Source organism: Chromatiaceae bacterium (assembly GCA_024235395.1).
Lineage (GTDB): Bacteria > Pseudomonadota > Gammaproteobacteria > Chromatiales > Chromatiaceae > Thiosocius.
Window position 1 is genome coordinate 230,687 of the sequence record JACKMK010000002.1, and the last position, 57,671, is coordinate 288,357.

Genomic DNA, 57,671 nt, shown 5'->3' on the forward strand with positions numbered 1-57,671 from the left:
CAAAGCGATCGTGCTGGGGGTGAACATGGAGTCGATCGACGACGGCGAACTCAAACAGTTCGTCGACCAGCAGTTCGTCTCGTATCCGATCCTGCTGGCCACCGAGCGTCCGAGCCGTGAGCAGCTGATCGGTCCTGTGGAAGGCCTGCCGACATCGTATCTGGTATCACCCAGTGGCGAGATCGTGGCCCGGCAGGTCGGTCAGGTGACCGCACAAGGTATACAGTCCTTCATCGAAAGTTACGAAAGCGCACACCCGGGAGAGGTTCAATGATCGCGCGCCTGCTGATTGCCCTGGGTCTGGTCGTTGTCAGCGCTGTCGCCGGTGCGCAGACGCCGCGCGACCCCGGCCAGTACTTCTTCAACGAGACATTTGGCGATTTTCGCGAAGAGTTGGCCAATGCACGCGCAGCGGGCAAGAAAGGCATCCTGATCATGTTCGAGATGGACGAATGCCCGTTCTGTCACCGGATGAAGACCACGGTACTCAATCAACCGGATGTCCAGGACTACTTCCGCGAGCATTTCCTGATCTTCCCGGTGGACATCGAGGGTGACGTGGAGGTTACCGATTTCAAGGGTCGCTCCACGACGATGAAGGACTTCGCATTCCAGCAGTACCGGGTGCGTGCGACCCCGGTGTTCGCATTTTTCGATCTCGACGGCAACTACATCAAACCGGCGCGTTTCACCGGGGCGACGCGTGACAAGCAGGAGTTCATGCAGCTCGGCCGGTATGTCGTCGAGGACGCCTACAAGGACCAGCCGTTCACTCGCTACAAACGCGCAGCACGCTGATACCGCGCATGCGGGTCTTCGGCTTCACTCTACTGGTGTGGGTGTGCGCTGTGGCGCAGGCTGCGGAGCAGGCGCCGCTGCCTGATCCCTTGTCGCTGGAAGTGGCGCTGGCATCGGCGCCCGCCGATCTCCCGGCGTTGGAGTTGGCGGACGCGCAGCGCGACGCGAGCGACGCGGCGCTGGCCGAGGCACAATCGATCAGCGGCGTGAGGCTCGATGCGATCGGCCGCCTGCGCTACATCGAACCCTCGTCGATTGCGCCCAACCGCGACCGAAACGACAGCAGTGCACGCATCGCGCTGAGCAAGCGGTTGTACGATTTTGGGTACAGTGCAGCGCGTGAGACCGCCGCCCGACATGCCGGCGATGGCAGCGAATGGCGCTATCTCGACGCCCGGCAGAAGGCCCACCTGGAGATCATGCAGCGCTACCTCGACGTGATCCTCGCCGACCTGCAGTACGCACGCGACAACGAGGCAATGGCGGGCGCCTATATCGATGCCGACCGGGCGCGCGACCGGCACGAACTGAAGCGTCTGTCGGATGTCGATCTGCTGCGCTTCGAGGCCGATTACCAGGCGGCGCTGAATCAACGCATGCTCAGCCAGTCGCTGCAGCGCGCGACCAGGGCAAGACTGGCGATCGCGATGGGCCGGCCCGGAGAGCTGGCGTCGAACCTGGTGCGCCCGGCGCCGCCGGATACCTCGCTCGCCCAACCCGAGTACGAGGCGCTGCTCAAGGAAGTGCTGCAAAACAATCCGCGGCTGAAGGCGTTGCGCGCCGAGGTCGACGGGGCCGTCGCGGCGCTTGAGGCGGCGCGCAAGGGTTTCGGCCCGGTGATCAGTGCCGAAGTGGATGCGCAGACCTACAACCGCAAGACCAACACCACGCACCCGTTCGGTGCCGGGCTGTTGCTCGAGGTGCCGCTGCTCACCGGCGGTGCGAAGGATGCGGCGATCGCCAAGGCACAGGCCGAATTGCGCGCCAGCAGTGCCGAGCTGTCGGTGGCCGAGCACACCCTGCGCCAGGAGGTGCTCGACCTGTGGTTGCGCCTCAGCAACATGCGCATCGAACTCGAGGGGCTGAAGGTGCGCGGCGACTATCGCGAGTTGTACCTCGACCGCAGCCGGGCGCTGTACGATCTCGAGGTGAAGACCGACCTCGGGGATGCGATGACCGAGATCTCGGCGGTCCGTCTGGATTTGGCACGGGTCGAGTTCGACTGGATGATGACCCAGGCGCGTCTCGCGGCGCTGGCTGGTCGTCTGTTGCCTGGGGAAGCGACACAATGAATCGATCGATGTATGGACTCGTTGCCGGGCTGCTGGCGTTGGGTACGACACTGCCGGTGATGGCCGCGGACGTACCGGCGCTGATCGGCTGGGCGCAGCGCGTCGAGCTTGGCACCCTGGTATCGGGGGTCGTCAGCGAGGTCCATGTGCGCCCGGGTCAGGCCGTCGCAAAAGGCGACCCCTTGCTCAGCCTCGACCAACGCGGTTTCGCCAGCCAGGTGGGCCGTCGCCAGGCCGAGTACCGGCATGCGCGGGCGATGCTCGAGGAGGCCGAGCGTGAGGATGCACGCGCGGTCGAACTCTACGATCGCACCGTCTTGTCGGATTTCGAACGCAATCAGGCACTGATCGCACTGGAGGCGGCCCGTGCCACCGCGGAAGGTGCGCGCGCCCAACTGGTCGCCGCGCGCCTGGATCTCGAGCACAGCGTGTTGTCGGCACCGTTCGACGGCGTGGTGCTCTCGGTCAATGCCGCGCCGGGGCAGAGCGTGGTCAGCGAACTGCAGAGCCAGCCGCTGGTGACCGTCGCGAACGGTCGCACCTTGCAGGCGCGCGCCGAAGTCGATGCGGAGCAGGCCAGCCGGCTGCAGCCCGGGCAGGCGCTGAACGCGACACTGCGCGGCAGTTCCGCTCGGGCAACCGTCGATCACGTCGGGCTCGAACCGGTCGAGAACGGCGGCTCGACACTGCGTTATCCCTTGCTGGTGGACGTCCCGGTCGGCGAAGGGCCGGCGCCGCGCGTCGGCGAGACACTCACGCTGCACCTGGAGTAGGCCTTGCCCTGTCGTCGATACATCGTGCGCGGTCATGTTCAGGGCGTCTGGTTCCGTGCATCGGCCCGCGAGCAGGCGATGCGCCTCGGTCTCGACGGTCATGCGGTGAATCTTCCCGATGGCGGGGTGGAGGTGGTCGCCTCGGGAGACCTCGGCGCGCTCGACACGCTTGCGGCATGGCTGCGCCGTGGACCTGAGTTGGCGCGGGTGGAGCATGTGAGCAGCGAACCCTGGCCGGAGCCGACCGAACCGGGCTTCCGTACCGGATGAGCATCACCCGCCACGAAGTACTTGGCAGCCTACAGGCCGAACGTCGTCTGACCCTCGGCGAAGTGATCCCGCAACTGATCGAGGACGGCCTGCTGGATGCCGGGCACGCACCGCAGCTTGCCGATCGCGGCGCCGCGCGTGCGACCGCGGCAGCGATGCACCCATTGATCTGGCTGGCCGAAAACAACCTCACGCAGCCGGACGGCAATCCACTCGATCTGACAATCTTGACGCGCTGGCTGGCCCAACGCGCCCAACTGCCGCATTTCACGATCGACCCGTTGAAGATCGATGTCGACCTGGTGACTCGCGAGGTATCGCGCAGTTACACCGCGCGCTATCGCATCCTGCCTGTCGAGGTCGATGAGCACAGTGTGACCTTCGCGACGGCCGAGCCGTACGAACGCCACTGGGAGGAAGAGATGGCGCACGTGCTGCGCCGCGATGTCAAACGGGTGGTGGCCAATCCGGCGGACATCCTGCGCTATCAGGACGAACTGTTTGGGGTCAGCCATTCGATTCGCAAGGCACAGCGTCTCGCCGAAGGCGATCCGCTGGGGATCAACAACCTCGAGTCGCTGGTGCAGCTTGGGCGCGCGGGCAAGCTCGACGCCAACGATCGGCACGTCGTGACCATCGTCGACTGGCTGCTGCAATACGCGTTCGAACAGCGCGCGAGCGACATCCACCTCGAACCGCGCCGCGAGGCCGGCAGCGTTCGTTTTCGGATCGATGGCGTGTTGCAGACGGTGTACCAGATCCCGACCACCATCATGGGTGCGATCACCAGCCGCATCAAGGCGCTGGGACGCATGGATGTGGTTGAAAAGCGCAGGCCGCAGGACGGGCGGGTCAAGACCAAGACACCGACCGGCATCGAGATCGAGTTGCGCCTGTCGACCATGCCCACCGCGTTCGGTGAAAAGCTGGTGATGCGCATCTTCGATCCGCAGGTGTTGGTGCGTGATCTCAAGCAGCTGGGTTTCGGCGAACGAGACGCGCGACTCTGGGACACGATGACCCAGTCCTCGCACGGCATCATCCTGGTGACCGGACCGACCGGTTCGGGTAAGACCACGACCCTGTACTCTACGCTGCGGCTGCTGGCGCAGCCGGACGTCAACGTGTGCACGATCGAGGACCCGATCGAGATGGTCGATCCGGCGATCAACCAGATGCAGGTGAATGCCCAGATCGGGCTGGATTTCGCGACCGGTGTGCGCACCCTGATGCGCCAGGACCCCGACATCGTGATGATCGGCGAGATCCGTGACCTGGAGACGGCGGAGATGGCGATCCAGGCAGCCCTGACAGGTCACCTGGTATTGTCTACGCTTCATACGAACGATGCGCCGTCCGCAATCGTGCGCCTGATGGATATAGGAGTACCACCCTATCTGATCAATGCCACCCTGCTCGGCGTTGTCGGCCAACGTCTGATCAGGACCCTGTGCCCAACCTGCAGCGCACGTGGCACCATCGATGCGCAGGCCTGGGCCGAGCTGACACAACCCTGGAAACTTCCGGTTCCGGCGAGCGGCCGGGTGTCGGTCGGCTGCGAGAAGTGCCGCGGCTCGGGATATCTCGGGCGGATCGGGATCTACGAGAGCCTGCGCATCACGCCGACGCTGCGCACGGCGATAAAACCGGACTGCGACATTGCCGATCTGCGCCGCCGGGCGATGCGCGAGGGATTGGAGCCATTGCGAATCAGCGGTGCGCGCAAGGTGATCGGCGGTATCACCTCGCTCGATGAGGTATTGCGCGTCGCGCCGCGCGTGGAACTGGGTTGAGGCAGCGCGTGTGTAGTGTGAACAGGCCCTAGTTGCAAGCGACGCGGAAGACATGACCCGTACCCGCTGCGGCAGGGTACCCGCTGCCATTCAATCCGGCGGCATACCGACCAACAGGACACCAAGCGGAGGGGATATGTTTCAGGTACGGATACATGGACGCGGCGGTCAGGGGGTGGTCACGGCCGCCGAGATGCTGTCGATCGCCGCGTTTCTCGAAGGGCACTACTCGCAGGCCTTTCCGAGTTTCGGTTCGGAACGCATGGGCGCGCCCGTGATGGCGTTCTGCCGCATCGACGACAAGGAGATCCGCCTGCGCGAACCGGTGATGGCGCCGGATGCCCTGATCATCCAGGACACCACGCTGCTGCACCAGGTCAACCTGTTCGAGGGTTTGGTACCGCACGGCTACGTACTGATCAACTCGACCCGGAGTCTGGCGGATCTCGGACTGAGCGATTTTCTGCGCCAGTACCCGATCGAACATGCGATCACCGTTCCGGCGAGTGAGTTGGCGCGGCAATACGTGGGACGCCCACTGCCGAATGCGGCGTTGCTGGGCGGCTTTGCGGCGATGACCGGCCTGATCGATGTGGCCTCGGTGAAGACGGCGATCAGCGAGAAGTTCCCGGCCAAGATCGCCGCCGCCAATGCCGCTGCGGCCGAAGCGGCGGCGAAGTACATTGTCCAACAGATGTCGGAGGCGACTGCCTGATGTTGAAGCAAACCGAAGGGTCACGGGCGATTGCCGAAGCCGTTGCTCTGGCGCGTCCCGAGGTGATCTGCGCCTATCCGATCACCCCGCAGACTCATATCGTCGAGAATCTCGGCCTGATGGTGAAGGCCGGCGAGATCGACGACTGCGAGTTCATCAATGTCGAATCCGAGTTCGCGGCCCTGTCGGTTGCGATCGGCGCCAGTGCGGCGGGCGCGCGCAGTTACACCGCGACCGCCAGCCAGGGGCTGCTGTTCATGGCCGAGGCGGTATACAACGCATCCGGCCTCGGTCTGCCGATCGTGATGACCATTGGCAACCGTGCGATCGGTGCCCCGATCAACATCTGGAACGACCAGCAGGACAGCATGTCGATGCGCGATGCCGGCTGGATCCAGTTGTACGCCGAGACCAACCAGGAGGCGGTCGATCTGCATCTCCAGGCATTCCGCCTCGCCGAGGAACTGTCGGTACCGGTGATGGTCTGCGTCGATGGATTCATCCTCACGCATGCCTACGAGCGCGTGGATATTCCTGAGCAGGCGCAGGTGGACGCGTTCATTCCACCGTTCAAACCACGCCAGGTGCTGGACCCGCAGCACCCGGTCACGATCGGCGCGATGGTCGGGCCCGAGGCGTTTACCGAGGTGCGCTATCTGGCGCACTACCGGCAGATGCAGGCGTTGTGGATGATTCCCGAGCTGGCCGAAGAGTTCGAGCAGCATTTCGGCCGGGCATCCGGCGGGTTGCTGCATACCTACCGCAGTGAGGATGCCGAAACACTGGTGGTCGCGCTCGGTTCAGTGAATGGCACGATCAAGGATGCGATCGACGAGTTGCGCGATGGTGGCATGGCGATCGGCTCGGTCAGCATCTGTTCGTACCGGCCTTTCCCCGCGAAACGCGTTCAGGAAGTGCTGCGCCACGCCAAGCGTGTCGTGGTGATCGAAAAATCGCTCGCGGTCGGTATCGGCGGCATCCTGTCGACCGACGTGCGTATGGCGCTCGCCGGACTGCCGGCGCCGGTCTACACGGTGATCGCCGGCCTCGGCGGTCGTGCGATCACGCGGCGCTCGTTGTTGGAGGTCTTCCGCATGGCACACAAGGACGGTGTGCAGCGTTTGACGTTCCTGGATCTCAAGCACGAGGTCGTGCATCGCGAGATCGAGCGCCTTGAAACGCAGCAGCGTTCCGGCCCGACCGCGGAGAACATTCTGCGCGACCTCGGCAGCGTTGCCGACCACATCGGTTGATGGAAGGATAAATGAAAACCTCGCACGTCAAGTTCTATCAAACCGGCACCTTTACCGTCGGCAATCGCCTGCTCGAAGATGCGCAGCGGTCGGTGCAGTCGACCATGGAACGCACCAATTCGCTGAACTCGGGGCACCGCGCCTGTCAGGGTTGCGGTGAGGCCCTCGGTGCGCGCTATGCGATCGACGCGGCGATGCGCGCGACCAACAACCAGCTGATCGCAGCGAACGCCACCGGCTGCCTGGAGGTCTTCTCCACGCCTTATCCCGAGACCTCGTGGCAGATCCCCTGGATCCATTCCCTGTTCGGCAACACCGCTGCGGTCGCGACCGGCGTCGCCGCGGCGCTCAAGGTCAAGGGCCAGCACGCGACCCGGGTGGTCGCGCAGGGCGGCGACGGCGGCACCACCGACATCGGTTTCGGCTGTCTGTCCGGCATGTTCGAACGCAACGACGACGTGTTGTACATCTGTTACGACAACGAGGCGTATATGAACACCGGTGTACAGCGCTCGTCGGCCACGCCGCCCACCGCACGCACGGCGACCACGCAGGCGGCCGGTGATCATCCGGGCAATACGTTCGGCCAGGGCAAGAACGTGCCATTGATCGCGATGGCACACGACATTCCGTACGTGGCGACCGCGACCGTGGCCAATGTGCGTGATCTCGAGGCCAAGGTCACGAAGGCGATGTCCATCCGCGGGGCGCGTTATATCCATGTGCTGGTGCCCTGCCCGCTGGGCTGGGGTGCCGCACCGCACGACACCATCCGGCTGGCGCGCCTGGCCGCCGAGTCGGGGCTGTTTCCGGTGTTCGAGGCCGAACACGGCGAGATCACCGACCGTTATCGCATCCGCCGCCGGGTGCCGGTCGAGGAGTACCTGAAACTGCAGCGACGCTTCGCTCACCTGTTCAAGCCCACGTTGCGTACCGATGTAATCGCGCGGCTGCAGGAGATGGCGGATCGCAATGTGCGGCGTTTCGGCCTGGAAAATGTGGAGGCTGCACAATGAAGAAACCGTTCGCGATCACCCTTGATGTCGGTTCCAGCCTGGCCAACCTGACCGGCTCCTGGCGCAGCGAGCGTCCGGTCTACGTCGACCGACTGCCGCCGTGCAATGCAACCTGTCCGGCCGGTGAAAACATTCAGCGCTGGCTGTTTCACGCCGAGGAGGGCGCCTATGAAACAGCCTGGCGTTCGCTGGTGGAGAACAATCCCCTGCCGGCGATCATGGGTCGGGTGTGTTACCACCCGTGCGAGAGCGCGTGCAACCGCGGGCGTGTCGACGAATCCGTCGGGATCAATGCGGTAGAGCGCTTCCTCGGTGACGAGGCGCTCAAACGCGACTGGGCCTTCGAGGTACCGTTGGCCTCCACCGGCAAACGCGTGATGGTGGTGGGCTCAGGACCGGCCGGTCTTTCGGCGGCCTACCATCTGCGGCGCCTCGGTCACACGGTCGTGATCTTCGAGGCCGAGGATTCGAGTGGCGGGATGATGCGTTACGGCATCCCGCAGTACCGTCTGCCGCGCGCCACCCTGGACGCCGAAGTGCAACGCATCCTCGACATGGGGATCGAGCTGCGTCTGGGCTCGCGCGTCGATGACGTCGCCAAGACGCTGAACGACGAAGGCTTCGATGCCTGCTTCCTCGGTGTCGGTGCGCACATCGGCAAACGCGCCTACATCCCGGCAGGGGATGCGCGTCGCATCACCGATGCCGTGACCTTGCTGCACGACATGGAAGGTCCGGAGCGTCCGCTGCTGGGTCGCCAGGTGATCGTCTACGGGGGCGGCAATACCGCGATCGACGTCGCCCGTACTGCGCGGCGCCTCGGTGCCGAAGAGCCCGTCGTGGTCTACCGGAGGACCCGTGAGCGCATGCCGGCGCACGAGCAGGAGGTGCGGGATGCGCTTGAAGAGGGTGTGAAGCTGATGTGGTTGAGCACCATCGCGAATGCCGAAGGCGAGGAGGTGACCATCGAAAAGATGCGCCTCGACGACGACGGGTTCCCGCAGCCTACCGGCGAGTTCGAAACGATGCCGGCCGATAGCGTGGTACTGGCACTCGGCCAGAGCGCCGACCTCGCGTTGCTGGACAACCTGCCGGGACTGCAGAGGGAAAAGGATGTGGTCCAGGTTGCACCGGACATGATGACCGGCTATCCCGGGGTGTTCGCCGGTGGCGACATGGTCGACGGCGAGCGCACCGTGACGGTCGCGATTGGCCATGGCAAGAAGGCCGCCAGGGCGATCGATGCCTGGCTCAACGGACGCACGCTGGCGAGCGTGACCCGACACGAGCTGGCGACATTCGAACGGCTCAACACCTGGTATTACTCGGATGCTCCGAAGACCGTGCGGCCGACGCTGGACCTGATCCGTCGTCAGTCGACCTTCGAAGAGGTCCTCGGGGGGCTCGACGAGGGTAACGCGCTGTACGAGGCGCGCCGATGCATGTCGTGCGGCAACTGCTTCGAATGCGACACCTGTTACGGCGTGTGTCCGGACAACGCGGTCATCAAACTCGGTCCGGGCAAGGGGTTTCGGATCAACTACGACTACTGCAAGGGTTGCGGCCTGTGCGCGGCGGAATGCCCCTGTGGGGCGATACGCATGGAATCGGAGCCGGAGGTCTCGCTCGAATCGCGCTGATCGCGCGATGATCGACGGGGCTCAATCGGACGGCTGCAACTCCGCCGGTCGGAACACCGTTCCCCCGGCACCGGGGGCGGCCACGGGGCCCGGATTCCGCGGAGCCGCCGCACGTCGTTCGGCGTTCGCCGGCCATGGTGCCCGGTAGGGGTTGGACGGGCCCATCATCGACCCCACAGGGCCTGTCGGTGACTGGTTGCGGTAGTCAGCGGTCGGACCGGGGTAGGTCTGCCATGCCGGATACCCCGGAGGTGTTCCACGGAAGTTCGGTGGTGTCGGCCCGGAAAAGCTGCCGGGTTGTTGTGGCGTCCACCCACCCGAGCGTTGCGACGACATCGAGAAATCACTCCGTGGCGGCGATGCGACGCGGTCGTCGTCAACGGGATCGGCGGCGGGTGCCGGTGCCTGCCCGACCGGCGGTGCCCCGAAAAGCAGGGTGCCGGTGTCGGTCGAGGGGCTGTCGAGCGGGTCGAGCGGCAACATGCCGCTGGTCGGCGGCGTCTGTTCGGTTCGCGGCTCGCTCGGGCCGGTGGGCGTGACTGCAGTCGATCTTTCCACCGGGTAGGGTCCCGGCGGTGGCGGGTAGCCGTCGGCGAACGCGTGGGTCGCAAACAACCAGCTGGCGGCCGCGAGGCATCGCCACGTCCGTCGGCAGACCGAGGAATCGTTCGCGGGATTTCTGATCTGAAAAACCATTGTCGTTGGGGCGCGTCCGTTCAATACCCGGACGAGGCGACCTCGAGACCCTGCGGCATCTCGTCGACACGCACCACCTCGCTGCGGATCGTGCCATCCGGCAACAGTGCGAGCAGCCGGAAGCCGGGCGGTTCCTCGTCCACCTGAAACGTATCCGAATGTGGGGTGAACTGCACGCAGGTCGACGGTGACGCCATCAGCCGCACCGGTCCGCGATAACTGTCGTAGGTCTGGTGTATGTGGCCCCACAGGATGCCGCGCACATTGTCGTGCCGGTCGATCACCTCGAACAGCGGTTCGGGGTTGTCGATCGCCATGGTGTCGATCCAGTCGCTGCCGACGGTCACCGGCTGGTGATGCATGCACACCAGTACGTGCCGGTTGCCGGCGGACAGCGCCGATTCGAGCAGCGTTATCTGGTTCGCCGCGAGGTGTCCGCCTTCGTCACCGGGTTTCACCGAATCGAGCATCACGAATCGCCATGCGCCCCGGTCGACGACGCTGTCGGTCGATACGTTGTCGGCCCGCAGGTGCTCGCGCATGACGCTGGGAATGTCGTGATTGCCGGGCAGGCACAACACGGGTACGCCGAATGTCGACAGTGTCGCGGCGATGGTCGCGTAACCGTTCGCGCTCGCATCGTGCACCAGGTCGCCGGTTGCCAGCAGCAGGTCGATCGGCCAGAAGTGCCGCTGGAAATGCCGGATCACCTGCCGAAAGGAGTCGAGCGTATTGACGCCGAGCAGCGTGCCGCGGGGATCGGCGTAGAGATGCGTGTCGGTCAACTGCAGGATGCGCAGGGTTCCGGCAGGGAAGTCGGAGGCGCGCAGTTTTCTGTCCGGCTCGGCGCCGGTGGTGCCTGGGGTCGTTGCCACGTCGAGCCGGATCTGGGTCCCTAACGCATATATTCAGGGTATAGTAGCCCATTCGCCTTGTCGCACAAACGCAACTGGCGGCGCTGAAACCCGTTTTTGTGAGCAGATCCCCGCGTGTATGACCCTGAATGAGCTGAGGTATATCGTCGCCGTTGCGCGCGAAAAGCATTTCGGGCACGCGGCCGAATCCTGCTTCATCAGCCAGCCGACGCTGAGTGTCGCGGTCAAGAAGCTGGAAGAGGAACTCGGCGTCAGTATCTTCGAGCGGCGCAAGGGCGAGGTCAGCGTCACGCCGATCGGTGAGCAGATCGTCGCGCAGGCACAACGCGTGCTGGAGGAGGCGAGTGTCATCCGGCAGGTGGCCCGCCACGGACAGGATCAGCTCGATGGCCCGTTGCGACTCGGGGCGATCTACACGATCGGTCCCTACCTGCTGCCCCACCTGATCCCGGAGTTGTCGCAACGGGCGCCGAAGATGCCCTTGGTGATCGAGGAGAACTACACTGCGGCCCTGGCGGAGAAGCTCAAGCGCGGGGAACTCGACGCGATCCTGATCTCATTGCCGTTCGAGGAACCGGGGGTGTTGACGATGCCGCTGTACCGGGAGCCCTTCGTGCTGCTGCTGCCGAGCAGTCATCCCCTGAATCAGAAACCGCAGTTCGAGGTGTCCGACCTGAAGAAAGAGGACGTGTTGTTGCTCGGTGCGGGGCACTGTTTTCGTGACCAGGTGCTGCAGGTATGCCCTGACTGCTTGCGGCGCAGCAGCGTCGAGGGCAGCCCGGCGCAGACGCTCGAGGGCGGGTCGCTCGAGACCATCCGGTACATGGTGGCCAGCGGCCTGGGGGTGACGATTCTGCCGTGTACCGCGGCCGGCGCGGAGCGCTTTTCGGAGCGCCTGCTGAGTATCCGCCGGTTCGATCACGATACCCCGTCACGCACGGTCGCGTTGGCCTGGCGCAAGAGCTTTCCGCGCCCCGATGCGATCCACGCGGTGCGCGACGCGGTGCTGGCCTGCGACATGTCCTGCATACAGCCGATCCACTGACAACAAGGGCTGGAGGCGTTCGCGACCGAGATCCCTTGTGGATAGATTTTGGCTATCGAGTGAATTGCCAGAAACAATTTCATCACGCGTAGGGCGCCCTCTATAGTGCCCACGCTACCCGCCGGTTGGAACCGGCATATCCCTGAAAAAGACTGGAGGATACCTGAATGTCTCTGAAAGGCTCGAAGACGGAAGAAAACCTGAAGGCCGCGTTCGCTGGTGAGTCGCAGGCCAACCGTCGCTACCTGTATTTCGCGTCGAAGGCGGACGTCGAGGGTTACAACGACGTCGCTGCCGTATTCCGCTCGACCGCAGAGGGTGAGACCGGACACGCACATGGGCACCTGGAATACCTGGAGCAGTGTGGCGATCCGGCGACCGGTATGCCGTTCGGTGGTACCTCGGACAACCTGAAGACCGCGATCGCCGGCGAGACCCACGAGTACACCGATATGTACCCGGGCATGGCCAAGACCGCGCGCGACGAAGGTCACGACGAGATCGCCGACTGGTTCGAGACGCTGGCCAAGGCGGAGCGTTCGCACGCCAACCGTTTCCAGAAGGCGTTGGATCAGCTCAACGACTGATCGACCCCCGCAGGGGAGGCGAGACGCTGCCTCCCCGCGGTTTTACATTTTCCCCATTCGAATCCGTTGTAACGAGGTCTCTAGCCATGGCTGGTGCACGTGAAGGAAGTCTCGAAGCGCCGATCCGGCACGCGCTGGACTGGAAAAATCCCGATTTCTACGACGAAGGCAAGCTGTTTGCCGAGCTGGAGCGGGTGTTCGACATCTGCCATGGCTGTCGCCGCTGCATCAGCCTGTGTCAAAGCTTCCCGGTACTGTTCGACCTGGTCGACGAGTCGGAGAGCATGGAGGTCGATGGCGTCGCGAAGCAGGACTACTGGAAGGTCGTCGATCAGTGTTACCTGTGCGACCTGTGCTTCCTGACCAAGTGCCCTTACGTGCCGCCACATGAATGGGACCTGGATTTCCCGCACCTGATGCTGCAGGCGAAAGCCGTGAAGTTTAAGCAGCAGGGTGCCTCGCTGCGCGACAAGACCCTGACCAACACCGACACAGTGGGTTCGCTGGCCGGGATTCCGGTGGTCAGCGGGATCGTCAATGCGCTGAACCGCAATGCGACCTTCCGTGGCATCCTCGAGGACGGTTTCGGTGTGCATCGCGATGCCAAGCTCCCCGAATACCACAGCAAGAGCCTGCGTGCCCGCGTGACACGGGACAGAGGCGAGCATGCCGAGGCCGCTGGGCCGACGACCGGGAAGGTGGCGCTGTTCGCGACCTGTTACGGCAACCGCAACGACCCGCAGAGCGGCGAGGATCTGGTCGCGGTGTTCCGCCACAACGGCATCGCCGTGACCACTGCCGAGAAGGAACGTTGCTGCGGCATGCCGAAGCTCGAACTCGGCGACCTGGAAGCGGTTGCGCGCGCCAAAGAGGTCAACATTCCGGCCCTGGCCAAGCTGGTCGACGAGGGTTGGGATATCGTCGCGCCGGTACCTTCCTGCGTACTGATGTTCAAACAGGAACTCCCGCTGATGTACCCCGACGACCCCGAAGTGGCGAAGGTACGTGACGCGATGTACGACCCCTTCGAATACCTGATGTTGCGCCACAAGTACGGCAAGCTGAAGACCGATTTTCAGCAACCGCTGGGCAAGGTGTCGTATCACGCCGCCTGTCACCAGCGCGTGCAGCGTATCGGACCGAAGACGCGCGAGGCCCTGTCGCTGGTACCCGATACCGTGATCGAGGTGATCGAACGCTGCTCGGGCCACGACGGGACCTATGCGGTCAAAAAGGAGTCGCACGCGTTGTCGATGAAGATCGGCAAGCCGGTGGTCAACAAGGTGAAACAGAATGCACCGGACCACTACAGCAGCGACTGCGCAATGGCCGGCCACCAGATTGCCAATGGCCTGGCCGACGGCAGTGAGCCGGAACATCCAATCTCGCTGCTGCGCTTGGCGTACGGGATCTGAATTCGGTTGCCAGTCGGCGCCCCGTCGTTTTCACGCGGGGACAGGCGACCTTGTCGCCCGCAGAGGACCCAGTGGAGGTGAACACCATGAACAAGTTGACGCGAGACGATCTGTATTCGCTCGAAAGGTACGCCGAAGTCCGGCCCGAATTCCGTGCGCGCGTGATGGCGCACAAGAAGAATCGCCAGCTTCCGGTCGGACCGAATGCGACGCTGTATTTCGAGGATGTGCTGACGATGCAGTACCAGATCCAGGAGATGCTGCGTGCCGAGCGGATCTTCGAGGCAGCGGGTATCCAGGAGGAACTCGATGCCTACAATCCGCTGATCCCGGATGGCAGCAACTGGAAGGCGACGTTCATGCTGGAGTATCCGGATGAAGGCGAGCGCCGTGCGCAGCTGGCGAAGCTGATCGGCATCGAGCGACATGTCTGGGCGCAGGTCGCGGACTTCGCACGCGTCACCCCGGTTGCCGACGAAGACCTCGAACGTGAGACCGACGAAAAGACTTCATCGGTGCATTTCCTGCGTTTCGAGTTGACGCCGGAGATGGCAGAGGCGGTGAAGCAGGGTGCGCCGATCAGCATCGGCATCGACCATCCGGCCTACACCCACGCGATCGAACCGTTGCCGCGCAACATCCGCGACTCGCTGGCCGAGGATCTCGGCTGAAACCGCGACTGACCGGGCGGGGCCGGCGTCGTCAGAACCCCTCGGTCGAGGTGAACAGGCCGACGCGCAGGTCCTTCGCCGTATAGATCTCCCGGCCATCGACCTCCATGCGTCCGTCGGCGATGCCGAGCACGAGCTTGCGGGTGATCACGCGTTTGATGTCGATGTAATAGACGACACGGGTCGCGGTCGGCAGAACCTGTCCGGTAAACTTCACTTCTCCGACGCCAAGCGCGCGGCCGTGGCCGGGGTTTCCCAGCCACGCGAGATAGAAACCGACCGACTGCCACATGGCATCGAGTCCAAGGCAACCGGGCATGACAGGATCGCCAGGGAAATGGCAATCGAAGAACCACAGATCGGGGCGGATATCGAGTTCGGCGATGATCTCGCCCTTGCCGAATTGGCCGCCGTGATCGGCAATACGCGTGATGCGGTCCATCATCAGCATGTTGGGCACCGGCAATTGCGCGTTGCCCGGACCGAACATCTCTCCGTAACCGCATTTGAGCAGGTCGTCCCGCCCGAATGTATCCGATCTGGCCATGAATCCCCGTTCCTTTTGACGAAGCGGGCGAGTTTCCCGGCTGCCGCGGGGCTTGTCAACCTGAAGTCGGGGCGGCCGGCATGTGCGCCATTCGACCGGTGCAGCCGCGACGCGTCCTCTGTTGTTAGCACCCGCTCACCGCTTAAGGCCGGGTTGTTCGTGCCGATAGCGGTGGGCATGCCAGCGAGAAAAGTGCAATGACTGCGACCGCGCCGACCGTGTTGGTCGTGGATGACGAACCGATCAACGTCGATATCCTGGTCGATTACCTGGAGGACTCGGGTTACCACATCGAGACGGCGCCCGACGGACAGTTTGCCTGGGATCTGCTGGAGTCGAACCCCGAGATCTACGATGTCGTGATTCTCGACCGCATGATGCCGGGCCTGAACGGCATGGAGGTCCTCGAACGCATCAAGCAGCATCCCGTACTGCAAAGCGTTCCCGTGATACTACAGACCGCACTGGCGGCGCGCGAGGAGATCCTCGAAGGCCTGCAGGCCGGTGCCTACTACTACCTGACCAAGCCGTTCGATCAGGCGATGTTGCTCAGCGTGCTGACGACGGCGATCGACGACCGTCGACGGTACCAGCGCGCGCTCGAAGACAGCGATGTCGCCAGTCGTACATTCGGGCTGTTGCGCGAGGCCACCTTCAGTTTCCGCACCCTGGGTTCGGCACGCGATATCGCCGTCGTGCTGGCCAATGCGTTCCCCGATCCGCGGCGCGTCGCGATCGGGCTGACCGAACTGCTGGTGAATGCCGTTGAACACGGCAATCTCGGCATCACCTATGCCGAGAAAGGTCAGTTGCGCGAAATGGACAGCTGGGAGCAGGAGGTGGAAGCGCGACTGTTGCGACCGGAAAACGTCAGCAAAGAGGTCTCGGTCCGCTACCTACGCGAACTCGATCGGATACGTGTGACCATCACCGACGAAGGCGAGGGGTTCAACTGGCACGACTACCTCGAGATGGACCCGTCACGCGCCTTCGATACCCACGGTCGCGGCATCGCCATGTCGCGCATGATCAGTTTTGACGAACTCGCGTATCACGGCAAAGGCAACGAGGTCGAAGTCACGGTCATGTTGCAGAACTGACCGCGGCGCCGCCCGTCGCGACGCCGGCTGACGGATGCCGGGCAGCGCCCTCAGCCGATCTCCCCGTCGATCTTTGCCCGGATGTATTCGACGAAGCCGTCCAGCGGCAGCATCTGGTTCTCGCTGTCGGTACGCGCCCGGTATTCGACCTCGCCGTTGTCCAGTCCGCGCTCGCCGATCACCACGCGATGCGGGATGCCGACCAGTTCGATGTCGGCGAACATCACCCCGGGGCGTGCATCGCGGTCATCGAACAATACGTCGATGCCGGCGCTGCACAAGGCCTGGTACAGGCCCTCCGCGGCCTCGCGCACGCGGGCCGATTTGTGCATCTGCATCGGTATCAATGCCAGCGTGAACGGCGCTATTGCGGTTGGCCAGAGGATGCCGCGCTCGTCGTTGTGCTGTTCGATCGCGGCCCCGACCACGCGCGACACGCCGATGCCGTAGCACCCCATGGTCATCACGACCTGTTTACCGTTCTCGTCGAGCACGGTGGCGTTCATTGCATCGCTGTACTTGCGCCCGAGCTGGAAGATGTGACCGACCTCGATGCCGCGCGCGATGGTCAGGTTGCCCCGACCATCCGGACTCGGGTCGCCCTCTACAACGTTGCGGATATCCGCAACCTCCGGCAGTGCGACATCGCGCCCCCAGTTGATGCCGAAATAGTGCTTGCCGTCCAGGTTCGCACCGGCGCTGAAATCGACCAGCGCCGCGGCCGCCCGATCGGCGATCATCGGCAACGGCAGACCCACCGGACCGAGGGAGCCGGGACCCGCGCCGACCGCTGCCCGTATCTGCTCCTCGCCCGCCATCTGCAGCGGTGCGGCCACCTGCGGCAGCTTCTCGGCCTTGATCGCGTTCAATTCGTGATCCCCGCGCAGCAGCAATGCCACCAGCTCCGCGTCGGCATCGTCCGCGGCCACGACGATCAGTGTCTTGAGTGTCTGTTCGATCGGCTGCTCGAACTGTTCGACGAGCTCGGCGATGGTCCTGGCGTCGGGCGTGTCGACCAGTGCCATCGCGCGTCCGGACGCCGGTGCCGCGGCAGCGGGTGCGACCGCCTCTGCCAGTTCGACGTTTGCGGCATAGTCGCTGTCTGTGGAGAACGCGATCGCATCCTCGCCGGAATCGGCCAGCACGTGAAACTCGTGTGAACCGCTGCCGCCGATGCTGCCGGTGTCCGCGGCGACCGGGCGGAAATCCAGGCCGCAGCGTTGGAAAATCCGGCAATACGCCGCGTGCATCTGCTCGTAGGTCTGCTGCAACGATGCCTGGTCCAGGTGGAAAGAATAGGCATCCTTCATCAGGAACTCGCGGGCCCGCATCACGCCGAATCGCGGCCGGATCTCGTCGCGGAACTTGGTCTGTATCTGATAGAAGTTGACCGGCAGCTGGCGGTAGCTACGCAGCTCGTTGCGTGCCAGGTCGGTGATGATCTCTTCGTGGGTAGGGCCGAAACAGAATTCGCGACTGTGACGATCGTGCAGGCGCAGCAGTTCCGGGCCGTACTGGTCCCAGCGGCCGGATTCCTGCCACAATTCGGCCGGTTGCACCGCAGGCATCAGCACTTCGAGCGCGCCGGCGCGGTCCATCTCCTCGCGCACGATGTTCTCCACCTTGCGCAGCACGCGCAGACCCAATGGCAGCCAGGTGTATAGCCCGGCAGCGAGCTTGCGTATCAGGCCGGCACGCAGCATCAGGCGATGGCTGGCGATCTCGGCATCGGCGGGGACTTCTTTCAGGGTCTGTAGCGGGAAATTTGAGGTGCGCATGTTCGTGGGTCTAAGGAGTCGAACCGGGGATTCTAGCGGTGGGCCTTGCCTGTGGCCAAGCGATCAAGTCCGGAGGCGGCGGGCCGAAACCCTTAAGACGTCGCCGCGCAGCGGGTGTCGCGGCGCAACCCGGAGTCCGATCGACGATGTCTTCCCTTTCGCTCGTGCCATCGCAGCTCTGCGAAGCCTCGCGGTTGCTGGCGTCGTTGGTGCTGTCCGGCCTGTTGGCAGGCTGGGTGTTCGCCCAGGGGTTGGTGTTCAGCGATGCGCTGCTGGACTGGATGGAACGCGAGTACGGGACCGCTGCGCGTGCCCGGGTGGTCGAGCTGCAACGCCTGATCGAGTCCGGTACCGATCTCGAGGAACGCACCAAGCTGGAGCGCGTGAACGCCTTCTTCAATCGTGTCAGCTACGATTCCGACTATGCACTTTGGGATCAGAAGGACTACTGGGCGACGCCCTTCGAGGTACTCGGCGTCTATTCGGCGGATTGTGAAGACTACGCGATCTCGAAGTATTTCACGTTGCTCAGCATGGGCGTCGCCGAAGACCGCTTGCGCATCACCTACGTCAAGGCGCTGGAACTCGACCAGGCACACATGGTGCTCGCCTACTATGCCGCACCGGACGTGGAACCGCTGATTCTCGACAATCTGCGCGGGGCCATAGTCCCGGCGGGCGAACGCGCCGATCTGGTACCGGTGTACAGCTTCAACGGGGCCGATCTGTGGCTCGCGGTCAACAGCATGCAAGGTAAGCGGGTGGGCGATGCGGACCGGCTTTCGCTCTGGCAGTCGTACCAGGCGCGGCTGATGCAACAGATGGCAGTCGAACGGTGAGGGGGCCGCAATGAGTCTGTCGAGACAGCTGATCCTGTTGGTTGCACTGCTGGTCCTTGCCCTGTTCCTGGGCACTTTCGCGATCAGCGTCGGCACCACGCGGGACTATCTGCAGACCCAGCTTGCCTCGCACGCCCAGGATGCCGCCACGTCGCTCGGCCTGTCGGCGACCGCGCACGTCGAACAAAAGGACCGGGCGATGGTGACCGCGATGGTGAATGCGATGTTCCATCGCGGCGACTATCTGCGCATCGTGTTCGAGGACCTGTCCGGGAATCCCTGGATCGAACGCGAGTCCGAGCTGCGCGTGGGCGAGGTGCCTGCTTGGTTCGTACGCGCCTTCGCGCTCGAACCGCCGCAGCGCGAGGCGATGATGATGTCGGGCTGGCGTCAGGTCGGCCGCGTACTGGTCACCAGTCACCCCGGGCACGCCTATCGCCAGCTGTGGCAGAACGCATCGCAGACGTTGCGACTGTTCCTGATCAGCGCCCTGTTGGCGCTGTTGTCGGGCGTGCTTGCGCTGCGCTGGCTGCTGCGCCCGTTGAAGGCGGTAGAGGCACAGGCGGCGGCGATCTGCAACCGCGAGTTCCCGGTCGTCGAGCAACGTCCCTTCACACTGGAGTTTCGGCGCGTGGTCGAGGCGATGAACCGCCTGTCGGGCAAAGTCGGTCGGATGCTCGCCGAGTCCGAACAGCGTGCCGCGAGCCTGCGGCAGCAGGTCTTTCAGGATGGGCTGACCGGTTTGGCGAACCGGCGTCAGTTCATGGATGTGCTCGAGCACCGGCTTGCCGATGCCGAATTGTTCGCAAGCGGTGGACTGCTGTTGCTGGGGCTGCGCGATTTCAAGGAATTCAACCAGCGATACGGGCGGGTCGCCGGCGATCAGCTGCTGTCGGCGACCGGTCAGGCGCTGACCGAGGCGTTTCGCGAAGAGCCACGCGCGACCCTCGCACGGCTTTCCGGAGCGGATTTCGCAGTGTTGCTGGAGGGCGTCGGTGAGGACCGACTGCGCGACCTGGCGGAGCGCGCGGTTGGGACGGTCGCGGCACTCGCCGGACCCCTGGAGCTGGCGTCGACGGATGTCGCGCAGCTCGGCGGCGTGGTCTATTCCGGGCAGACGTCGTCGCAGCTGTTGGCCGAGGCGGATATGGCGTTGCGCGAGGCACAGCGGGAAGGAGCCAATGCAGCGGTGGTGCACCGTCATCCCGGCGGTGAGGCGCCCTCGCGCGCGGCCGGTGAATGGCAGCAGCTGGTGGAGGCCGCGATCCGCGAACAACGCTTCCGACTGGTGCGGCAACCGGTGGTCGCATGCGCCACCGGCGACTTGCTGCACCACGAGGTGTTCCTGCGCATTCAGGACGACACAGGTGCGCGCGAGATTCCGGCGGCGCTGTTCATGCCGGTTGTCGAAAGTCGCGGCCTGGCGCCCAGCGTCGACCGGGCAGTGCTTCAGAGCGTATTGGTCGCGATCGACGCGGGGGCCTTCCCGGTCAGGGTGGCGGTGAACCTGAGCACAGCCAGCCTGGACGGTGACGAACAACTCGACTGGTTTGCGGAGACCTTGCAGCGCCATCCCTTGGCCGCCGGACGCCTGATCCTCGAGGTACCGGAATATGGCGCCACCGCGCACGCCACGCGCCTCGGCGACTGGATTGCGCGGCTCGGCCCACTGGGTGTCGAGTTTGCGCTCGATCATTTCGGCAAGGGATTCGCGTCATTCGCCTATCTGCGCGCACTGCGCGTCCATTATCTGAAGGTCGACGGCAGTTTCGTACGCAATCTTGCGCAACAGGAGGCGAACCGGTTCTTCCTGCGGGCGTTGGCGGAGATCGCCCACGGTCTGGACATGGCGGTGGTCGCCGATTCAGTCGAGAGCGAGGCCGACTGGCAGGCGATCAAGGGACTGGGCGTCGACGCGGGCCGCGGCTTTTGGCTTGGCAATCCGGAATAGTCCGCGCCGGCGGGTCTGGACGGTCGGCGCAAGGGTGTCCGACGCCGCCAACGGCTGTCAGGCTTTTTTGCAGTTTCGCGTTGCCGTTTTCCCAAGCTACTGACATTTAGAGCAAAACTTTTCTGGATTGAGTCTTGCTTGAGAACAAGATCGGCCACATGCGGAGGCCGACATGCGCATCCAGGGGAAAAATTGATGTCGAGCGACGGTGCAGTTCATGCCACCGGCCGCCATTGGCGCCGGCTTCCGGCCGCGTCCGTGCTCGCGTTTGCGTCGTGGGTTCTCCCGGTGCCTGTCTCGGCGTCGATGCACAACGACTTCTTGAGCGCAGCGGACCAGGGGCAATGCATCGAGAACGTCGTTTTTCACGTCATTCAACAGCGTGGCGTACGGCAGGCAGGTTCGGTGGTGCACGCGGCGCTGATGGCCCAGGCGCAACGTACCGCACAGCAGCGCTCACTCGGCTGCAGCGGCGACATCGCGGCCCAGGCGATCGCCGCCGGTGCGGATCCGGAACAGGTGCTCAAGGCCACCGCCGCCGGCCTCTGAGCCCGCCGCGTTCACCCTCATCCGAAAAGTTCCACCGGATCAGTTGCTTGGTCACGGTTCCGCGCGCGGGCCCTCAGGTTCGGTCATGCAACGCTATCGCTGACGACACGAAACTGTCACATAACGCTTCCACAATGCCGCCCGTATTTCAGTGAACCCTGAAATTCCCAAGAAGCCGCGCCGGACAGGATGCGGCACCCCAATGCACCGACCAGCCTAGTGGAGGCTCTCGTGTTGAAGAAGACCCTGGTATTCGCGGCCCTGTCGGGCGCCATCGTGTCGGGCGCCGCTCAGGCGGCTGCCGCACGTGACTACATCAGTATCGTCGGTTCGTCGACGGTGTATCCGTTTGCCACCGTGGTTGCCGAGCAGTTCGGCAAGACCACCAAGTTCAAGACGCCGAAGATCGAGTCGACCGGGTCCGGCGGCGGCCTGAAGCTGTTCTGCGCCGGCGTCGGCGTTGAGCACCCGGACATCACCAATGCCTCGCGCCGGATCAAGAAGTCGGAGCAGGAGTTGTGTGCGAAGAACGGCGTAAAAGAGATCGTCGAGGTCAAGATCGGCTACGACGGCATCGTGCTCGGCCAGTCGAAAGATGCCCAGCCGCTCGAACTGACCCGCAAGGACATCTTCCTGGCCCTGGCCAAGCAGGTGCCGGGCAAGGACGGCAAGCTGATCGACAACCCCAACATGACCTGGAAGGACGTGAACGCGGCGCTGCCGAACGTGAAGATCGAGGTGCTCGGTCCTCCGCCGACCTCCGGTACCCGTGATGCGTTCGTCGAACTGGCGATGGAAAGCGGTGCAAAGAAGTTCGACGACCTGGCCAAACTGCGTGATTCCAAGGATGAGGCCGAGATCAAATCGCTGATGGCCAAGCTCGGCATCCCCGAGAGCGCCTTCAACGCGAAAGGCAAGAAGGTATTCCAGGCAGTCGCGCACGGCATCCGCGAAGACGGTGCCTATATCGAGGCCGGCGAGAACGACAACCTGATCGTGCAGAAGCTCGAGGCCAACCCGAAAGCGGTCGGCATCTTCGGCTTCTCGTTCCTCGACCAGAATGCCGACAAGATCCACGGTGCGCTGGTCGACGGCAAGGAGCCGTCGTTCGAGAATATCGCCGACGGCAGCTACCCGGTCTCGCGTCCTCTGTACTTCTACGTCAAGAAGGCGCATATCGGTGCCGTGCCGGGCATCGCCGAGTACCTGGCCGAGTTCACCTCGGAGAAGGCCATGGGTGCGGAGGGCTATCTCTCGGACAAGGGCCTGATCCCGGCGCCCGACGCGGAGCGTGGCCAGTTCCGCCACGATGCCGAGGCAATGACCCCGATGAGCAGCCTGTAACCTCGCTGGTCAGGCCGTTGCCATGGATGGCGGTACCCTAGGGTGCCGCCATCTCGTTTCCGAGAGCTTGTACTGATACTTATGCAAACGTCTGTCTTGATTCTGGTCCTGCTTGGCGTGATGGCGATGGCCTACCATTTTGGCCGACGCCGTTCGCTGGCAACCGTCGGCGGCAAGACGGGTGCCCGAAAACTGCACTCGCTGCCGGCCTACTACGGCTTTTACACGGCGCTGTGGACCGGTCTGCCGGCATTGCTGATCGCCGGGCTGTGGATCTTCTTCGAGGGTGGCGTCATCACCAGCATGGTGGTCGAGGCGCTGCCGCAGGCGATGCGCGAACTGCCGCCGGACCGCCTGGGTCTGCTGGTCAACGACATCACCAACCTGGCCAACGGCAACATCGTCTCCAGCGATATCGATGCGGCGATGCAGCGTGCCGCCGATCACATGAACGAATTGCGTGCGATCGGCAAGACCGCGCTCGCCGTCGTCGCCCTGAGCATCGCACTGGGCGCCGGGTCGCTGGCGTGGCGCGCGATCGGGCCCGGGATGCGCGCCCGCAACCGCGTCGAGACCATCGTCAGCGGCCTGCTGATCGCCAGTTCACTGATCGCGATCCTGACCACGGTCGGCATCGTGATGTCGGTATTGTTCGAATCGTTCCGGTTCTTCCAGAAGATACCCCTCACCGATTTCCTGTTCGGCCTGGAATGGAGCCCGCAGGTGGCCCTGCGTGCCGACCAGGTCGGTGCCAGCGGTGCCTTCGGGGCGGTGCCGCTGTTCGCCGGCACCCTGTTGATCTCGTTGATCGCGCTGCTGGTCGCGGTGCCGATCGGATTGATGTCGGCGATCTACCTGGCGGACTATGCCGGGCCACGCGTGCGTGCCTACGCCAAACCGGTACTCGAGGTGCTGGCGGGGGTGCCGACGGTCGTGTACGGCTTTTTCGCCGCGTTGACGCTGGCGCCCGCGATCCGCGGCGCCGGCGAGGCGGTCGGTCTGACGGTCTCGTCGGAGAGCGCCCTGGCCGCCGGGCTGGTGATGGGGATCATGATCATCCCGTTCGTCTCGTCGCTGTCCGACGACGTGATCAACGCCGTGCCCCAGTCGTTGCGCGATGCCTCGTATGCGCTCGGCGCGACGCGTTCGGAGACCATCCGTCAGGTGATCCTGCCGGCCGCGTTGCCGGGCATCATGGGCGGCGTCCTACTGGCCGCATCGCGCGCGATCGGCGAGACGATGATCGTCGTCATGGCGGCCGGGCTGAGCGCCAACCTGACCATGAATCCGTTGGACAGCGTCACAACGGTCACGGTACAGATCGTGACCCTGCTGGTCGGTGACCAGGAATTCGACAGTGCCAAGACGCTGGCAGCGTTCGCACTGGGCCTGCTGCTGTTCGTCGTGACCCTGGCGCTGAACATCGTGGCCCTGCATATCGTGCGTAAGTACCGCGAGCAGTACGAGTGACGAAACATGGCTGAATCCACCAATACCACCACCCGCACGATCGATGTCGTGAACGCCTCTCTGAAGCGCCGCTACGCGCGCGAGCGGCGCTTCAGACTGATGGGCATGGGTGCCGTCATGCTTGGCCTGCTGTTTGTCGGCATCCTGTTTGCCGACATCATCGGCAAAGGGTACGGCGCCTTCATGCAGACACATGTGCGGTTGGAGGTGTTCTTCGACCCGGCGGTGATCGACCCCGACGGCAGGCGTGATATGGACGAGATCGCGCGTGCCGATTTCCGCCAGCTGGTGCGTGCCCCGTTGGCCGAGAAATTCCCGGAGGTCACTGGTCGCCGCGACAAGCGCGCACTGTATGCGCTGCTCAGTTCCGGCGCGCCGCATCAATTGCTCGCGATGGTCAAGGCCGACCCCGGTCTGATCGGCACGCGCCGCGCGGTGGATCTGATCGCCGACGACGAGATCGACATGCTGGTCAAGGGCCAGATCAATCGCAATGCGCCGCCCGAGGACCGTCGGCTGAGCGATCAGGTCATCGGCTGGGTCGATCGTCTGGATGCCGAAGGGCTGGTCATGAAGAAATTCAATACCGGCTTCTTCCTGAACGGCGATTCGCGGGAGCCCGAGCTGGCCGGGATCGGCGGCGCGGTCGCCGGTTCCTTCTATACGTTGCTGGTCACGCTGTTGTTGTCGTTCCCAATCGGTGTCGCGGCGGCGGTGTATCTTGAAGAATTTGCACCCAAGAACCGCTGGACCGATCTGATCGAGGTGAACATCAACAACCTCGCAGCGGTGCCGTCGATCGTGTTCGGGCTGCTTGGCCTGGCCATGTTCATCAACCTGTTCGGCCTGCCGCGCTCCGCGCCGCTGGTCGGCGGCCTGGTGCTGACGCTGATGACCCTGCCGACCATCATCATCGCCGCGCGCGCCGCCTTGAAGTCGGTGCCGCCTTCGATCCGCGAGGCCGCGCTCGGGGTCGGCGCCTCGAAGATGCAGACCGTATTCCATCACGTCGTGCCGCTGGCGATGCCGGGCATGCTGACCGGTACCATCATCGGCATGGCCCAGGCGCTGGGCGAGACCGCGCCACTGCTGATGATCGGCATGGTCGCGTTCATCGTCGACGTTCCGGGTGGGCCGCTTGATCCGTCGACGGTACTGCCGGTGCAGGTCTATCTGTGGGCCGACAGTCCGGAGCGTGCGTTCGTCGAGCGCACCTCGGCCGCCATCATCGTGCTGCTGGCCTTTCTCATCGTTATGAATACCCTTGCGGTGATCCTGCGCAAACGCTTCGAGCGTCGCTGGTGATCAGTGTGACGGACGAGGAACAACAAATGTCTACCATCGAATCCACTGCGACCGATCTCGATCTGAGTGGTACCAAGGCCCGTTCGGATGCCGGCTCGCGGCCGCTCGACAGCGATTTCAAGACGGTCGGTGAGGTACGTGTCGCCAATCCGCGCATGACCTCGACCGGCGTCAACGTCTTCTACGGAGACAAACACGCGATCAAGGATGTCAGCCTGGACATCGCCCAGAACCAGGTGATCGCGATGATCGGGCCCTCAGGGTGCGGCAAGTCGACCTTTCTGCGCTGCCTCAACCGCATGAATGACACGATCGACATCTGTCGGGTGACCGGCGAGATCAAGCTCGACGACCAGGACATCTACGACAAGAAGCTGGATGTCGTGCCGTTGCGCGCACAGGTCGGCATGGTGTTCCAGAAGCCGAACCCTTTCCCCAAGTCGATCTACGACAACATCGCCTATGGGCCACGCATTCACGGCCTGGCCGCGACGCGCGCGGAACTGGACGAGGTCGTCGAGCGCAGCCTGACCAAGGCAGGCCTGTGGGACGAGGTCAAGGATCGGCTGGACCAGCCGGGCACCGGCCTGTCGGGCGGCCAGCAGCAGCGCCTGTGCATAGCGCGCACGATCGCCGTCGAACCCGAGGTGATCCTGATGGATGAACCCTGCTCGGCGCTCGACCCGATTGCCACGGCCAAGGTCGAGGAACTGATCGATGAGCTGCGCGAGAACTACACCATCGCGATCGTCACCCACTCGATGCAACAGGCGGCGCGCGTGTCGCAGCGCACTGCCTATTTCCACCTGGGCAACCTGGTCGAGGTCGGGGAGACCACCCAGATCTTTACCAATCCAAGGCACAAACTGACCGAGGACTACATCACCGGCCGTTTCGGTTGACAGGACCATGACCGGGATCGCGGAAGACGCCGGCAGACATACCGATCGGCACATTCTTTCACGATTCGACGGAGACCTCGGGCACTTCCGCGGTCTCGTGCTGGAGATGGGTGAGCGCGTGCGCAACCAGGTGTTGCTGGCCTGCGATGCACTCGCCGCATGCGATATCGGCAAGGCACGCAAGGTGATCCACGATCATCGGGTCATCCGCGATCTCGACATCGATGCGCTGGAGGCGAACGCACGCCTGTTCGCGATCCACCAGCCCGTGGCACGCGATCTGCGATTCGTGTTGACCCTGTCGCGGGCGGTTTACGATCTCGAACGGATCGGTGGCGAGGCAGTCCGGATCGCCGATATCGTCGAGGCCCTGTACGAACACCAGCCGTCGTTGCGGGATTGTGTGATCTTCGAGGATGTGCGTCGGATCGGCGCGCCCGCGGTCAGCCTGCTGGAACGCAGTATCCGCGCGATCGCCGGTGAGGATGTCCAGTTGGCGGTCGAGGTTGCCCTGCAGGGCAAGGACATGAACGACCTTTTCGAGGGTTCGATCCGGCGCCTGGCAACCTATCTGATGGAAGATCCGCGCAATATCCGCTGGGTGATCGACGCGACACTCGGTATCCGATCGATGGAGCGCGTCGGCGATCACGCCTGCAGCATCGCACGCAACCTGATCTACTCGGTCACCGGCAGGGATGTACGCCACGTCAACGCGGCGAGCCTGAGTCCGGACTGAACCTCTGCATGCACTAGGGGTTCAGGTCTCCAACAGCGTCCGGAAATAGGCCCCCCAAACGATCAGCAGCCCGATCGCGGTCGCCAGGTCCAGCCACATGCGGACGCGCCTGACGCGTTGCTCCGTGACCGGCTGCTCGATCATGAATACCCGGTTCATCAGCGCGTCGAGCAGCAGCACGAAGAAGAACAACACCACCAGAGCCGGCACGATGTAAGCGGTCATCACGCCGATGCCGCGCGGCTCCATGTCGGCAAATACCACCAGTGGCAGGCTGAGCAGGCTCAGGCCGATCAGGGTGAGACGGAGTCCGCCGATTTCGCTCAGGTTGAATGCCATTTGATGTCCATCGGAATGTTTGGATCAGTGGCGATCCAGCTGGTAGGCTGCTGTGCCACCGGAGATTCGAGGCATTCTACTATGCGCGGCGCGCAGAAGGTTCGGCTGGCAGTGACGGCCAATCGGCAGGTGAAACCCCGTGACACCGGGTTGCCCGATCGTCGCTCGGCATGCACCTGCAGCGGGGACCGGCGGCCATGACGCGGGTGGTGTCGTTCAATATCAACGGCGTGCGCGCCCGTCTGCACCAATTGGAGATGCTCAAACAGCATCTCGATCCCGACGTGATCGGTCTGCAGGAGACGAAGGTACAGGACGCCGAGTTTCCGCGCGAAGCCATCGAGCAGCTGGGCTATCACCCGGTGTACTACGGACAGAAGGGCCATTACGGCGTCGCCCTGTTGTCTAAGCGACCGCCGCTGGCCGTCGAATACGGGTTTCCGGGTGAAGACGACGCCGCGCAGCGCCGCCTCATCGCCGCGACCTATCAACTGGACGGGCGCGAGTTGACCGTGCTGAACGGCTATTTCCCGCAGGGAGAAAGCCGTGCGCACCCGGTCAAGTTTCCGCACAAACAGCGTTTCTATACCGAGTTGGCGGCGTTGCTTTCGGACCGCTATGTGCCTACCCAGGACCTGCTGGTGATCGGCGACATGAACGTCGCGCCGGCGGATCTGGACATCGGCATCGGCGCCGACAATGCCCGGCGCTGGCTGCGCGAGGGCAAATGCAGTTTTCTGCCGGAGGAACGCGAGTGGCTGGCGAGGCTGATGGACTGGGGGCTGTGCGACACCTACCGTACCCTGTTTCCAGAGACCGACGATCGCTTCAGCTGGTTCGACTACCGCAGCAAGGGTTTCGACCGCGAACCGAAGCGTGGTTTGAGGATCGATCTGCTATTGGCGACCACCGGCCTTCAGACCCGACTGCAGGGTGGCGGCATCGACTATGACATCCGGGCGATGGAGCGGCCCTCCGATCATTGTCCGGCCTGGGTCGATTTCGACTGAGTGCGCGGCCGGGTCAGACTGCCTCGACCTGCAGCCGCGCGCCGTCCGCGGTGATGTCTACGCCGCGTACCGTGACGATGCGATTTTCGAGTGCGTCGCCGTGTCCCGCGGCGAGCGCGACGCGCAGGTAGTTTGGGGTGTACCCCGACCACCCGGCGGCACCGTCCTCGGCTCCCTCGATCAGCACATCGAAGCGTTGGCCGATCGCCTGTTGCAGGGCCTGCCGGCGGCTGCGTCGCGCCAGTGCGTGCAATTGCTCGCTGCGTTGGCGTTTTGCCGCCCGCGTGATCTGCTGGGGCATGCCGGCCGCCTTGGTCCCGGCGCGCGGCGAATAGGCGAAGATGTGGACGTGCCCGAACGCCATCTCCTCGGTGAACGCCAGCGTCTGGCGCCACTCGGCGTCGCTCTCGCCGGGAAAGCCGACGATGATGTCGGTGGTGATGTTGAATCCCGGCGCCGCGCTACGCGCGCGCGTCGCCAGCGCGCGGAACTCGGCGGTGCGGCAGCGCCGCGACATGCGCCGCAACACGCTGTCGGCGCCGCTCTGCAGCGGCAGGTGCAGGTGCGGCAGCAGGCGCGGATCCTCGAACATCGGCCAGAGGTCGTCGCTGATCTCCCAGGGCTCGAGCGAACCCAGGCGGATGCGCGGGATGTCCGTGTCGGCGAGCAGCGTGCGCACCAGGGTCGGCAGGTCGGCGGCGTGATCGCCGCCATAGCCACCGAGGTGCACCCCGGTCAGTACGACCTCCTGCGTCCCTTCGGCATGGATGCGGTTGACCTCATCCACTACTTCACCGACAGGCCGGCTGCGCTCGTCGCCGCGGGCCTTGGTCACGATGCAGAAGGCGCAGCGATACCGGCAGCCATCCTGGACCTTGACGAAGGCACGTTGACGGCCGCGGGCGAGCAGCGCGTTCTCCCCCGGTTCGGTCGCGGACTCCGGCATCACCGGCAGGTCTAGGCGTCGCGCGGCGATGTCGATCAGGCGGTCCTTGTCGGCGTTGGCGACCAGCAGGTCGATGCCCAGTTCGGCGGCGCCGGCCTCGGGTTCGAGCGACGCGTAGCAACCGCTGACCACGAGCTTGGCGAGTGGGTTGTCGCGTCGCGCACGGCGGATCAGCTGGCGTGATTTGCGCACCGACTCGCCGGTCACGGCGCAGGTGTTGATGACCACCAGGTCGGCCTGCTCGGCGCTGTCGGCAAGCGAGTAGCCGTGCGCCCGACAGTCGCGTGACCAGGTCTCGAGTTCGGCTTCATTGAGTCGGCAACCGAGTGCCTGCAGATAGACGCGCATCGGGGTCCCGGGTTGATTGTCGTTCGCGGAACGAGACGGGTATTCTACCGGTAATCATAAATATCGCCTAACCTATTGGATGTGATTGAAAAAATCTTGCTGTTCCTGGAGGCCTACCCGGGCCGCTTGACGGGCGTGGCGTTGCTCGTGCTGGTCGTGTTGTCGGTGTGGCTGCTGTGGATTTCGTACGACCTGCGGCGCCGGTGGCGCCACGAGCGGGGCGATCAGCGGGCGATCCTGCGCGAACTCGGCGACGATATCGGCGACGACGTCGCGAACAATCGGCAGCAGCTCCAGGAATCGCTGAGCGCGGGGCTGATGCGTCTGCAGGATCTTATCGATCAGCGCCTCGGCGGACTGCAGCGCCAGTTGCTGCAGGACTCGGCCGGGCTCAAGACCGACCTGATCGAGCGTTTCGAGGCGCAACGTCAGGCCACCGGCGAAAGCCTGGCCGGTGCCCGCCTGGCGCAGCAGCGCGAGGCCGCGGATCTGCGCGAGGCGCTCGAGGCGGCACTCAATCGACATCGCGAGGTGGCCGAACGTCATCAGCGCGAGGCACTGGCCGGTCAGCAGGAGGCGCTGACCGGGGGCATGGCGGCGATGGCCAGCCAGGTCAGCGAGGCGTTCCGCACCGCTTCCGACGAACTCGGCAAGCGCGTCGAGGGGCTGACCCGGACCACCGATACCCGGCTGCAGGAGATCAGCGGCCAGGTCGAGCGCCGGCTTGCCGAGGGGTTCGAGAAGACCACCGAGACCTTCGCCCGGGTACTCGAGCACCTCAGTCGCATCGACGAGGCACAAAAACGCATCACCGAGCTCTCGAGCAATGTGGTCAGCCTGCAGGAGGTCCTGACCGACAAGCGCTCACGCGGGGCATTCGGCGAGGTGCAGCTCGCCGGCCTGGTGCGCAATCTGTTGCCGGAGGACAGCTACGCCTTCCAGCACACGCTGAGCAACGGCACCCGGGTGGACTGCCTGCTGAGCCTGCCGGAGCCGACCGGGCGCGTGCCGATCGACGCCAAGTTTCCGCTCGAGCGTTTCCAGGCGATGATGGACGTCGATCTGCCGGAAACCGAGCGCGCGCGGGCCGCACGCCAGTTCCGCCAGGACATCCGCCGGCACATCCGTGATATCGCCGACAAGTACCTGGTCCCGGGCGAGACCGCCGATGGGGCGGTGATGTTCCTGCCGGCCGAGGCGGTGTTCGCCGAGATCCATGCGCATTTTCCCGACCTGGTCGAGGAGGCGCAGCGGGCGCGTGTCTGGCTGGTGTCGCCGACCACGCTGATGGCGGTGCTGACCACCGCGCGCGCGGTGCTCAAGGACGAGGCGACGCGCCGCCAGGTGCACATCATCCAGGACCACCTGCGCAAGCTGGCCGATGACTTTGGCCGCTTCCGTCAGCGCATGGACCGGCTTGCGGTGCACATCCGCCAGGCACACGATGACGTGGAACAGGTGAACACCTCGGCGCAGAAGATCAGCGCGCGTTTCGTCGACATCGACCTGGTGGAGCTACCGCCTGAGGAAGAGGCCGAGGCGGCGGTTGCGATGCCGCGTGACTAGGACGCCGGCCTGCGCAAGGTCCTGCCGGGATGCGATCATTTGCAGTCTTCGGCGATGATTTTTTCCATCTCGGCGCGCTGCTTGGCGCGCTGCTCTTCATCCATGCGCTGCACGCTGCCGTCGGGCGACTGGTAGAGCCGCCGCGGCGGTCCGCTGAGGACCTCGAGGTTTTTCCGCGCCTGGTCGCAACGCTGGCTGGTCCGGTCGGCCTTGGTGCGGGCCTCGTCGGCCTTCTGTTGCGCCAGTTCCTGGTCTTCGCGGTTGTCCTCGAATCGCTGCAGTTGTTCCTGCAGCCGTTTCTGCGCCACTTCCGGGGATTCCGCCGGCGGTGGCGGCGGCTTTACGACCTCGCTCTCGCGGCCCTCTCCCGGCGCGAACTGCGAGTACACGGCCTGGCCGTTCTCGTCGTAGTACAGGTGGTAGCCCTTCGCGGCGGCGGCGGGCAGTGCGGCGCTGAGGCCGAGGATCAACAGGGGCAGATACGACGGCATTGGATATCCCTGGCGCATGGAATTACAGGCGGCGCGCTATTGACCTGATTGGGCAATATTAGTAGTTTGGCCGGTTCCTATAAGCCTAGCTTCCGGCGGCGATTTTTGCGACCGCCCGAAGAGGTTATTCCAGGTTTTGGAGGTCATCAAGGTGGAACTCAGTGGTGCCGAGATCGTCGTTCAGGCTTTGAAGGACGAGGGCGTCGAGTATGTCTGGGGCTATCCGGGCGGCGCCGTGCTGCATATCTACGACGCGCTTTTCAATCAGGACTCGGTACGCCATATCCTGGTGCGCCACGAGCAGGGTGCCACGCATGCCGCGGACGGCTACGCGCGCGCGACCGGCAAGGTGGGCGTGGTGCTGGTGACTTCGGGACCGGGTGCGACCAACGCGGTGACCGGCATCGCCACCGCCTACATGGATTCGATTCCGATGGTCATCCTGACCGGTCAGGTACCGACCCCGGTGATCGGCTCCGATGCCTTCCAGGAGGTCGATACGGTCGGCATCACCCGTCCGTGCGTGAAACACAATTTCCTGGTCAAACGGGCCGAGGATCTGGCCGAGACGATCAAGAAGGCGTTCTTCATCGCCGCCTCCGGCCGGCCGGGGCCGGTCGTCGTCGACATTCCGAAGGACGTCACCGATCCGAACGTGCGCATTCCGTACAGGTATCCGGACAAGGTCGAGATGCGCTCGTACAATCCGGTCGAGAAGGGGCACCTCGGGCAGATCCGCAAGGCTGTCGAGATGATGCTCGATGCCGAGCGTCCGGTGATCTATACCGGCGGCGGCGTGGTGCTCGGCGAGGCCTCGGAACAACTGACCGAGCTGGTACGGACAACCGGTTTCCCGGTGACCCAGACGCTGATGGGGCTGGGCTCCTATCCGGCGACCGACCACCAGTTCATCGGCATGCTCGGCATGCACGGGACCTACGAAGCCAACATGGCGATGCACGAGACCGACGTGCTGGTCGCGATCGGCGCCCGTTTCGACGACCGCGTGACCGGCAAGATCGCGCATTTCTGTCCCAACGCGCGGATCATCCATATCGATGTGGACCCCGCCTCGATCTCGAAGACGGTGCGGGTCGACGTGCCGATCGTCGGCCAGGTACGCAGCGTGTTGCAGGACATGCTGCGGGTGATGAAGGAGCATGCCCGCCAGCCGGATGCCGACAAGCTGAAGGCGTGGTGGGATCGCATCAACGGCTGGCGCAAGCTCGACTGCCTGCGATACGAGCAGGGTCCTGACGCGATCAAGCCGCAGTATGCCGTCGAGACCATGTACAAAGTCACGAAGGGTACCGATTTCTATCTGACCTCGGACGTCGGCCAGCACCAGATGTTCGCGGCGCAGTTCTACCCGTTCGACCTCCCGCGCCGCTGGATCAACTCGGGCGGTCTCGGCACCATGGGATTCGGCCTGCCGGCCGCGATGGGTGTGCAGCAGGCGTTTCCGGATGCAACGGTCGCCTGCGTCACCGGCGAGGCCAGTATCCAGATGTGTATCCAGGAACTCGCCACCTGTAAACAGTACAACCTGCCACTGAAGATCGTGCTGCTGAACAACGGTTACATGGGCATGGTCCGCCAGTGGCAGGAGTTCTTCTACGACGGGCGTTATTCGCACTCCTACGTCGATGCGCTGCCGAACTTCAAGCTGCTCGCCGAGAGCTTCGGCCATGTCGGTATGCGGATCGAGAACCCCGCCGATCTCGAGGGTGCCTACCGTGAGGCGTTCGCGATGAAGGATCGACTGGTGTTCATGGACATCATCGTCGACCCGTCGGAGAACGTGTACCCGATGATCGAGGCCGGCAAGGGTCACCACGAGATGCACCTCTCGCCGCATCTCTCGTCGGACAGGGAGCTTGCGTGATGCGGCATATCATTTCGATCATGATGGAAAACGAAGCGGGCGCCCTGTCGCGCGTCGCCGGGTTGTTCAGTGCACGCGGTTACAACATCGAATCGCTGACAGTTGCGCCGACCGAGGATGCCACGCTGTCGCGCATGACGCTGGTGACGACCGGTGACGAGGCGATCATCGAGCAGATCACCAAGCAGCTGAACAAGCTGGTCGACGTGGTGAAACTCGTCGATCTGTCCGAGGGTGCCCACATCGAGCGCGAGCTGATGATGATCAAGGTGCGCGCCGATCAGGGCATGCGTGACGAGCTCAAGCGCCTGGCCGACATCTTCCGCGGCAACATCATCGACGTGACGGACGTGTCCTACACGATCGAGATGACCGGTGACGGTTCCAAACTGGACGCATTCATCCGTGTGCTCGATCCCGAATTGATCATCGAGACCGTACGTTCCGGTCCGTTGGGCATTGCGCGCGGCGGCAAGCGGCTCGCGATCTGATCTCTCAACCAACTACAGAACACCAAGGAAATCCCGCCATGGCGATCAATATCTATTACGACAAAGACTGCGACCTCTCCATCATCCAGGGTATGAAGGTCGCGGTCATCGGCTACGGTTCGCAGGGTCACGCCCACGCCAACAACCTGAAGGACTCCGGCGTCGACGTGCGCGTCGCGCTGCGCCCGGGTTCGGCATCGGCGAAAAAGGCCGAGGCCTCCGGTCTGACCGTGAAAAGCGTGCCGGACGCGGTCGCCGAGTCGGATCTCGTGATGATCCTGACACCGGACGAGTTCCAGTCGCAGCTGTATCGCGGCGAGATCGAGCCGAATCTGAAGCAGGGTGCGGTGCTCGCGTTCGCACACGGCTTCGCAATCCACTACAACCAGATCGTGCCACGCGCCGATCTCGACGTGGTGATGATCGCGCCGAAGGCGCCCGGACACACCGTGCGCAACGAATTCACGCGTGGCGGCGGTATCCCGGATCTGGTCGCGATCGCGCAGGATGCGTCGGGTCGCGCCAGGGACATCGCACTGTCCTATGCCTCGGCGATCGGTGGCGGTCGCACCGGGATCATCGAGACCAGTTTCAAGGACGAGACCGAGACTGATCTGTTCGGCGAGCAGGCAGTGTTGTGCGGTGGCGCGGTCGAATTGGTCAAGGCGGGTTTCGAGACCCTGGTCGACGCGGGCTACGCCCCCGAGATGGCCTATTTCGAGTGCCTCCACGAGCTGAAGCTGATCGTCGACCTGATGTACGAGGGCGGCATCGCGAACATGAACTACTCGATCTCGAACAACGCCGAGTACGGCGAGTACGTGACCGGCCCGAAGGTGATCAATGCACAGAGCCGCGCGGTGATGCGCGAGGCACTGCACAATATCCAGACCGGCGAGTACGCCAAGCGTTTCATCCTCGAAGGAGGCGCCGGTTATCCGGAGATGACGGCGCACCGCCGCAACAATGCCGCGCATCCGATCGAAGTGGTTGGCGAGCGCCTGCGCGGCATGATGCCGTGGATCCAGAAGATCGTCGACAAGTCCAAGAACTAGTCGCCGAGCAAAACAGCGCAGGGGCCGCCGCGACCTCGTCCAGCGGCCCCTGCGGTTGACGCTTGGGGCCTTCAGCTTCACCTATACTCCGGCAGATGGACCAGGAACCCGCAAAGGTCGCCGAACTCGAACAGGAGCGGCCGCGTCGTGCGCGCGGTATCTACCTGTTGCCCAATCTGTTCACCACCGCGGCGTTGTTTGCGGGGTTCTACGGCGTGCTCGCGGCGATGAACGACCAGTTCGAGAAGGGCGCGATAGCGATCTTCGTCGCGATGATCCTGGACGGCCTCGATGGCCGTGTCGCGCGCCTGACCAACACCCAGACCGCATTCGGTGCGGAGTACGACAGCCTCTCCGACATGGTTGCGTTCGGCCTGGCACCTTCGCTGGTGATCTACGAATGGAGCCTTTCGACACTTGGCAAGTTCGGTTGGCTCGCCGCTTTCATCTATACGGCCGGCGCCGCGCTGCGCCTGGCGCGTTTCAATTCGCAACTCGACACGGCCGACAAACGGTATTTCACCGGCCTGCCGAGCCCGTCCGCGGCAGCGATCATCGCCGCGTGGGTCTGGGTGTCGGTGGACAACGGTCTGTCCGGCGAAACCACGGCCTGGCTCGCGTTGGTGCTGACCGCCGGGGCCGGGCTGCTGATGGTCAGCAATATCCGCTATCACAGCTTCAAACAGATCGATTTCAAGGGCAAGGTGCCGTTCTTCGCGATCGTCGTGGTCATGCTGGCATTCGCGGTCATCCTGTCTGAACCGCCGCTGGTGCTGTTCGCGAGTTTCGCGGTCTACATCGTGTCCGGGCCGGTGCTCGCCGTGCGACGCCGCTGGCGCAGGCGCCGAGGCGAGGATCCGGCGACCTGACCCGACACGCGCGGCGCTACACCTGGCGCGCGCAGCCTGCTAGATTCGAATATTGACCCCCACCCGATAGCGTGGCCGGCGCATCAACCCGGCGGGAGAGCGCATGACTGCGGATAGACTGATCATCTTCGATACCACGCTGCGCGACGGCGAGCAGAGCCCCGGCGCGTCCATGACGCGGGACGAAAAGGTTCGCATCGCCAAGGCGTTGGAAAAGATGCGCGTGGACGTGATCGAGGCCGGGTTCCCGATCGCGAGCATCGGCGATTTCGAGGCCGTGCAGGCGGTCGCAAACTCGGTCAAGGAATCGACCGTGTGCGGTCTGGCGCGCGCGCTCGAGGCGGACATCGCGCGCGCCGGCGAGGCACTGAAAGACGCCAACTCGGCGCGCATCCACACCTTCATCGCGACGTCGCCAGTGCACATGGAACGCAAACTGCGCATGTCACCGGACCAGGTCGTCGAGCAGGCGATCTGGGCGGTCAAGCGCGCGCGCGACTTCACCGACAACGTCGAGTTCTCCGCCGAGGATGCCGGCCGTTCCGAGCTGGATTTTCTGTGCCGTGTGTTCGAGGCGGTGATCGATGCCGGCGCATCCACGATCAACGTGCCCGACACGGTCGGCTACAACCTGCCTTCGCAGTTCGGCGAGACCATGCGCCAACTGCTCGAGCGCATCCCCAACTCCGACAAGGCGGTGTTTTCCGTGCATTGCCACAACGACCTCGGGCTCGCGGTCGCGAACTCGCTGGCTGCGGTGATGAACGGGGCCCGCCAGGTCGAGTGTACGATCAATGGCCTTGGCGAACGGGCCGGCAACGCCTCGTTGGAGGAGGTCGTGATGGCGGTGCGCACGCGTCAGGACGTGTTCCACTGCGACAGCCGCCTGGATACCACCCAGATCGTGACCTGCTCCAAGCTGGTTTCGAACATCACCGGCTTTCCGGTCCAGCCGAACAAGGCCATCGTCGGGGCGAACGCGTTTGCGCACGAATCCGGCATCCATCAGGACGGGGTGCTCAAACACCGCGAGACCTACGAAATCATGCGTGCCGAGGACGTCGGCTGGACGCGCAATCGCATGGTCCTGGGCAAGCACTCGGGCCGCAATGCGTTCCGCAGTCGCCTCGATGAACTGGGCATCGTGTTCGGCAGCGAAGAGGAACTGAACGCGGCGTTCTCGCGGTTCAAGGATCTCGCCGACAAGAAGCACGAGGTGTTCGACGAGGACCTGCAGGCCTTGGTGACCGAGAAGGGCATCGAGGCCGAGAATGAACGCATCCGTCTGGTCTCGCTGCGGGTCGTCTCGGAGACCGGTGAGATCCCGAATGCCGACGTCACGCTGAGTATCGATGGCGAGGAGCTCTCGGTGTCCGCCGAAGGCGGCGGGCCGGTCGACGCGGCGTACAAGGCGATCGAGGCGCTGGTGAATACCGGCGCCGATCTCAAGCTGTACTCCGTCAACAACATCACCAGTGGTACCGACAGCCAGGGCGAGGTCACGGTGCGTCTGGAGAAGGGCGGACGCCTGGTGAACGGCCAGGGCGCGGACACCGACATCGTGATCGCCTCGGCGAAGGCCTATATCAACGGTTGCAACAAGCTGCTGGAACCCGCGGTGCGCGCGCATCCGCAGGTCGGCGACGTGTGATGTTGGGTGCGCGGCGCAGGGCCTGCCTGGAGGCGATGGGTATAGCGCTGTGGCGGCTTGACCCTGAGCGGGCGGGTACGGTGCCGACGCGCGATGAGGCCCCTGGCCCTTCGGTCGCCCGGCCGCCCGCAGCGTCACCCGAGCTGGCGGCCGGCACTGTCGATGCGTCCGCCGCGATGGACAGCGGCGCAACCTGGCCCGACGTGGACGGCACCGTCGAGGACCTGGATCTGGAACAACTGCGCGCCCGTGTGGCTGAATGTCACGCCTGTGCGCTGCACGCGACACGGAGCCAGACGGTGTTCGGCGTCGGCGATCCGCACGCCCGTCTGATGATCATCGGCGAGGCGCCCGGGGCCGACGAGGATCGCCAGGGGGAGCCGTTCGTGGGTCGCGCCGGTCAGCTGTTGAACGCGATGCTCGCCGCTATCGGCTTCGCCCGCGGGCAGGTGTACATCGCAAACATCATCAAGTGTCGGCCGCCGGGCAACCGCGACCCGCACATCGAGGAGGCGGCGGCGTGCCAGCCTTATCTGCACCGACAGATCGCGCTGATCCAGCCGCGACTGATCCTCTCGGTTGGGCGGATCTCGGCGCACAACCTGCTCGGAACGGACCAGTCGGTGGGCCGTCTGCGCGGACGCGTGCACCGTTTCGACCCGGGCGATATCCCCGTGATCGTCACCTATCACCCGGCCTACCTGCTGCGCCGTCCGGCGGAGAAGGCCAAGGCCTGGGCTGACCTGCAGGCCGCTCATCGTGTACTGATCGAATGAGGCGCGGCCGACCCCGGACTATACTGACGGACATCTTTCCGTCGTCCGCCTGTTGCCCATGAGTGCCGTATTGCAGGAACCCAGGCCGCTGATCCGGCCGATGCGGGTCGACGACCTGTCCGACGTGGTCGGTGTCGAGCGGCGCGCCTACACGCATCCCTGGTCCGAAGGGATACTGCGCGACTGCCTGCGCGTGGGGTACAGCTGCTGGGTCTGCGAACTGGGTGAGGATATCGTCGGCCACGCGGTGATGTCGGTCGCGATCGGCGAGTCGCACCTGCTCAATCTCTGTGTCGGACCGGAATGGCAGGGCAGGGGTCTCGGTCGCCGGATGTTGCGCCGCATGCTGCGGATCGCGCGCGAGCGCAATGCCGACACGATGTTCCTCGAGGTGCGCGACTCCAACGATTGCGCGCGCGCGCTCTACGAGTCCGAAGGCTTCGGCGAGATCGGCCGTCGGCGCGGTTACTACCCCGCCGTGCAGGGCCGCGAGGACGCCGTGGTATACGCGAAGGCGATTCTCTGACCCGCCGCCGCGGCTTTGGGTCGGCAGCCGGCACGGATCGCCGCCGACAGGCCGCATCCGGTATAATTTGCCGTTTTTCGTTCACCCGCATTTCCCATGGCCGACCTCGACAAAGAGCGCGCGAAGCGGCGAACCTTCGCGATCATTTCCCACCCGGACGCCGGTAAGACGACGCTGACCGAGAAGCTGCTGCTGTTCGGCGGGGCCATCCAGCTCGCCGGTACGGTCAAGGGACGCAAGGCGGCGCGCCACGCGACGTCGGACTGGATGGACCTCGAGAAACAGCGCGGCATCTCGGTGACCTCGTCGGTGATGCAGTTCCCCTACAAGGGCAAGGTCATCAATCTGCTCGATACACCGGGACACGAGGACTTTTCGGAGGATACCTACCGGACCCTGACCGCGGTCGATTCCGCACTGATGGTGATCGACGTCGCCAAGGGCGTCGAGGACCGCACCATCAAGCTGATGGAGGTATGCCGGCTGCGCGACACGCCGATCCTGACCTTCATCAACAAGCTCGACCGCGAAGGACGCGATCCGATCGAATTGCTCGACGAGGTCGAGCAGGTGCTGAAGATCCAGTGCGCGCCGATCACCTGGCCGATCGGTATGGGCAAGCGCCTCAAGGGCGTGCTCGACCTGCGGGACGAGACGGTGCACCTGTACGATGCCCAGCACGGTGGACGCATCGTGACCGGCGAACACATCCAGGGGCTCGACAGCCCACGGCTCGACGAACTGCTCGGTGACCAGGCGCAGGAGTTGCGCGACGAAGTGGAACTGGTGCGCGGCGCCAGCCATACATTCGATGTCGACGCCTATCTCCGCGGCGAACAGACGCCGGTGTTCTTCGGTTCCGCAATCAACAACTTCGGTGTCGAGGAGCTGCTGGACGCGTTCTCCGAGTACGCGCCCGCGCCGCGTCCGCGTGCGACCGAGCAGCGTACCGTGGACCCGGGCGAAGGCCGGTTCAGCGGCTTCGTGTTCAAGATCCAGGCGAACATGGATCCCGCGCACCGCGACCGCGTGGCCTTTCTGCGCGTCTGCTCCGGCAGCTACAAGAAAGGCATGAAGATGAAGCATGTGCGCATCGGCAAGACCGTGCAGGTGGCCAATGCGATCACCTTTCAGGCGGATGAGCGGCTGCATGTCGAAGAGGCCTGGCCGGGTGACATCATCGGCCTGCACAATCACGGCACCATCCAGATCGGTGACACCTTCACCGAAGGCGAGGACCTCAAGTTCACCGGTATCCCGTACTTCGCCCCGGAATTATTCCGCCGCGTCGTGTTGAAGGACCCGCTCAAGATGAAGCAGTTGCAGAAGGGCGTGCTGCAACTGAGCGAGGAGGGCGCGACCCAGGCATTCCGCCCGCTGCGCAACAACGACCTGATCCTCGGAGCGGTCGGGGTGCTGCAGTTCGACGTCGCAGCGCATCGCCTCAAGGGCGAATACGGCGTGGATGCGGTCGTCGAGCCGGTCGGCGTGCAGGCGGCACGCTGGGTGGTGTGTAAAGATGACAGGGAACTGCGCCGTTTCCGCGACAAGGCCTACGAGCACCTTGCCGAAGACGGCGATGGCCAGCTGGTCTATCTGGCGCCGACCCGCGTCAATCTGAACCTGACGATGGAGCGTTGGCCGGACGTACAGTTCCTCGCGACGCGGGAGCTGTAGCGATTCTTTACAGTCGCCGTGTTTGGCGGCTTCCCATCGGATGTGAGGAGGAAACGATGGAAACCGAACGAGTCAAGGCATTGATCGAGGACGGGATCCCCGGCGCCAAGGTCGAGGTGACCGGCGACGGGCGGCATTTCGAGGCCGTGGTGGTCAGCGAGCTGTTTGAAGGCAAGAGCCTGATTCAGCAGCACCGGATGGTGAAGGACGCCGTGAAGGCCCAGATCGAGAGCGACGAACTGCATGCACTGTCGATCAAGACCCGGACAGCTTGACCGGATGACAGCCGCGCTGCACCGCGGTATTGCCGTGTATCTGGCGCCCGATCCAGGTGGATACGCCCATTGACTGATTGACGATGGATATTGTGATGGTAGCGTTCCCAGGGCAAGGTCTGCCCATGCCGGATGCGGCGACAGCATCCGCGGAGCAACAATTTCAAATCTCGGATTCGCGAAACAGGATTTCTACCGATGCTGCGGTTCTTCCCCTCCAGACTCTTCTGCGCCATTTCTTTCGCCCTGCTGATCGGCGGTTGCGGCCCATCGCCTGACGAACTCCTTGCGTCTGCACAAAAACACGCCGACCAGCGTGAATACCGTGCAGCGGTCGTCGAGCTCAAGTCGCTGTTGCAGTCGGAGCCGGACAACGGTCGTGCTCGTTGGCTGCTTGGCACCATCTATCTGGAACTGGAAGACGGTGCTTCGGCCGAGAAGGAGTTTCAGCGCGCCAAGACGCTTGGCCTGAACGACGACTCGATATTGCCTCTACTGGCCCAGTCCCTTGTACTGCAGGGGAAATATGCCGAGGTGCTGGAGCTGAGCGAAGTCCCCGGTCTGTCCGATCTGTCGCGCAGCGAGATACTGGCGGCGCAAGGACTGGCGCAGCTCGATGCGGGACGCAAGGAGGAGGCCGATGACGATACCAAACGTGCGGTCGCGCTGGCTCCATCGTCACGGTTTTCAGCTGCCGCGCGCGCGCAGGTCATGATTGCCAACGAAAGGTACGAGGCCGCGGGCAAGCTGCTCGAGGAACTGACCCGAAACCATCCGGACTATGGTTTGGCGTGGAGCATGTCGGGTGATGTCGCGGAACGTGCAGGCGACCTCGAAAAGGCCGAGCAGGCCTACACCACGGCGATCGAGCGACGGATGGTCAACGCGCCCGACCGTCTGAAGAGGGCATCGCTGCGGTTGCGTCGGGAGGATCTGGAAGGGGCGCTGGCAGATTCGACAAAGCTCAACGAACAACTCCCCAAACTGCAATCGGCGTGGTATGTGACCGGGCTGGCGCATTTCCGCAAGCGGGATTACGCCCAGGCCCAGCAGGCGCTGAGTCGTGGCTACGAGCTCGAGCCGAATCACGTACCGACCGCAGTATTGCTCGGCCTGGCGAACCTGGCGCTGGGAAATCTCAGCCAGGCGGCCGAGCAGGCCGACCGGGCGTTCGCGGTGGCCCCGGACCTGGTGGCTGCGCGCCTGCTCGCCGCGAACGTGAAGCTGCGTACCCAGCAACCGGAGGTCGCCGAGCAAATGGCGCGTTCCGTGGTGAATGCCTATCCGGAAAATCAGACGGCAATCAAGCTGCTGGTTGCCAGCCTGCAGGCGCAGAAGAAAAATCAGGAGGCCGTTCCTTATCTCGAACAGATTGCAGCGGCGTCACCGGACGAACTGGATCTCCAGGTCCAGGTCGGGTTGCAGTTGATGCGCGCCAAACAGCCCGAAAAGGCGTTGGATCTGCTGCAGCGCGCGGCGCAGGCGGAGCCCGATGCGGAACAGGTCAATGCGGCGCTCGTCATCGCCCTGTTGCACCAGAAGAAGCATCCGGAGGCCCTGGCGGCGGCGGAAAAATACCGCGCCAAGTCGCCAGGGAGTATCGAGGCCATCCGGGTCCTGGGGTTGGCGCAGCTGGCTTCGGGTGACAGGGATGAGGCCAAGCAGACGTTCCGGGCCGGTCTGGGTCTGGTGCCGGGCGAGCCGGAGATATCGGTCCTGTTGGCGGAGGTCCTGAGAAACGAAGGTGATTCGGCAGCGGCCGGTAAGCTGCTCGACGAGGCACGTCAAAAGAACCCGGACCATGCGGGTCTCCTGACCGCATCCGCGGAACTCGCCCGCGGCGAAGGGGATGTCGGTACCATGAAGACGCTGCTTCGGAAGGCGATCGAGATTGCGCCGCAGAACATGCTGCCGCGTATCCTGCTGGCCAACCAACTCCTGTTCGAACGGGATCCGCGCGGAGTCCTCAGCGTCCTGCCGGAAGGCGCGGACGTTCGGAACCCGGATATCCTGATCCAGCGGGCCAAGGCCAAACAGATGTTGGGCCAGTCCGGGCCGGCGCTGGTGGACCTGGAAAGGGCCGCAGACCTCAGGCCGGATGCGGCCGAGGCACAGATCCTGTTGGCAGAGGCCCACGTGGCGGGTGGCGACCTGGAACAGGCGAAACGGGCGTTGGACGAGGCCAAGCGGCTGGCACCGGACGACCCTGCGATCGCGACGGCCCGCCTGCCGTTGCTGGTCGATGTCGGTGAGATCGACGAGGCGTCCCGACTTTTCGAATCGCTTGGTCTCCCCGAAGCGCATCCTTCGGCACTGGCGGTGCAGGCGGCGTTGGCGAAGCGGGACAGACGCGCCGGCGACTGGTTGCGCTTCAGCACGCAGCTGCAGTCGGTCGCGCCGTCGAGCCGGAACCTGCTGGAGCTGGTCGCGGCTCAGCTCGCCTCCTCCCAGCCCGAAGCGGCCGAACGGACCTTGTCGGAGTGGGCTGCTGCACACCCGCAGGACACCCCGGCGGCCCTGGCGCTGGCCGGTCTCTATGCGCGACAGGGGCGCGGCGACCAGGTCGTATCGGTGCTGCGCCCGCTGGCCGAGCGGTATCCGGAAAACCCGGTGATCCTGAACAACCTGGCGTGGTGGTTGCGCGACAGCGCGCCTTCCGAGGCCCTGGCGTTCGCCGAAAAGGCGCATTCGATCGCACCGGCGGACCCTGCCGTGCTCGATACCTACATCGTTCTGCTGGCGCGGTCCGGCCAGTCGGAACGCGCAATGCTGGTGCTGGAAAGCCCGGCCTCGGCTTCGCTCGACCCGGCGACCCTCGATGCCCTGAAAAGAAAGGCCAGCGGGGGCGCATCGCCGCCACGTTGACGGCTCTGCCGAGCCGCGGTGGTTGGATGGATGCCTATCGATCCTGGCGTTGTGAGAGACGAGCCGGGCCGGACAGCCCATCCAGCCAGGGTTCGCGGAAGGGGCGGGCTCGCGCCAGTCGTGAGAAGTTGCGCCAGTGACAGATTTCTTTACAGAGCACGCGCTCCTGGCCGTCCACGTCAGGGGTCGCGCCTCTGCCGGGCCGGTCTCCCGGAGGGGGCTCCGCTCTTGACCTAAGTTAATGATTTTGAAGGGGCTTGGATTGGCCGGGCGATTTTTCGGGCGGGCCGACCTCGGCGGTCCCCAAGCGATCCGCTCCGCGCCTGGGTAGCAAGCCCTCGGTGGCGCACAGTGCCCGGCTGGGCCGCTGCGTTCCGATCGCCGCGACCAAACCCCTGTGGCGCCTGCCCAGAGCGATTTCGAAGTGTCAGGTTCTTTATCAGGTGCCAGCTCTGTTCGGTGAAAGCAGGAAACAAGCGGAAAAAAAACGAAGTAAAAACAAATGGATAATCATTTTGGCACGCGGGGTGCATACTTTCGGGCGAGAGCGCAGTAAGGGCGCAATCCCCAAAATCCAGTTACAAAAAATGGACGATTTACGGAGAAGACAAATGATGATCAGTAAGACAAAGGCGCTCGCGCTCGGCGTTGCCGGCCTCCTCGGCGTCGCAAGCAGCGGAGCTATGGCAGTCGGCGATGGCCTGCCTTTCACCGTCTCGGAAGGCGTGGTCCCGGGCGTCCCGGGTGCTAACGATCTCGCAGTCGACAGCTTTGACTTCAGCTACACCGCTGTGATCGAGCAGACCAACGACGGCGGCGTGTTGAACGGTGACTTTTTCGGTGAGAAGGGCTTCTTCGAAGCGTCTTCGTTCAAGAACGGAACCGATACTCCCGGACAGTTCCTTAACTCGCCTGCGATCGCTGGTGGTTACGGCATGTACGGCATCTTCGAACTGACCGGCAATGCGGCGTTCAACGGCGTCGGCATCACCGCCAGCTTCGTGACCGGCACGCTGAGCCTGTACCTCGACCCGGATCAGAACACCAACCTCGCTCTGCCGGCAGCTGATGGCACGATCGACGGGATCCTCGGTGCGGTCACCGGTATGAACGGTGACGACATCCTGGTCGGTACCGCTACCGCCATGGTCCCGGGTTCCGAAGCCCACCTGTTCGGTGGTCTGGCCAACGGCGACTTCGAGATCGTTTGGGACGACTGGGCGCTGACCGCGTTCGGTTCGACCTTCCTGTCTGCGCCGGTGCCGTTCCACATGGTGATCAACTTCAACGGCAACACCACGTCGGTCAATCCGCCCGGCAGCGTGACCGATCCGTTCCGCTCGGTCGCAGATGGTTCAGGCAACGCGTTCTTCAACGTGCCGGAGCCTGCCACCATCGCCGTGCTGGGTCTGGGCATGCTGGCCTTCGGTGCACGCCGTCGTCGCGCCTGATCAGGCATAGCGTCGGATGTTCCAAAGAAACCGCGCCTTCGGGCGCGGTTTTTTTGTCTGTTCGTAACGTCGGATTCGCCGTCCCCTCCGGTCATCCGGTGCAGTCGTAGTTCGCATTGACTGGGATCGACTGCCTGCCTATCGTCCGGTGCGTCAACCGGTGGCGCTTCACAAAAGTCTTGCGATACCCGCCCAGAGCACGTGGCAACCGGCCGGCTATCCCGCGTTCGGCATGCGTACACCGTCCTGGCGTCTTTCGCGGGGCCAGGCAGGATTAGCCGTCAGGCAGGGCTCGATCGGTGCCGGCGACAGGGATGTATATAACAGGCCTACCTAAAGCGAAGCCGTTTCCTGTCGACTAACTTGTTTTGTACCAAACTCTCTTTTTCGGCAGTCGGTGGCAGGCAGTGACTCAACAATTCGATTATGCAACGGCGTTCTCCCGCAACATCGGGTGGATGACCCCCTGGGAACAGGAGGTGTTGCGCGGCAAACGCGTTGCCATCGCGGGCATGGGTGGAGTGGGCGGTAGCCATCTACTCACCCTGGTGAGGCTCGGGGTCGGCCGATTCAACCTCGCGGATCTGGATACCTTCGAGTTGGCGAACTTCAACCGGCAAGCGGGTGCGTCGCTTGCAACCGTCGGCAAGGAGAAGGTCCGGGTGCTCGCCGAAAGGGCCCTGGATATCAACCCGGAACTCGATCTGCGGATTTTCGACAAGGGCGTAAGTCCGGAGAACAATCGTGAATTCCTCCAGGACGTGGATCTCTATCTCGACGGTCTCGATTTCTTCGCCGTGGAGGCCCGTCGGGCGATATTCGGCATGTGCAAAGAACTCGGGATTCCGGCGGTCACCGCCGCGCCTCTGGGAATGGGTACCGCGGTCATCAACTTTCTGCCGGGCGAGATGAGTTTCGAGGAGTATTTCCAACTCGAAGGTCAGGAGCTCAACGAACAGCTGTTGCGGTTCTTCGTCGGGCTGGCCCCGAAAGCGGTGCACCGTCATGCCCTGGTCGATCCTTCGACGATCGACCTGCCGGGTCACCGCGGCCCATCGACTGCAATGGGGTGCGAACTGTGCGCGGGAGCGGCGGCGACACAAGTGCTGAAGATACTCCTTCACCGCGGCAAGGTCTGGCCGGCACCGCATGCCCTGCAATACGACGCCTATAGCGGCAGGCAGGCGCATGCCTGGCGGCCGGGAGGCAATCGACATCCGCTGCAGCGTCTGGCGCTCAACCTGGCGCGCCGCCACTTCATCGGGCGTCCGCCCGCCAAGGGCGGCGCCGCTCGGCCGACCGAGGCCGGCCTCGATACTGCGATCCTGCGCATTCTGGACCTGGCGAGATGGGCGCCAAGCGGCGACAACACCCAGCCCTGGCGATTCGAGATTCTGTCGGACGATCGGTTCGTCATCCACGGATCGGATACGCGCGACTGGTGCGTTTACGATCTGGAAGGGCGGGCCAGCCAGTTGGCGATCGGTGCCCTGTTGGAAAACATCCGGATCGCCGCCCGGGGAGAAGGGCTGTCGGCAACGTTTTCGATCCGCCAAGGTATGGACGAAACGCAGCCCACGATCGATGTCACGCTCGCAGAAGACGCCGACGCCGCGAGCGGAACCGGCGATACCCTGTTGCCGTTCATGAAACATCGGGCCACCCAACGTCGGCCGTTGTCGACCATGTCTTTGACCGCCAGCCATCGTGCTGCGCTCGAGCAATCCGTGGGCGAGGCCTACACTGTTAGATGGCTCGACCAGCCACAACAGAAACGTGACATGGCGCGCCTGCTTTACCAGAACGCGAAGATCCGCCTCACCATCAAGGAGGCCTACGAGGTCCACAAACGGATCATCGAATGGGATGCCGAGACGAGTGCCGACAAGATCCCGGATGCGGCGATCGGGCTCGACGTGGTGAATCTGAAAGCCATGCGATGGGCGATGCAGAGTTGGGATCGCGTCTCCTTCCTCAATCGATTCTTCGCCGGGACGGTGATCCCGAGGCTGATCCTGGACTACAGACCGGCGCTGCACTGCGCGGCGCATTTCCTGATCGTCGCTGAGCAGGAACCTACCAGTCTGCAGGGGTTCCTGGATGCAGGCGGCGCACTGCAGCGGTTCTGGTTGACCGCCGCGAGCCTCGGTATCCAGTTCCAGCCGCAGATGACGCCGCTCATCTTCTCGGGCTATGTCAGGCAGGGGCGGCGGTTCACTGAATCGGAAAAGGCACAGACACAGGCTTCCCAGCTACGCGATCAGCTGGACCGTCTGGTGGGCAAAGAAACTGCGCAGGCCGCGGTATTCATGGGCAGAGTCGGTTACGGTCCGCCACCCAAAGCCCGGTCGGTGCGATTGGGGATGGACCGTCTGATAAAGAACTAAAGAGCCTTGTACGGTCGTTCCAAAACCGAGACGATGTCTGATCACCGTATTGTGCACATTTCGCTTATGTGGGACTCAGTGACCGGTAATGCTGCGTTATCGCTTGGTGGTTATGGATTGGACCGCCGCTTGACGGACCACCTGTTCGGAATTTGCGGGCAGCCACGTTTCGTGGCTCGGTCGAGTGCCTGTCGTCCGCCCGCACGATGCAATCTAGATGTCGGGAGGTGGAATGGACGAAACTTCAACCACGGATAGCGGCGAACGGCTGATCGACGCCTACAACAAGTATTTCAAAGCCGTTGTCGTGGATGACAAGCCCGACCTGCTGTTGGAGTCCTATCGACTCAGATATCACGTTTATTGCATTGAGCACGAATTCGAGGATCCCGCCGACTACCCGGAAGGTTCCGAAGAGGACGCCTACGACGGAAGGTCGCTACATAGTCTGCTGATTCACCGGCCCAGCGGCATGATCGCCGGTACTGTCCGTTTGATCTTGCCGGAACCGGAGCGACCGAACGAGCGCAGCCTTCCGATCGACCTGGTGTGTGAAGAGCCCGCATTGAGTGATCCAGACGTGATACCGAGAGCGACGATGGCGGAGGTGTCGCGGTTTGCCGTTTCACGGTCGTTCCGCCGCCGTATCGGAGAGGCCGGCTCGCCGACCGCCGTCACCGAGGAATCGCTGGCCGCCATGGAGGCCGCGCAGAAGGACATGGCCAATCGCCGCCTGGCGCCGCATATCACGCTGGGCCTGATCGAGTCGCTGGTGGTGATGAGTGCGCAATCCGGTGTCACCCACTGGTGTTCGGTGATGGAACGCGCGCTGCTGCGACTGCTTTCAAGAATCGGTATCTATTTCAACAACATCGGCCCTGAGGTTGTATATCACGGCAAGCGGCAGCCGTGTTTCATCGAGCTGCGGACACTGTTGGCGCGGGTGAAGGAAGAACGATACGACGTCTGGGAGATTCTCACACGCGAGGGTACGATCGGACCGATCGATTGAGATCGGGGCATGCCGTCGTCGTTGCGAGGTAGGCGTTGGTTTGCAGCCGACGATGTGAGGGTAGTCACAGATTCAGGCCCTGCCCAGAACCACGTTCTTATTATCATCATACTGTCGAAAGTCGCGGCCATGATTGGGGCCGGTCTTCTTGCGACGACCTCGCGCAGACCGCCGCCGGTCGTTATCTTTTAGATGATTGTCTCATTTTAGGTCCTATAGAGATTTGCAAAGTAAAGGGCCGGCAGCGCCGCACATCTGTCGGCGGCCTGCAATGCCTCTCTGGGGGGCTGGTGCCTGGTCGGACCGGAATAACCGCGCACGCCGATGTGGACACGTTGGGCCGCAAGTTCTGGCAGCTGGCATGACAATGCTATTTAATCACGGACCGGGCTCCGTGCGGTTCTGGGGCGGAATATCACATCTGCAAAGCGGACGTCGCGCGGTAGGGCAACGTAAATGTTTGATGAAAATTTCAGAGTCTGCTTTGCGGATACCCCTTGGGGGGTGGCACTGCATCAACGGATCCGATACCAGGTCTTCTGCCTGGACCGAGGATTCGAGGACCCCGAGGCATTCTCGACTGCACGAGAGACCGACGCCTGGGATGATCGGTCCGCGCACTTCATCGTACAGAGTAAAAAGACCCAGCAGTGGGTCGCGGCGACGCGGCTTGTGTTGCCCAAACCGGGGTACCCGCTGCCGATCGACAGCCTGGGAGCCTTCGACCGGGAAAAGCTCAAGGATCCCTCGATGCCGGTCGCTGAGATCTCGCGTTTCTGCATCATTCGCAACCGTGACCCCGCCACGCTCGACACAGCCGTTCAGCCGGCACCGAACTCGCTGGAAGCCTGGGGTATAGGTCCGATCGGAAACTCTCAGCAGTTCGAGGTAACGATCGGAATGATACGGACGATGGTCATTTTCACGCTGAAGCGCAAGCTGACCTACTGCGTGTTCCTGGTCACCGATGCGTTTGCCAGGTTGTTGCGGAAACTCGGCCTGAACCTCACCCAGGTGGGTCCTCCGATCGAACACCGCGGATCGCGTACCGCCTATGTCATCGACATGCGTGAGACGGCACTGGCGATGTCACAAAAATCGTCCGCCGTGCGCGGTATGTATAAACGTTCCCGGCATGCCTATCTGAGAATTTCCAGTATCGCCTCGAACGACGCCATTGATTGCGTCAGCGAATACGCCCCGGATCACTCGCTGTTCAACGAGTCCGTTTTTCATGAAACGGTGTTGGTTCCGGCCGAGGATGACTCCGATCTGCGCGAGGTCAGCCGGCCCAGTCCCGTCGCTAGCGTGATCGAGACATCTCGGAAATCCTGACCCGCCATTCTGCGGGTCCGGTTTCGTGTACCGATTCACCCTGGCTGTCGACTGCAACCGTGACGGGCATGTCGACCACCTCGAATTCGTAGATGGCCTCCATGCCCAGATCCTCGAACGCGACCACGCGCGCCGAGCGGATCGCTTGCGAGACCAGGTAGGCTGCGCCGCCCACCGCCATCAGATAGGCGGCCCCGTGCCGCTTGATCGATTCGATCGCGACCGGTCCGCGCTCGGCCTTGCCTACCATGCCGATCAGGCCGGTCTTCGACAACATCATCTCGGTAAACTTGTCCATGCGTGTCGCCGTGGTCGGTCCGGCCGGTCCGACCGCCTCGTCGCGCACCGGGTCGACGGGACCGACGTAGTAGATCAGGCGGTTGGTGAAGTCGACGCCGGGCGGCAACGGCCGACCGCTGTCGAGCAGATCCTGGATCCGTTTGTGTGCCGCGTCGCGGCCGGTCAACAGTTTGCCGTTCAGCAGCAGGCGATCACCCGGTTGCCAGCTGCGCACCTCGGCGGCCGTCAGCTTGTCGAGGTCGACGCGCTTTGCCGATGCGCTGACCTGCCAGGTGACGTCCGGCCAGTCTTCGAGGCGTGGCGGGGTCAGCACGGCCGGGCCGCTGCCGTCGAGCTGGAATTCGATGTGCCGGGTCGCGGCGCAGTTCGGGATCATGCCTATCGGCAGCGACGCCGCGTGCGTGGGGTAGTCGAGGATCTTGACGTCGACGACGGTGGTCAGACCGCCGAGCCCCTGGGCACCGATCCCCAGCGCGTTCACCCTGTCGAAGATCTCCAGGCGCAGCTCCTCGATCGCATTTGACGGCCCGCGTGCCCGGAGTTCGTCGATATCGATTGGTGCCATCAGCGACTGCTTGGCAAGCAATAGCGCCTTCTCGGCGGTACCGCCGATGCCGATACCCAGAACCCCCGGGGGACACCAGCCTGCGCCCATCGTCGGCAACGTCTTGACGACCCAGTCGACGATGCTGTCGCTCGGGTTGAGGATCGTGAACTTCGACTTGTTTTCCGAACCGCCGCCCTTGGCCGCGAGCGCGATCTCGAGTTGAGCGCCCGGAACGATCTCCGTGTAGATGATCGCCGGCGTGTTGTCGCGCGTGTTCGTGCGCGCACCGATCGGCGGTGCCACCATCGAGGCGCGCAGTTTGTTGTCCGGGTGCAGGTAGGCGCGCCGCACGCCTTCGTTGATCATGTCGGCGAGGCTCATCTCGCCTTCGAAGCGCACCTTCATACCGACCTTGAGAAATGCCACGACGGCACCGGTGTCCTGGCAGATCGGTCGGTGCCCCTCGGCGCACATGCGCGAGTTCGAGAGGATTTGCGCGAGCGCGTCTCTGGCCGCAGGCGATTGTTCGCGCTCATAGGCGCGGCCCACGGCCTGGATGTAGTCGAGCGGGTGGTAGTACGAAATGAACTGCAGTGCGTCGGCGACGCTCTGGATCAGGTCCTGCTGCCGGATTACGGTCGTGCCATCGGTGTTCGCCAAGCTCAGACTCCCAACAACATGCGCGCCGGGTCTTCCATGCACTGCTTGATCGTCACCAGGCACTGCACCGCTTCGCGGCCGTCGATGATACGGTGGTCGTACGACAGCGCCAGGTACATCATCGGCCGGATCACGATCTCGCCGTTTTCGACCACCGGGCGATCGACGATATTGTGCATGCCGAGGATCGCGCTCTGCGGCGGATTGAGGATCGGTGTCGACAGCATCGAGCCGAACACCCCGCCATTGGAGATCGTAAAGGTGCCGCCGGCGAGTTCGTCGTAGCTCAGCGTACCGTCCTTGGCCTTCTGGCCGAATCCACGGATCGTGTCCTCGATCTGCGCAAACGACATCTGGTCGGCGTTGCGCAGGATCGGCACCACCAGGCCGCGTGGCGAACCGACCGCGACGCCGATATCGAAATAGTTGTGGTAGACGATGTCGTTGCCATCGACTGACGCATTGACGACCGGAAACTTCTTCAGCGCCTCGACCGATGCCTTGACGAAAAACGACATGAAGCCCAGACGGACGTCGTGGGCCTTCTCGAACGCATCCTTGTGCCGCGCGCGCAGATCCATCGCGGCCTTGAGATCGACCTCGTTGAACGTCGTCAGGATCGCGGCGTTCTGCTGCGCCTCGACCAGGCGTTCGGCGATGCGTGCACGCAGGCGCGTCATGGGTACGCGTTTTTCCTGGCGCTCGCCGGGCGCCACGGCACCGCCCGCGGGGACTGCTGCGCGTGCATCGGCGTCATCTTCGGTCGTGGTCTGCCGGTCGAGATAGGCCATGACGTCCGACTTGAGGATTCGCCCGTTCTTGCCGCTGCCGCTGATCTTGCTGACATCGACATTGAGTTCCTTCACGAGTCGGCGTACCGCTGGCGTCAGGACCTGGTCGAGGTCGTCTTCGGGCTCGCTCGCGGCCTGGGTCGCCCTGGGTGCGGCCGGTTTCTCGTCGGCCGGTTTTTCCGGCGGTGTCGGGGGTTCGGACGCGACGGCGGCGGCGCCTGCACCGGCCTCGACGATCGCCAGCAGTTGGTCCGCGGTCACCACTGCGCCTTCCTCGACGGCTGTTTCCTTCAGCACGCCGGCCACCGGTGACGGCACCTCAAGTACGACCTTGTCGGTCTCCAGGTCGACCAGGTTTTCGTCGCGCGCAATCGCTTCACCGGGCTTTTTGTGCCAGGTCAGCACGGTCGCGTCGCTGACGGATTCCGGCAGAGTGGGTACGCGTACTTCGGTTGGCATATCAGAGCTCCAAAACTTATCTCTTGTTGTATCCAGTGACCCGATGACGCATCAGGTGTGTTCTGCGGTCTGTCGTTTGTCTGGCATGCGGCGCGACCCTAGCCCCGCCGGTTCATCGACGGATCGCGGCGTCCGGTCAGCGCATCGTCCACCAGCTTTTCCTGTTCTTCCTGATGCACCTGGTGGTAGCCGGTGGCCGGTGTCGCGGCCGACGGGCGTCCGACGTAGATCAGGCTGCGGCCGTTCTCGTGGAGGTCATGGAAGCGATGCTTGATCTGGTCCCATGCGCCCTGGTTCTGCGGCTCTTCCTGGCACCAGACGAATGTCGCGGCGTTCGGATAGCGTGCGGTGACCATCTCGAAGTCGGCGCGTGGGAACGGATAGAGCTGCTCCAGGCGCACCAGTGCGACGTGTTGCAGACCCCGCGTACGTCTTGCCTGCAGCAGGTCGTAATAGACTTTGCCGGTGCACAGGACGATGTGGGTTACCGCATCCGGGTCCACGGGATCGATCTCGTCGATCACCGTCTCGAAGCGCCCGTGGGTCAGGGATTCCAGCGGCGACGTCGCCAACGGGTGGCGCAGCAGGCTCTTCGGCGACATGACCACCAGCGGGTGCCGAAACGGTCGCAGCATCTGCCTGCGCAGCAGGTGAAAGATCTGCGCCGGCGTCGTTGGCACGCACACCTGGATGTTGTGCTCGGCGCACAGTTGCATATAGCGCTCCAGCCGTGCCGACGAGTGTTCGGGGCCCTGGCCTTCGTAGCCGTGCGGCAACAGCATCACCAGGCCGCAGTAAAGGCCCCACTTGGCGCCGGCCGAGGTGATGAACTGGTCGATCACCACCTGTGCGCCGTTGGCAAAATCGCCGAACTGCGCCTCCCAGACGGTCAGCGCGCTCGGATCCGCCGTTGCGTAGCCGTATTCGTAAGCGAGCACCGCTTCTTCCGAGAGCACCGAGTCGATCACGGTGAAGTTCGGTTGGCCCTTGTGCAGGTTGCGCAGCGGGATATAGCTTGCCCCGGTGTCCTGATCACGCAGCATCGCGTGTCGATGGAAGAAGGTGCCGCGTCGACAGTCCTGCCCCGAAATGCGGATCGGTACGCCCTGATCGATCAGCGTCGCATAGGCCATGTTCTCGGCGAAGCCCCAGTCGGCCAGCTTGTCGCCCTGGGCCATCAATCGCCGGTCTTCCATGATGCGCTGCACGCGTGGATGCAAGTTGTATTCGCCCGGCGGGGTCACGATCTGTCCCGCCAGTGCTTCGAAGCGTTCCGCATCGAAGGTGGTGTCGACCGGGTGGTCCCAGCGAATCCCGCGATAGATCGACCAGTCGACGTGGTAGGGGTTGGTCACTACGCACACGTTGGGCCGTCCGACGCAATGTCCCTTCTCGAACTCGGCACGCACGTCCTCGACGTACTTTTGCACCTCGGCCGGGGCGATCAGTTGAGCGGCGATCAGCTGATCGGCATAGGCGGCACGGGTCGGCTGATGATTGCGTATCTTCTGATACATCATCGGCTGGGTCACCGCGGGCTCGTCGGCTTCGTTGTGGCCATGGCGGCGGTAACAGACCAGGTCGATCACCACGTCCTTGTTGAACCGGTTGCGATAATCCAGCGCCAGACGGGTGGCGAAGATCGCTGCCTCGGGATCGTCGCCATTGACGTGGAAGATCGGTGCCTGGACGACTTTCGCGACATCGGTGCAGTAGGTGGTGGAGCGACTGTCCAGGATGTTGCTGGTCGTGAATCCAATCTGATTGTTGATCACGATGTGTACCGTGCCGCCGACCGTGTATCCGCGCGCCTGCGACATGTTGAACATCTCCATGTTCACGCCCTGTCCGGCAAAGGCGGCGTCGCCGTGCAGTATCACGGGCAGTACCTGCTCGCCACGTTTGTCCTTGCGCCGCTGTTGGCGCGCGCGCACCGAACCGTGGACCACCGGGCTGATGATCTCGAGGTGCGATGGATTGAACCCCAGGGTGATGTGCACCAGGCCGCCCGGTGTGTCGACGTCGTTCGAGAAGCCCTTGTGGTACTTGACGTCGCCGGAGGACAGAATGCCCTCGTCCGGTATATGCCGGCGGCCTTCGAACTCGTCGAATATCTGTGCCGGCGGCTTGCCGATGATGTTGGCGAGGACGTTCAGGCGGCCGCGATGTGCCATGCCGATCACGACTTCCTTCGCACCGTCCCTGCCGGCGCGCTGGATCAGTTCGTCCAGCATCGGGATCAACGATTCGCTGCCCTCGAGCGAGAACCGCTTCTGCCCGACGTAACGCGCATGCATGAATTTCTCGATGCCTTCCGCCGCGGTCAGCATGTGCAGGATCCAGCGCCGCTGGTCATCGTCCAGTTCCGGTTTGGCACGGTAGGTCTCGAGGCGCTGCTGTATCCAGCGCTTCTCTTCCGTGTTGGTGATGTGCATGTACTCGGAGCCGACGTTGCCGGTGTACACCTCCTGCACCTGATCCAGGATCTCGCGCAGCGTCAGTTGATCCGGTGCGAACAGCGAACCGGTGTTGAACACCGCATCCATGTCGTCTTTGGTCAGCCCGTAATACGTCGGCTGCAGGTCGGGCAGTGGTGGCGTCGGTTTGAGGCACAGCGGGTCCAGCGTCGCGTTCAGGTGACCACGGACCCGATAGGCGTTGATCAGTCGCAAAACCTTGGCCTGGCGCTCGGCGGCCGCGGCGGACAGTCCGGGGGCGCGATGCACGCGCGAACCGGCATCCTGCGCCAGTTGCAGGAAATCCTGCTGCACGCGACGGTGTGAAATGTCCTTGATCTGCACGTCCTCGACCGGCGGCAGGCCGTCGAAATGCTGCCGCCAGTTGTCGGGTACGCTGGTCGGGTCCTCGAGGTAGGCCTCGTAGAGATCCTCGATGAACGGCGCATTGGCACCGAAAAATCCAGATGAGCGACGCAGGCGATCGAGGAATTCGGACATTTTGGGATGGACGCCCTAAATTAATGGCAAAATGCGGATTTTTACCGAAAGACCGGGGTTTAACGGGAGTCTAGCACAGCGATTTTTCGCTAATGGGTCGGTAAATTTTTATTCGGATCATTGTCTAACCGAGGGGACAACGGTGCGGTTGAAGAGTATCCACAGGGAATCTATGGAGATTCTGTTGCAGCCTGGCGGGTGCTAAAATGAAACGCATGATGTCGCCCACGCACCTGAGGCCCAAATCGCGCGCGGACCTGTATTCGCTCGAGGCCGACGTTGCGTTTTTCGAGGCACGCCTGTCGTTCGCCGGTGATGCCCCGGACACGGCCTACCAGCGCGCGCAGATAAAGACCTACCAGACCCTGGGGTCGCTCATCGGGGAGGTGATCGCGCAGGTCAAGCCCCCGCGGCGCGACGGCCAGTCGCCACGCCGGGGCGAACACGTCGCCGCCTGATCCGGCGGGCGGGGCACGGTGCTTCGCCCGAACGGATATCGATGAGCGTACCGCTCAGAAAAACAGCAGCTTGACGATGAACGCAATCAGCGCGAGGTAGAGCACGCGGCGGATCAGCGGGGCGCCATGAGAGATTGTCGAATGGGCGCCGAGCCAGCCCCCGATCGAGTTGCCGACGGCGAGTCCTATCCCGGTCCACCACAACAATTCCAACTGCGTGGCGAATACCAGCAGCGCAACCACGGTGTAGACCAACACGACGAACACCTTGTGCATGTTGACCCGCACCAGGTCGAGGCCCATCACCCGATGCAGGATGGGCATCAGGATGAAGCCGACGCCTATCTGAATGAAGCCGCCCCAGGCGCCGGCCCCGACCATCAGCAGATGACCGAGCAGCAGGTTCTTCGGCTGGGCTTCGCCGCCGACCGGCTTCGCGGCATCGCGCCCGGTCGCCATCAGCAGCATGACCCCGACCATCACCAACGCCAGGACCCGGTCAAACCACTCGCCGTCGAGGTGTACGCCGATCGACGCGCCGAACAGGGCGCCGAGCGCAGCGGCGGCCGACAGGCTGAGGCTGAGGCGGAAATCGGAAAACCCGCGGCGCCGGAAAGCGCTCACCGCGGTGATGTTCTGTGCCAGGATCGCGATCCGGTTGGTCCCGTTGGCGACCGGCCCCGGGATGCCCATGAACAGCATCACCGGGACGGTCAGCAGCGAGCCGCCGCCCGCCATCACGTTCAGCCAGCCGGCTGCGACGCCGACCAGCGCGAGCACGAGTATCTGCCAGAGTTCCATAATCGCCGGTGCTTGTCCGCGTTGGGATGTCGATCGGCGAACATTAACCGATCCGGGTGGCCGAGGCGGCGGAAACTGCCCGGGTGGCGACGCTCAGTAGCGGGGCTGCGTCTTCGGGCGCCCGAGCGCTGGGAAGCGGTTCACTTGTACTGTTCGATCAGCGACTTCAGTTCAGACACTATCCGGGTGTAGAGCCGGCTGCGTTGCTTCGCGCTGGCTTCGGCCGCGCTGTCGGCGGCCTGCAGATCGCTCACCATATCGCGCAGCGTCGCGACGCGTTGACGGTGTTCCGGCTGTACGTCTTCGGCTGTCTCCAGCCAGTCCAACACCGTCTTCATGTGTTGGTGCGTGAGATTGCGTTCCAGCGGTTTCGTCTCCGC

At 63.7% G+C, this 57,671-nt stretch carries 51 protein-coding genes (2 of these 51 running past the window's edge); 40 read left to right on the forward strand and 11 right to left on the reverse strand.

Annotation, left to right across the window (positions count from 1 at the left end):
* The 10 genes from H6955_09085 to H6955_09130 all read left to right on the forward strand — a co-directional run.
* Nucleotides 1–274, forward strand: partial view of a TlpA family protein disulfide reductase gene (locus H6955_09085; protein MCP5313699.1) — the 3' portion only. Its footprint begins 248 nt before the window's first position; the window shows 274 of its 522 coding nt (coding positions 249–522); its start codon lies off the left edge, out of view; it ends in the stop codon at nucleotides 272–274.
* Nucleotides 271–798, forward strand: a complete 528-nt coding sequence (locus tag H6955_09090; GenBank protein MCP5313700.1) for a thioredoxin fold domain-containing protein — start codon at nucleotides 271–273, stop codon at nucleotides 796–798. Before H6955_09085 ends, H6955_09090 begins: the two co-directional genes overlap by 4 nt.
* Nucleotides 799–806: 8 nt before the next feature.
* The gene (locus H6955_09095) at nucleotides 807–2,090 is read left to right on the forward strand and encodes a TolC family protein (protein MCP5313701.1); all 1,284 of its coding nucleotides are present in this window, start codon (nucleotides 807–809) and stop codon (nucleotides 2,088–2,090) included.
* A complete protein-coding gene (locus H6955_09100; protein ID MCP5313702.1) occupies nucleotides 2,087–2,863 on the forward strand; it encodes an efflux RND transporter periplasmic adaptor subunit in 777 nt (258 codons plus the stop codon). The genes H6955_09095 and H6955_09100 overlap by 4 nt, the downstream gene beginning before the upstream one ends.
* A gap of 3 nt (nucleotides 2,864–2,866) precedes the next feature.
* Complete coding sequence (locus tag H6955_09105; GenBank protein ID MCP5313703.1) at nucleotides 2,867–3,133, forward strand: acylphosphatase; 267 nt, start codon at nucleotides 2,867–2,869, stop codon at nucleotides 3,131–3,133.
* Nucleotides 3,130–4,926, forward strand: a complete 1,797-nt coding sequence (locus H6955_09110; protein MCP5313704.1) for a type II/IV secretion system protein — start codon at nucleotides 3,130–3,132, stop codon at nucleotides 4,924–4,926. The genes H6955_09105 and H6955_09110 overlap by 4 nt, the downstream gene beginning before the upstream one ends.
* Before the next feature lie 136 nt (nucleotides 4,927–5,062).
* On the forward strand, nucleotides 5,063–5,641 hold the full coding sequence (locus tag H6955_09115; protein MCP5313705.1) for a 2-oxoacid:acceptor oxidoreductase family protein: 579 nt from the start codon (nucleotides 5,063–5,065) through the stop codon (nucleotides 5,639–5,641).
* Nucleotides 5,641–6,894, forward strand: coding sequence for a pyruvate ferredoxin oxidoreductase (porA, locus tag H6955_09120; GenBank protein MCP5313706.1), 1,254 nt, complete (start codon nucleotides 5,641–5,643; stop codon nucleotides 6,892–6,894). The genes H6955_09115 and porA overlap by 1 nt, the downstream gene beginning before the upstream one ends.
* A gap of 11 nt (nucleotides 6,895–6,905) precedes the next feature.
* The gene (locus H6955_09125) at nucleotides 6,906–7,910 is read left to right on the forward strand and encodes a pyruvate ferredoxin oxidoreductase (protein MCP5313707.1); all 1,005 of its coding nucleotides are present in this window, start codon (nucleotides 6,906–6,908) and stop codon (nucleotides 7,908–7,910) included.
* The gene (locus tag H6955_09130) at nucleotides 7,907–9,550 is read left to right on the forward strand and encodes an NAD(P)-binding protein (protein MCP5313708.1); all 1,644 of its coding nucleotides are present in this window, start codon (nucleotides 7,907–7,909) and stop codon (nucleotides 9,548–9,550) included. The genes H6955_09125 and H6955_09130 overlap by 4 nt, the downstream gene beginning before the upstream one ends.
* Before the next feature lie 716 nt (nucleotides 9,551–10,266).
* Here H6955_09130 and cpdA read toward each other — a convergent pair.
* Nucleotides 10,267–11,076, reverse strand: coding sequence for a 3',5'-cyclic-AMP phosphodiesterase (cpdA, locus tag H6955_09135; GenBank protein ID MCP5313709.1), 810 nt, complete (start codon nucleotides 11,074–11,076; stop codon nucleotides 10,267–10,269).
* Between the two features lie 163 nt (nucleotides 11,077–11,239).
* On the opposite strand from cpdA, the gene H6955_09140 reads away from it, so the two are divergent.
* From H6955_09140 to H6955_09155, 4 genes are all read left to right on the forward strand, one after another.
* Nucleotides 11,240–12,166: a LysR family transcriptional regulator gene (locus tag H6955_09140; GenBank protein MCP5313710.1), complete on the forward strand. Its 927-nt coding sequence runs from the start codon at nucleotides 11,240–11,242 to the stop codon at nucleotides 12,164–12,166.
* 167 nt (nucleotides 12,167–12,333) lie between these two features.
* Nucleotides 12,334–12,753, forward strand: coding sequence for a rubrerythrin (locus H6955_09145; GenBank protein MCP5313711.1), 420 nt, complete (start codon nucleotides 12,334–12,336; stop codon nucleotides 12,751–12,753).
* 86 nt (nucleotides 12,754–12,839) lie between these two features.
* Nucleotides 12,840–14,168, forward strand: a complete 1,329-nt coding sequence (locus H6955_09150) for a Fe-S oxidoreductase (protein MCP5313712.1) — start codon at nucleotides 12,840–12,842, stop codon at nucleotides 14,166–14,168.
* An 86-nt stretch (nucleotides 14,169–14,254) separates the two neighbouring features.
* The gene (locus tag H6955_09155) at nucleotides 14,255–14,839 is read left to right on the forward strand and encodes a DUF3501 family protein (protein MCP5313713.1); all 585 of its coding nucleotides are present in this window, start codon (nucleotides 14,255–14,257) and stop codon (nucleotides 14,837–14,839) included.
* A 31-nt stretch (nucleotides 14,840–14,870) separates the two neighbouring features.
* Here H6955_09155 and fabA read toward each other — a convergent pair whose 3' ends face one another.
* Entirely contained in the window at nucleotides 14,871–15,386 is a 516-nt protein-coding gene (gene fabA, locus H6955_09160) for a 3-hydroxyacyl-[acyl-carrier-protein] dehydratase FabA (protein MCP5313714.1), read from the reverse strand.
* Between the two features lie 197 nt (nucleotides 15,387–15,583).
* Here fabA and H6955_09165 point away from each other — a divergent pair, with 197 nt between their 5' ends.
* The gene (locus H6955_09165; protein MCP5313715.1) at nucleotides 15,584–16,486 is read left to right on the forward strand and encodes a response regulator; all 903 of its coding nucleotides are present in this window, start codon (nucleotides 15,584–15,586) and stop codon (nucleotides 16,484–16,486) included.
* Nucleotides 16,487–16,536: 50 nt separating this feature from the next.
* Here the strand turns inward: H6955_09165 and H6955_09170 are convergent, their stop codons facing one another.
* On the reverse strand, nucleotides 16,537–18,264 hold the full coding sequence (locus H6955_09170) for a proline--tRNA ligase (GenBank protein MCP5313716.1): 1,728 nt from the start codon (nucleotides 18,262–18,264) through the stop codon (nucleotides 16,537–16,539).
* Between the two features lie 146 nt (nucleotides 18,265–18,410).
* Here H6955_09170 and H6955_09175 point away from each other — a divergent pair, with 146 nt between their 5' ends.
* The 8 genes from H6955_09175 (at nucleotide 18,411) to phoU (ending at nucleotide 27,363) form a co-directional block, all read left to right on the forward strand.
* Nucleotides 18,411–19,103, forward strand: coding sequence for a transglutaminase-like cysteine peptidase (locus H6955_09175; protein MCP5313717.1), 693 nt, complete (start codon nucleotides 18,411–18,413; stop codon nucleotides 19,101–19,103).
* A gap of 10 nt (nucleotides 19,104–19,113) precedes the next feature.
* Nucleotides 19,114–21,054, forward strand: a complete 1,941-nt coding sequence (locus H6955_09180) for an EAL domain-containing protein (protein MCP5313718.1) — start codon at nucleotides 19,114–19,116, stop codon at nucleotides 21,052–21,054.
* Nucleotides 21,055–21,360: 306 nt separating this feature from the next.
* Nucleotides 21,361–21,603: a hypothetical protein gene (locus tag H6955_09185; GenBank protein ID MCP5313719.1), complete on the forward strand. Its 243-nt coding sequence runs from the start codon at nucleotides 21,361–21,363 to the stop codon at nucleotides 21,601–21,603.
* A 189-nt stretch (nucleotides 21,604–21,792) separates the two neighbouring features.
* A complete protein-coding gene (locus H6955_09190) occupies nucleotides 21,793–22,947 on the forward strand; it encodes a PstS family phosphate ABC transporter substrate-binding protein (protein ID MCP5313720.1) in 1,155 nt (384 codons plus the stop codon).
* 81 nt (nucleotides 22,948–23,028) lie between these two features.
* The gene (gene pstC, locus H6955_09195) at nucleotides 23,029–24,417 is read left to right on the forward strand and encodes a phosphate ABC transporter permease subunit PstC (protein ID MCP5313721.1); all 1,389 of its coding nucleotides are present in this window, start codon (nucleotides 23,029–23,031) and stop codon (nucleotides 24,415–24,417) included.
* Nucleotides 24,418–24,423: 6 nt separating this feature from the next.
* The gene (gene pstA / locus H6955_09200; GenBank protein ID MCP5313722.1) at nucleotides 24,424–25,722 is read left to right on the forward strand and encodes a phosphate ABC transporter permease PstA; all 1,299 of its coding nucleotides are present in this window, start codon (nucleotides 24,424–24,426) and stop codon (nucleotides 25,720–25,722) included.
* 26 nt (nucleotides 25,723–25,748) lie between these two features.
* Nucleotides 25,749–26,624 (forward strand): phosphate ABC transporter ATP-binding protein, encoded by an 876-nt coding sequence (locus tag H6955_09205; GenBank protein MCP5313723.1) that lies wholly within the window; start codon nucleotides 25,749–25,751, stop codon nucleotides 26,622–26,624.
* 7 nt (nucleotides 26,625–26,631) lie between these two features.
* Complete coding sequence (phoU, locus tag H6955_09210; GenBank protein ID MCP5313724.1) at nucleotides 26,632–27,363, forward strand: phosphate signaling complex protein PhoU; 732 nt, start codon at nucleotides 26,632–26,634, stop codon at nucleotides 27,361–27,363.
* A gap of 21 nt (nucleotides 27,364–27,384) precedes the next feature.
* On the opposite strand, the gene H6955_09215 is transcribed toward phoU, so the two are convergent.
* Nucleotides 27,385–27,702 carry a hypothetical protein gene (locus tag H6955_09215; GenBank protein MCP5313725.1) on the reverse strand — a complete coding sequence of 106 codons (318 nt, stop codon included), beginning with the start codon at nucleotides 27,700–27,702 and terminating at the stop codon, nucleotides 27,385–27,387.
* 197 nt (nucleotides 27,703–27,899) lie between these two features.
* Between H6955_09215 and xthA the strand changes: the two genes are divergently transcribed.
* The gene (gene xthA / locus H6955_09220; protein MCP5313726.1) at nucleotides 27,900–28,712 is read left to right on the forward strand and encodes an exodeoxyribonuclease III; all 813 of its coding nucleotides are present in this window, start codon (nucleotides 27,900–27,902) and stop codon (nucleotides 28,710–28,712) included.
* A 13-nt stretch (nucleotides 28,713–28,725) separates the two neighbouring features.
* On the opposite strand, the gene mtaB is transcribed toward xthA, so the two are convergent.
* Nucleotides 28,726–30,006 carry a tRNA (N(6)-L-threonylcarbamoyladenosine(37)-C(2))-methylthiotransferase MtaB gene (gene mtaB / locus H6955_09225; protein ID MCP5313727.1) on the reverse strand — a complete coding sequence of 427 codons (1,281 nt, stop codon included), beginning with the start codon at nucleotides 30,004–30,006 and terminating at the stop codon, nucleotides 28,726–28,728.
* 318 nt (nucleotides 30,007–30,324) lie between these two features.
* Between mtaB and rmuC the strand changes: the two genes are divergently transcribed.
* Complete coding sequence (gene rmuC, locus H6955_09230; GenBank protein ID MCP5313728.1) at nucleotides 30,325–31,572, forward strand: DNA recombination protein RmuC; 1,248 nt, start codon at nucleotides 30,325–30,327, stop codon at nucleotides 31,570–31,572.
* A gap of 35 nt (nucleotides 31,573–31,607) precedes the next feature.
* Here rmuC and H6955_09235 read toward each other — a convergent pair whose 3' ends face one another.
* Nucleotides 31,608–32,063: a DUF4124 domain-containing protein gene (locus tag H6955_09235; GenBank protein MCP5313729.1), complete on the reverse strand. Its 456-nt coding sequence runs from the start codon at nucleotides 32,061–32,063 to the stop codon at nucleotides 31,608–31,610.
* Between the two features lie 151 nt (nucleotides 32,064–32,214).
* Here H6955_09235 and H6955_09240 point away from each other — a divergent pair, with 151 nt between their 5' ends.
* From H6955_09240 to H6955_09305, 14 genes are all read left to right on the forward strand, one after another.
* The gene (locus tag H6955_09240; protein MCP5313730.1) at nucleotides 32,215–33,948 is read left to right on the forward strand and encodes an acetolactate synthase 3 large subunit; all 1,734 of its coding nucleotides are present in this window, start codon (nucleotides 32,215–32,217) and stop codon (nucleotides 33,946–33,948) included.
* Entirely contained in the window at nucleotides 33,948–34,439 is a 492-nt protein-coding gene (gene ilvN / locus H6955_09245; protein MCP5313731.1) for an acetolactate synthase small subunit, read from the forward strand. Before H6955_09240 ends, ilvN begins: the two co-directional genes overlap by 1 nt.
* 44 nt (nucleotides 34,440–34,483) lie before the next feature.
* Nucleotides 34,484–35,494 (forward strand): ketol-acid reductoisomerase, encoded by a 1,011-nt coding sequence (ilvC, locus tag H6955_09250; protein MCP5313732.1) that lies wholly within the window; start codon nucleotides 34,484–34,486, stop codon nucleotides 35,492–35,494.
* Nucleotides 35,495–35,589: 95 nt separating this feature from the next.
* Nucleotides 35,590–36,363, forward strand: coding sequence for a CDP-diacylglycerol--serine O-phosphatidyltransferase (gene pssA, locus H6955_09255; protein MCP5313733.1), 774 nt, complete (start codon nucleotides 35,590–35,592; stop codon nucleotides 36,361–36,363).
* A gap of 103 nt (nucleotides 36,364–36,466) precedes the next feature.
* Nucleotides 36,467–38,014, forward strand: coding sequence for a 2-isopropylmalate synthase (locus tag H6955_09260; protein MCP5313734.1), 1,548 nt, complete (start codon nucleotides 36,467–36,469; stop codon nucleotides 38,012–38,014).
* On the forward strand, nucleotides 38,011–38,790 hold the full coding sequence (locus tag H6955_09265; GenBank protein MCP5313735.1) for a uracil-DNA glycosylase: 780 nt from the start codon (nucleotides 38,011–38,013) through the stop codon (nucleotides 38,788–38,790). Before H6955_09260 ends, H6955_09265 begins: the two co-directional genes overlap by 4 nt.
* Before the next feature lie 58 nt (nucleotides 38,791–38,848).
* The gene (gene rimI, locus H6955_09270; protein ID MCP5313736.1) at nucleotides 38,849–39,316 is read left to right on the forward strand and encodes a ribosomal protein S18-alanine N-acetyltransferase; all 468 of its coding nucleotides are present in this window, start codon (nucleotides 38,849–38,851) and stop codon (nucleotides 39,314–39,316) included.
* Between the two features lie 96 nt (nucleotides 39,317–39,412).
* Entirely contained in the window at nucleotides 39,413–40,993 is a 1,581-nt protein-coding gene (locus tag H6955_09275; protein MCP5313737.1) for a peptide chain release factor 3, read from the forward strand.
* Nucleotides 40,994–41,049: 56 nt separating this feature from the next.
* Nucleotides 41,050–41,268: a BolA/IbaG family iron-sulfur metabolism protein gene (locus H6955_09280; protein ID MCP5313738.1), complete on the forward strand. Its 219-nt coding sequence runs from the start codon at nucleotides 41,050–41,052 to the stop codon at nucleotides 41,266–41,268.
* Between the two features lie 198 nt (nucleotides 41,269–41,466).
* Entirely contained in the window at nucleotides 41,467–44,133 is a 2,667-nt protein-coding gene (gene prsT, locus H6955_09285; protein ID MCP5313739.1) for a PEP-CTERM system TPR-repeat protein PrsT, read from the forward strand.
* A gap of 257 nt (nucleotides 44,134–44,390) precedes the next feature.
* The gene (gene pepA / locus H6955_09290; protein MCP5313740.1) at nucleotides 44,391–45,584 is read left to right on the forward strand and encodes a flocculation-associated PEP-CTERM protein PepA; all 1,194 of its coding nucleotides are present in this window, start codon (nucleotides 44,391–44,393) and stop codon (nucleotides 45,582–45,584) included.
* 407 nt (nucleotides 45,585–45,991) lie between these two features.
* Nucleotides 45,992–47,971 (forward strand): ThiF family adenylyltransferase, encoded by a 1,980-nt coding sequence (locus tag H6955_09295; protein MCP5313741.1) that lies wholly within the window; start codon nucleotides 45,992–45,994, stop codon nucleotides 47,969–47,971.
* Between the two features lie 232 nt (nucleotides 47,972–48,203).
* Entirely contained in the window at nucleotides 48,204–48,983 is a 780-nt protein-coding gene (locus H6955_09300) for a PEP-CTERM/exosortase system-associated acyltransferase (protein ID MCP5313742.1), read from the forward strand.
* A gap of 456 nt (nucleotides 48,984–49,439) precedes the next feature.
* Nucleotides 49,440–50,318 (forward strand): PEP-CTERM/exosortase system-associated acyltransferase, encoded by an 879-nt coding sequence (locus H6955_09305; protein ID MCP5313743.1) that lies wholly within the window; start codon nucleotides 49,440–49,442, stop codon nucleotides 50,316–50,318.
* Here H6955_09305 and H6955_09310 read toward each other — a convergent pair.
* The 3 genes from H6955_09310 to H6955_09320 form a co-directional block, all read right to left on the reverse strand.
* A complete protein-coding gene (locus tag H6955_09310) occupies nucleotides 50,287–51,825 on the reverse strand; it encodes a fumarate hydratase (protein ID MCP5313744.1) in 1,539 nt (512 codons plus the stop codon). The two genes, H6955_09305 and H6955_09310, sit on opposite strands and share 32 nt — an antisense overlap.
* A gap of 2 nt (nucleotides 51,826–51,827) precedes the next feature.
* A complete protein-coding gene (odhB, locus tag H6955_09315; GenBank protein MCP5313745.1) occupies nucleotides 51,828–53,075 on the reverse strand; it encodes a 2-oxoglutarate dehydrogenase complex dihydrolipoyllysine-residue succinyltransferase in 1,248 nt (415 codons plus the stop codon).
* A gap of 98 nt (nucleotides 53,076–53,173) precedes the next feature.
* A complete protein-coding gene (locus H6955_09320) occupies nucleotides 53,174–56,032 on the reverse strand; it encodes a 2-oxoglutarate dehydrogenase E1 component (protein ID MCP5313746.1) in 2,859 nt (952 codons plus the stop codon).
* A 206-nt stretch (nucleotides 56,033–56,238) separates the two neighbouring features.
* On the opposite strand from H6955_09320, the gene H6955_09325 reads away from it, so the two are divergent.
* Complete coding sequence (locus H6955_09325; protein ID MCP5313747.1) at nucleotides 56,239–56,490, forward strand: hypothetical protein; 252 nt, start codon at nucleotides 56,239–56,241, stop codon at nucleotides 56,488–56,490.
* A gap of 54 nt (nucleotides 56,491–56,544) precedes the next feature.
* On the opposite strand, the gene H6955_09330 is transcribed toward H6955_09325, so the two are convergent.
* Nucleotides 56,545–57,291 (reverse strand): sulfite exporter TauE/SafE family protein, encoded by a 747-nt coding sequence (locus tag H6955_09330; protein ID MCP5313748.1) that lies wholly within the window; start codon nucleotides 57,289–57,291, stop codon nucleotides 56,545–56,547.
* Between the two features lie 140 nt (nucleotides 57,292–57,431).
* Nucleotides 57,432–57,671 carry the 3' portion of a hypothetical protein gene (locus H6955_09335; GenBank protein MCP5313749.1) on the reverse strand. Its footprint extends 204 nt past the window's final position, so the window shows 240 of its 444 coding nt (coding positions 205–444); its start codon lies off the right edge, out of view; its stop codon occupies nucleotides 57,432–57,434.

Bases quoted from the DNA above. Each gene is read 5' to 3' on its own strand.
- pstC (MCP5313721.1), top strand. From the start codon at position 23,029: ATGCAAACGTCTGTCTTGATTCTGGTCCTGCTTGGCGTGATGGCGATG.
- H6955_09145 (MCP5313711.1), top strand. From the start codon at position 12,334: ATGTCTCTGAAAGGCTCGAAGACGGAAGAAAACCTGAAGGCCGCGTTC.
- H6955_09275 (MCP5313737.1), top strand. From the start codon at position 39,413: ATGGCCGACCTCGACAAAGAGCGCGCGAAGCGGCGAACCTTCGCGATC.
- H6955_09165 (MCP5313715.1), top strand. From the start codon at position 15,584: ATGACTGCGACCGCGCCGACCGTGTTGGTCGTGGATGACGAACCGATC.
- rmuC (MCP5313728.1), top strand. From the start codon at position 30,325: ATGCGTCTGCAGGATCTTATCGATCAGCGCCTCGGCGGACTGCAGCGC.
- H6955_09095 (MCP5313701.1), top strand. From the start codon at position 807: ATGCGGGTCTTCGGCTTCACTCTACTGGTGTGGGTGTGCGCTGTGGCG.
- H6955_09305 (MCP5313743.1), top strand. From the start codon at position 49,440: ATGTTTGATGAAAATTTCAGAGTCTGCTTTGCGGATACCCCTTGGGGG.
- H6955_09205 (MCP5313723.1), top strand. From the start codon at position 25,749: ATGTCTACCATCGAATCCACTGCGACCGATCTCGATCTGAGTGGTACC.
- H6955_09185 (MCP5313719.1), top strand. From the start codon at position 21,361: ATGCACAACGACTTCTTGAGCGCAGCGGACCAGGGGCAATGCATCGAG.
- mtaB (MCP5313727.1), bottom strand. From the start codon at position 30,006: ATGCGCGTCTATCTGCAGGCACTCGGTTGCCGACTCAATGAAGCCGAA.
- H6955_09150 (MCP5313712.1), top strand. From the start codon at position 12,840: ATGGCTGGTGCACGTGAAGGAAGTCTCGAAGCGCCGATCCGGCACGCG.
- H6955_09125 (MCP5313707.1), top strand. From the start codon at position 6,906: ATGAAAACCTCGCACGTCAAGTTCTATCAAACCGGCACCTTTACCGTC.
- H6955_09320 (MCP5313746.1), bottom strand. From the start codon at position 56,032: ATGTCCGAATTCCTCGATCGCCTGCGTCGCTCATCTGGATTTTTCGGT.
- H6955_09155 (MCP5313713.1), top strand. From the start codon at position 14,255: ATGAACAAGTTGACGCGAGACGATCTGTATTCGCTCGAAAGGTACGCC.
- porA (MCP5313706.1), top strand. From the start codon at position 5,641: ATGTTGAAGCAAACCGAAGGGTCACGGGCGATTGCCGAAGCCGTTGCT.
- H6955_09100 (MCP5313702.1), top strand. From the start codon at position 2,087: ATGAATCGATCGATGTATGGACTCGTTGCCGGGCTGCTGGCGTTGGGT.
- H6955_09190 (MCP5313720.1), top strand. From the start codon at position 21,793: ATGCGGCACCCCAATGCACCGACCAGCCTAGTGGAGGCTCTCGTGTTG.
- prsT (MCP5313739.1), top strand. From the start codon at position 41,467: ATGCTGCGGTTCTTCCCCTCCAGACTCTTCTGCGCCATTTCTTTCGCC.
- fabA (MCP5313714.1), bottom strand. From the start codon at position 15,386: ATGGCCAGATCGGATACATTCGGGCGGGACGACCTGCTCAAATGCGGT.
- H6955_09180 (MCP5313718.1), top strand. From the start codon at position 19,114: ATGAGTCTGTCGAGACAGCTGATCCTGTTGGTTGCACTGCTGGTCCTT.
- phoU (MCP5313724.1), top strand. From the start codon at position 26,632: ATGACCGGGATCGCGGAAGACGCCGGCAGACATACCGATCGGCACATT.
- H6955_09235 (MCP5313729.1), bottom strand. From the start codon at position 32,063: ATGCCGTCGTATCTGCCCCTGTTGATCCTCGGCCTCAGCGCCGCACTG.
- H6955_09090 (MCP5313700.1), top strand. From the start codon at position 271: ATGATCGCGCGCCTGCTGATTGCCCTGGGTCTGGTCGTTGTCAGCGCT.
- H6955_09130 (MCP5313708.1), top strand. From the start codon at position 7,907: ATGAAGAAACCGTTCGCGATCACCCTTGATGTCGGTTCCAGCCTGGCC.
- H6955_09140 (MCP5313710.1), top strand. From the start codon at position 11,240: ATGACCCTGAATGAGCTGAGGTATATCGTCGCCGTTGCGCGCGAAAAG.
- H6955_09325 (MCP5313747.1), top strand. From the start codon at position 56,239: ATGAAACGCATGATGTCGCCCACGCACCTGAGGCCCAAATCGCGCGCG.
- H6955_09260 (MCP5313734.1), top strand. From the start codon at position 36,467: ATGACTGCGGATAGACTGATCATCTTCGATACCACGCTGCGCGACGGC.
- H6955_09175 (MCP5313717.1), top strand. From the start codon at position 18,411: ATGTCTTCCCTTTCGCTCGTGCCATCGCAGCTCTGCGAAGCCTCGCGG.
- H6955_09170 (MCP5313716.1), bottom strand. From the start codon at position 18,264: ATGCGCACCTCAAATTTCCCGCTACAGACCCTGAAAGAAGTCCCCGCC.
- H6955_09115 (MCP5313705.1), top strand. From the start codon at position 5,063: ATGTTTCAGGTACGGATACATGGACGCGGCGGTCAGGGGGTGGTCACG.
- pssA (MCP5313733.1), top strand. From the start codon at position 35,590: ATGGACCAGGAACCCGCAAAGGTCGCCGAACTCGAACAGGAGCGGCCG.
- ilvN (MCP5313731.1), top strand. From the start codon at position 33,948: ATGCGGCATATCATTTCGATCATGATGGAAAACGAAGCGGGCGCCCTG.
- odhB (MCP5313745.1), bottom strand. From the start codon at position 53,075: ATGCCAACCGAAGTACGCGTACCCACTCTGCCGGAATCCGTCAGCGAC.
- H6955_09300 (MCP5313742.1), top strand. From the start codon at position 48,204: ATGGACGAAACTTCAACCACGGATAGCGGCGAACGGCTGATCGACGCC.
- H6955_09215 (MCP5313725.1), bottom strand. From the start codon at position 27,702: ATGGCATTCAACCTGAGCGAAATCGGCGGACTCCGTCTCACCCTGATC.
- H6955_09110 (MCP5313704.1), top strand. From the start codon at position 3,130: ATGAGCATCACCCGCCACGAAGTACTTGGCAGCCTACAGGCCGAACGT.
- H6955_09280 (MCP5313738.1), top strand. From the start codon at position 41,050: ATGGAAACCGAACGAGTCAAGGCATTGATCGAGGACGGGATCCCCGGC.
- pstA (MCP5313722.1), top strand. From the start codon at position 24,424: ATGGCTGAATCCACCAATACCACCACCCGCACGATCGATGTCGTGAAC.
- H6955_09330 (MCP5313748.1), bottom strand. From the start codon at position 57,291: ATGGAACTCTGGCAGATACTCGTGCTCGCGCTGGTCGGCGTCGCAGCC.
- xthA (MCP5313726.1), top strand. From the start codon at position 27,900: ATGACGCGGGTGGTGTCGTTCAATATCAACGGCGTGCGCGCCCGTCTG.
- rimI (MCP5313736.1), top strand. From the start codon at position 38,849: ATGAGTGCCGTATTGCAGGAACCCAGGCCGCTGATCCGGCCGATGCGG.